The following is a 46,842-nucleotide window of genomic DNA, read 5'->3' as shown; positions in this document are numbered from 1 at the left end:
GCTGGCATCGACGGTTACCGGCTGAGCGGTGCGGACTTGTCCGGTTGATCAGCCATGCACGAGGTCCTTGCGTTCAGAAGCGTTGCTGAAACCAGATGGAGAGACTTGAAGGCATCCGCCGCTCAAACGGACCGCGAATGCATCTGCGACAGATAGGTGGGAAAAACCCACGCAACACCAGTTTTCATGATGATCACGAAGGTGTCACCTGACGCGTCGTCGATGTCACCCCTTCCGCCCGGCGGCCAAGCCGCGTCGCACCGTGCGGTGACAGTACCGGCACGAAGACACGGCGCGAGGCGCGCTGCGCGACCGGCACGCCCTGATAGAGCCGCTTCTGCGCCTCGACCACGATGACGCCGGAAAAGATCGGCCAGAACCGCCGGCCGGCGCGCTCCAGCACATTGTGGAACCGCATCATGAAGCGCCGCGGCGATGGCGGGAAGAACAGCGCGTCGGACCAGGAAGCCGGTGTGAAATTCGCCTCGCGCAGCAATTCTGTCAGCTGGCCGCGCGAGAACGGCCGGCCATTGCCGAACGGCGTGTGCTCGAACCGCGCCCAGACACCGCGCCGGTTGGGCACGACGATGACGACGCGCCCTGCCGGCGACAGCACCCGCCAGATCTCGTTCAGCGTCTCGCGCGGGTTTTCGACATGTTCGAGCGAATGCACGAGCAGCATGCGGTCGATGCAGGAATCGACCAGCGGCAGTTCCTCGTCGAAGACCAGCGCCGTAGCCGTCGGCCCGTTCGCCGGCCAGACGACGGCGCCTTGCGTAGCAGGCATGAAGGCAAACACCCGCTCGGCATCGGTGCCGAACCGCTCCAGCCACGGCAAGGTATAGCCGAGCCCGACCAGCCGCTCATTGGGCACTGTTGCCCATATTGAGGACAGCGCCATGGTGATCGAGCGTTCAGCCAGGCGGCCGAGCGTGGTCGAATAGAAGGAGCGGAGATCGACGATATCGGAATGCATGCGCGGGACGGTAGCTGCGATGCCGCCCAAGTTCAACAAAGCCGGCACGTTCTGCAAAGCTAGAGTGACATCGGCGGCCAAGCGCCCTATGTCTGCGCCAACAGATGGAGAGATGCCAATGCCCGTCGAAATCGAACAGTTCATGTGCCGCAGCGACAATTTCGGCGTGCTGGTGCATGACCCGAAAAGCGGCGAGACCGCCATTATCGACGCGCCCGAAGAAGCGCCGATCATTGCCGCGATCGAGCGTACCGGCTGGAAGCCGACGATGATCCTGACCACCCACCACCATGTCGACCATGTCGAGGCCAATCTGGCGCTGAAGGAGCGCTTCAAGCTGCGCATCGTCGGACCGGAGGCTGAAAAGGAAAAGATCCCCGGCATCGACGAGACCGTCGGGCAAGGCTCGGTCGTCCATCTCGGCGGCGAGCGGATCGATGTCATCGCCACGCCCGGCCACACTGCGGGCCATGTCTCCTATCATTTTCCGGCCTCGAAAGTGGCGTTCACCGCCGACACTTTGTTCGCGCTCGGCTGCGGCCGGCTGTTCGAATGCAAGCCGCCGGTGATGTATGAGTCGCTGAAGAAGCTCGCCGCACTCCCGGCGGACACGGTCATCTATTGCGGCCATGAGTATACGCTTTCGAACGCCCGCTTTGCGTTGACCGTCGACCCGACCAATTCGGCGCTGAAAGAACGCGCCGCCAAGATCGAGACCCTGCGCGCCGACAACAAGGCGACGCTGCCGACCACGATCGGCGAGGAATTGTCGACCAATCCGTTCCTGCGCTGGCACGACCCGGCGATCCGCAAGCATCTCCGTATGGAGGAGGCCTCCGACGCCGAAGTGTTCGCGGAAATCCGCAAGCGCAAGGACAATTTCTGAGCATCGTTCCGGGATCAGCCATGACCAGCGCCGCTGAAATCATCGCCATGCTTGGCCTCAAGCCGCATCCGGAAGGCGGCTGGTATGCCGAGACCTTTCGCGACGGCGCCGGTGGCGCGCGTGGCCATTCGACGGCGATCTATTTCCTCCTTGAACAGGACCAGATTTCGGCCTGGCACCGGGTCAAGGACGCGGCCGAGGTCTGGCACTTCCATGCCGGAGCGCCGCTGGCGCTGTCGATGTGCGAGGAAGGTAGTCCAATGCTTAACCAGGTGATCGAGCAGGTGCTCGGCATTGAGCTTGCGGCGGGCGAGCGGCCGCAGATCGTCGTGCCGGCCGGCTGGTGGCAATCAGCGCGCAGCCTCGGCGAATGGACGTTGGTCGGCTGCACCGTGGCGCCGGGCTTCGACTTCGCCGCGTTCGAAATGGCCGAGCCCGGCTGGGAACCTAGCGTAGCAAAAAGCCGAGCGTAATTGCCAACTGGGCGGCATAGTACAGCACCCAGACCGCATAACGGATGCCGGCGCGATAGGGTGCTATTGCCGGAACCAGGAATTTCTCCGCGGCAAGCAGCCCGTCCGATGCCATGAACATAACAGCGCCGCCGATGACCCACGGATTGTCGAGCGTCAACGCCGAGATGCCCATCGCCAGAATGGCCGCGATATAGACGGCGATCGGCACCCGCAGGCCGGGACTGACACGGCGCCAGAGCGCCGCCAGCATGACGACTGCGAAGGCCGCCATGGCAAGCGCGATGGCGCCGCGCCATGTCTCGGTGCTGAGCACATCCAGCCCGCCGCCGCCGCGCAGGAAGAGCGGCACATAGAGGACATGCGCCGCAAGGAAGCTGGCCAGCCCGCCGAGGAAGGCCTTTTCGCCGTCACGCGACAGGAAGGCATCGCCGACGCCGCTGAGCAGCAGTGCGACGACGAGTAACAGCGGCCCACCTTGCATGAAGGCGAGTGCCGCAAGCATGGCCACGGCCAGCGTCTTTGCCGCCGAGCGGGCCAGCGTCGGCCGCATATCCAGGGTGAAGGCGTAGATCACTGCCGCCACCAGCGAAAAAATCAATGTTGCATTGGCGTTGGCGTCGATGCCGCCGGCAAACGGCATGGTCATGCGCTTGCCCCACCCATTGCCGCCTTGCGCAGGAACAACGATTTCGCCGCCAGCGCCGCGCCGCCGGTGATCAGCACGCAGGCCGCCAGGATACGCAGCGACGGCTCGGCAACGCCCGCCGCGATCAGCACCAATGTCGACAGCAGTGGCGCCGCATAGCTTGCCGCGCCGAGCACCTGGATGTTGCCTCGTTTGACGCCGATATCCCAGGCGTAGAAGGCGGCACCCACCGGCATCAACCCCAAACCAACCACCGCCAGCCACTGGCCGGGGCCATCGGGCAGCACCGTCTTTTCCAGCAGAAGATGGCAGATGAGGGACAGGGCTGCCGTGGCGGCGCAGAACCAGGTGACGATCGAGGTCGGCACCGCCGGAAAGCGCCGGGACAGCAGCGAATAGGACGACCACAGCAGCGCACAGACGGCCGCCATCGCATAGCCGAAGGTGTAGCGAGCATCGAAGGCGAGGCCGCCACCCTTGGTGACGATCAGCACGGTCCCGGCGAGCCCGAGCAGCGCGCCGACGACATGGTTCCAGGCCAGCTTCTCGCCCGGCATCAGCGCTGATCCCAGCACGATCAGCAGCGGCCACAGATAGGCGATCAGGCTTGCCTCCACCGCCGGCGCGTTGCGCAGCGCGGTGAAATAGAAGAAATGGTAGCCGAACAGTCCGGCAATGCCGATCACCCAGACCTGGCGTGGGATCTTCAGGCTTTTATCGGTCGCCGGCATGAACAGCCGGGCAACCAGCCCGACCGCGGTGCCGATGGTGAAGGTGATGGCCGAGAGCAAGAATGGCGGCACGGCGCCCGACGCATCGGTGAGCAACGCCAGCAGCGCCCACATGGCGACCGCCGAGAAACCGATCAGTGTTGCGCGCCCCATGCCCGTCTCCGGCGACGCGCCCCATTTCTATTCGGGTAGGCGCATCTATTCAGTTGCTTCGAACCGCCCCGCGCTGACAGTCAAGGTGCCGATCTGCGTCCCGACCGTGGCGTGGATCGGCGCATATATGCCGGTTTGGCCGAGCGGTGCAAACGTCACCATCATCTGGCTCTTCTTCTTCAGGTAATTCAGCGCCTTGCGGCCCTTGCGGTAGCCTGCCACCGGCTCGAAGCTCATCTTGCAGGTAACGGTGTCGCCCTTGTAGCCCTTGACCGAGATCGATCCTTTCGAGGCGTAGGTCAGCGTCAGGTCGGCGCGCATCTCGCCGTCATAGAATTTCACCTTGCGCCCACAGACCTGGTCGAGGCTGTCAGCATGGATGACGGTAGCCGCCATCGGATCGAGCACCGATGCCAGATCGTTGCTGCCCAGCGGTATCCAGTTTTTGGGATTGCGCTTTTTCGGCTCGGGAATGACCTGGGTGGCGGTCACCGCGCCATTGGCAAAGCGGATATCGACCATGGAAGCCTTCTTGCCGGACTTATAATCGGCGCGAAATACCTGCGGCTGCATCTGCTTGCCCAGGATCTTGCCCTTTGACGAGATCGTGCCGCTCGTGTCGTCGAACAAGGTGGCGAGACCCGCGCTGGAGACGGTGCCGTCTATGGAATAGCTATCGCCTTCGTAGTGGCTGGAAAATGTCGCCTTGGCCACGGAAAGACCGAGGAACGACACCGTGTATTCGCCCTTGAAGGACTGTGCGGTGGCTGCGGGCGCGGCGGCAAGGGTTGATGTTGGCAAGGCGGCGACAAATATGGCGACAACGGCATGTGACGGGCGAAGCATGGCGGGCTCGGTCCTTGATTTTTTTAACTGGAGGCGGGCGACTCCGGCTTGAGATGTCCCTGTCCGACCGCTTATAGGCTGAATTCCGGCCTTTATGTGAAACGCTCGTCACAGTCGTGGGTAAGCCGGAGCTTGACGCATTGGCGAAATGCAACTATGGAACGCCAACTTTTCCATAAGGCCGCCTGACTGAAACCGCGCGCCACCCGGCGCGGGCGAACAAGGTTTGGCAGGCTTAGACAGAACTGAAGGTTAGAACCATGTCCCGCACCTGCGAACTCACTGCCAAGGCAGTCCAGACCGGCAACAATGTGAGCCACGCCAACAACAAGACCAAGCGCCGCTTCCTGCCGAACCTCGTCAATGTGACGCTGATTTCGGAAGCGCTGAACCAGAATGTGCGCCTGCGCATTTCGGCCAACGCGCTGCGTTCGGTCGAGCATCGCGGCGGCCTCGACGCCTTCCTGGCCAAGGCCGACGCCAAGGAATTGTCGCAGCGCGCGCGCCTGTTGAAGAAGCAGATCGCCAAGAAGCTGGCCGACCAGCCCGCCGCTTAACGATATCAAGGCGGGGGACGACCGCCCTGAGCATCGGAGCAATCCGATGCTCAAAACTTCTAAGGCAGCAGCATCGGAGGAATCCGATGCTCAAAACTTGCAAGGCAGCGCGACCCGAACTTCGGCTAGCGCCTGGCTGGTTCCATTACCCAGGATAAAAAAATGACTTCCTTCTCGCGATATCTGCCCTTTGTGGCCGCCATGGCGCTTGTCGTCGTGGCATCGAACATCCTCGTGCAGTTCCCGATGCAGGGCCAGGCCGGCGGTCTGTCGCTGGGCGACATCCTGACCTGGGGCGCCTTCACCTATCCCTTCTCCTTCCTGGTCACCGACCTTGCCAACCGCCGCTACGGGCCGACCGTGGCGCGCCGCATCGTCCTTGTCGGCTTCATGATCGCTGTGGTCTGCTCGATCCTCGTCCCGCCCTTCCTGTTTCGCCACGGCCTGATCGAGTTCGAGACATCAGCCGACCGGCTGGTGCGCATCGCCGCAGCTTCCGGCGCGGCCTTTCTTTGCGCGCAATTGCTCGACGTCACCGTCTTCAACCGGTTGCGCCGGCAGAGCTGGTGGCGCGCGCCGATCGTCGGCACGCTGGTCGGCTCGGTGTTCGACACCCTGGTGTTCTTCAGCATCGCCTTTTCGGCCGCCTTCGCTTTTGCCGGCCCGAACGACAGTTTTGCGCTGGAGACGGCGCCGCTGATGGGCGTGCTGCCGGTCGAGACCATGCGCTGGGTCTCCTGGGCGCTGGGCGACCTTTCGGTGAAGCTGATCATCGCTGTTGTGGCCCTGATCCCCTACCGGCTGCTCGCCGCCCACTGGAGCCAGCCGACCGTGGCTGTCTAGGCCGTGATCCCTTGGGTCCAGCTCGGCTCGGCCAAAACGCCTGACGGCGGACAGGAACTGCGCCTCAAGCAGCGCGGCAGCGAATTCTCGATCATGCTCGGCACCAATGAGCTGATGAACAGCCGCCTCAGCGGCTCCGAGGAAGCGCTGGCCAAGCTCTCCTGTGAAAAGATCGGCGGCAGCGCCCAACCGAAAATCCTGATCGGCGGCCTCGGCATGGGTTTTACGCTGCGCGCTGCGCTTGCCCAATTGGGCGCCGACGCAGGCATCACGGTTGCCGAGCTTGTCCCCGCCGTCATCGCCTGGGCGCGCGGCCCCATGGAGGCGGTCTTCGCCGGCTGTCTCGACGATCCCCGTGTGACGGTTCGCGAAGCCGACGTCGGGCACATCATAAGATCCGACAAGGCAGCCTGGGACGCCATCCTGCTCGATGTCGACAATGGCCCCGAAGGCATCGTCTACAAGGGCAACGACGCCCTCTATGGCGCTGCCGGCCTCGGCGCGGCGCGTACAGCGCTCAGGCCCGGAGGCGTGCTGGCTGTTTGGTCGCAAGGCCCCGATGCCGGCTTCACACGTAGGCTCAAGCAGGCGGGCTTTGTCGTGGACGAGGTGAAGACGCGCGCGAATGGCAAGCGCGGCGCGCGCCACGTCATCTGGATCGCCACCAAGCCTTAGGGCTCTCAATCCTGGTGCAGGATGAATTCCAGATAGAGGTTGCGCTGCAGGATCGAGTGGTTGTCGTCCGAGATCAGCGACACCATCAGCGCTCCGTCATCGCGGGTCCAGACGTCGAGTCCTTCCATATTGTCGATCTGGTAGCCCATGTCGGCTTCCATCAGCACCGGTCCGTCGGCAACCGCGCCCTTCTCGACGCTTTCGCCATAGATGCACCTTAGCCGCATCCTGACACCGCCGGCCATCGAGAAACTGCGCTCCAAAAGCAGCAGGTCGCCATCCGGCAGGAAGGCGCCGTCAGTGATGTCGAAATCACCGTTGCGCTTGACCGTGAAGACGCCCTTGTGCGGCCCTTCGATGATGGCGGCATAGATGTTGCCAGCCTTGTCCAAGCTCTTTTCCGAGACCACGACGAGGCCGCCCTCGTGCTGGCCGCTAGGATTGGTGTGGGTGACCGTCTCGAAACCGCGGTTCTGTCGCAGTTCGCGGGCTGGAATCAGAAAGTTCAGTTGCTTGAAAGGCGCCGTCATGTTGCTGGGGTCGATCTTGAACTGGGCGACGCGGTGATCGCGCTCGAAGCCGACGGTGGCGATGCCGTCCTTGACTGCAAGGCCCTCGGCATCGACTTCCCATTTCCTGTCGATCGGCCGGCCCTTCTCATCGACCATCTGCTGCATGCGGAAATTCTGGATGCCGGACGGCCGCTTGTCGGCATCATGGGTGATCGAGCCGAAGAACCAGAAGCCCGTATCGGCGACGCCGATGAAATCGCTACCGGGTTTGACGAACCGAAATGCCGACAGCGCGCCGAAATCGCGCGTCGTCGAGTTCATCTCAAGACCGCCGACGAATTCCAGCAGCCCAAACTGCTTGTCGGCGCTGCCGATATTGAAGGTGGTGATCGGCCGCGCCGAGACTTCGACCGGCTCGACCGCGCTTGGGCCGGCGGCGATGGCCGGCGCAAACGCCATGCCGAACAAGGCAGTGACCGCGAAGAGCATCTGCCGAAACCCGCCGCGCAAAAAAATCATCCAGCGCGCCGGTAGCCGCCGCGGCGTGTATCGCGCACGTTTTCCTCGGCAAACAGCGAGGCCAGCTGCTCGGTCATGGCGCCGGCCAGTTCCTCGGCATCGACGATGGTGACGGCGCGCCTGTAATAGCGGGTAACGTCGTGGCCGATGCCGATGGCCAGCAGCTCGACCGGCGAGCGCGTCTCGATCAGCTCGATGACGGCGCGCAGATGCCGCTCGAGATAGTTGCCAGGATTGACCGACAGCGTCGAATCGTCCACCGGCGCGCCGTCCGAGATCATCATCAGGATCTTGCGCTGTTCGGGCCGGGCGATCAGCCGGTTGTGCGCCCATAACAACGCCTCGCCGTCGATGTTTTCCTTGAGCAGGCCCTCGCGCATCATCAGGCCGAGATTGCGCCGGGCGCGACGCCACGGATGATCGGCGGATTTGTAGATGATGTGGCGCAGATCGTTGAGCCGGCCGGGGTTCGGCGGCTTGCCGTCCTTCAGCCACTTCTCGCGAGCCTGTCCGCCCTTCCACGCCCGCGTGGTGAAGCCGAGGATCTCGACCGAGACGCCGCAGCGCTCCAGCGTGCGCGCCAGAATGTCGGCACAGGTGGCGGCAACCGTGATCGGCCGACCGCGCATCGAGCCCGAATTGTCGAGCACCAGCGTCACCACCGTGTCGCGGAATTTGGTGTCGCGCTCCTGCTTGAACGACAAGGGCTGCATCGGGTCGATGACGACACGAACCAGGCGTGCCGGATCGAGATAACCCTCTTCGAGGTCGAAATCCCAGGAACGGTTCTGCTGCGCCATCAGGCGGCGCTGCAGCCGGTTGGCGAGCCGTCCGACGACGCCGGAGAGATTGGCCAGTTGCTTGTCGAGGAAGGCGCGCAGCCGGTCGAGTTCTTCTTCCTCGCACAGCTCTTCCGCACCGACGGTCTCGTCGAAGGCGGTGGTGAAAACCTTGTAGTCGATCTCTTTCGGCAGGTTGGCGAACGGGTTGTCGTTACGGCGCGCCTCGCCCGGCGTTTCGGCGTCCGCATCGTCATCGTCGGAAAGATCGTCGGCAGTGGCGTCGGAGGCCTCAGTCTCGGACGACTGTTCGTCGTCGGCCGAGGCCTCGGCGTCCTCGGATTGCGACTGCTCGGAGCCGGAATCCTCTTCGCCGCCCTCCTCGCTCTGCTCCTCGCCTTGCGGCTGGTCCTCGTCATTGTCCTCGGAGTCTTCGGTCTCCTGATCGTCGCCGAGTTCCTCGGCCATCTCCATGGACGCCAGCATCTCACGCACGATGCGGGCGAAGGCCTGCTGGTCGCCGAGCTTGGCCGACAGTCCGTCGAGATCGGCCTTGGCCTTCTCCTCGACCCAGGGCCGCCAGAGTTCGACCAGCCGTTCGCCGCTCTTCGGGATCGGCCGTCCGGTCAGCTTTTCGCGCACCATAAGCGCCAGCGCCTCCTCGATCGGCGCGTCGGCCTTGTCCTTGACGTCGACAAGGTTGGCCTTGGCGTATTTGTCCTCCAGCATCGAGCCGATATTGTCGGCGACGCCCTGCATGGCGCGGCTGCCGATCGCCTCGACGCGGGCCTGTTCCACGGCGTCATAGATCGAGCGCGCCAGCTTGCCTTCCGGCGCCAGTTTGGTGTGGATGCGCTGATCGTGGCAGGCGCGCTTCAGCGCCATGGAATCGCCCAGGCCACGAGTAATCGCGATGTCTGTCTTGGACGCTTTCTTCGGCAGTTCGGGCAGACGGGCGCGGCTGCCGGCGAGCGCCGGGCGGTCCTTGGCGAAACCGACTTCGAGCTCCTTGTCGCCGGCGATGGCGCGCATGCAGACGGTGACGGCACGCTTGAAGCTGTCGGCTTCAGACCCCGTCTTCGACTTGTTGCGCGTGTTGTCGCCCGGACCCGCCATCGAGGCTCTGCTCAGCCCAGCACCACGTTGGCGGCGCTCTCGGGCAAATCCTCGCCGAAGGCGCGCTGGTAGAACTCGGCCACCACCGAACGCTCCAGCTCGTCGCACTTGTTGAGGAAGGTCAGCCGGAACGCCATGCCGATATTGCCGAAGATCTCGGCATTTTCGGCCCAGGTGATGACGGTACGCGGGCTCATCACGGTCGACAGATCGCCATTGATGAAGGCCGAGCGCGTCATGTCGGCGACGCGCACCATCTTGTTGACGATGTCCTTGCCCTTGCCGTCGCGATAGTGCTTGGCCTTGGCCAGCACGATGTTCACCTCATTGTCGTGCGGCAGGTAGTTCAGCGTGGTGACGATCGACCAGCGATCCATCTGCGCCTGGTTGATCTGCTGCGTGCCGTGATAGAGGCCGGTGGTGTCGCCGAGGCCAACGGTGTTGGCGGTCGAAAACAAGCGGAACGCCGGATGCGGGCGGATGACCCGGCTCTGGTCGAGTAGCGTCAGGCGGCCCGACGATTCCAGCACGCGCTGGATGACGAACATCACGTCCGGACGGCCGGCATCGTACTCGTCAAAGCAGAGCGCGACATTGTGCTGGTAGGCCCAGGGCAGGATGCCGTCGCGGAATTCGGTGATCTGCAGGCCATCCTTGACGACGATGGCGTCCTTGCCGACGAGGTCGATACGGCTGACATGGCTGTCGAGGTTGACGCGCACGCAGGGCCAGTTAAGGCGGGCGGCGACCTGTTCGATATGGGTCGATTTGCCGGTGCCGTGATAGCCAGACACCATGACGCGGCGGTTGTAGGCAAAGCCGGCAAGGATCGCCAGCGTCGTCGCCTTGTCGAACAGATAATCCGGATCGATGTCCGGCACATGTTCCGAGGTCACCGAATAGGCCGGCACTACCATCTTGGACTCGAAGCCGAATTTGTCTTTCACCGACACCGTCGTGTCGGGCAAATTGGCGATGTCGCGATCGACCTTGTTCATCTCTATCCAAGTCTCCACGGGCGAAATGCCTGATTTCGCCGGCAATCGATTTTGTCCGGGGGCGGTCTTAGAGCCTTTTCCACCCTTATGAAAGTTGGAAAACGACACGAACCGTTAGGTTGCTCAGCACAAACCCGCCTGCTTGAGCACGCGATAGGCCTGCAGCACATCGCGGAACCGGTCTTCCGAACCTCTATCGCCGCCATTCGCATCCGGATGGTGGCGCTTCACAAGTTCCTTATAGCGCGCCTTGATGTCCTTGCCAGTCGCCTTTGTATCAAGGCCAAGCGTTTCCAGCGCCTTGGCCTCAAGCGGCTTGGCCTTGCGTTCGCGCGCCTCGCGCGGGTCCTTCGGCCCTTTGAACAGATCGAAGGGATCGCGCATGCGGTTGTAATAGCCGGCGCGACCGGAACGCTGCTGGGCGAAATCGGGCGAGGAGCGCGTCGAGGCGCCGGCGACGCCCATCTTCCATGTCGGCCGGTGGCCGGTCATCGCTTCCTTCTGGAAGCGGGCTATCTCGGTGTCCGGCACGCCGGAGAAGTAGTTGAAACCCTTGTTGTATTCGCGCACATGATCGAAGCAGAACTGAAAATACTCGCCTTCCTTCATGCGTCCGACCGGCGCCCGGTGGGTACCGGCCTCCTTGCAGCCGTCCCACTGGCAGATCGGCGAGTGCGACTTCAGCTCCGCATCCTTGTCGGGACGGACCCGAATTTTCTCGAAATATTTGGGGTACGGTTTCATCTCACCCATTTATGGGCTGTTCGCACGTGCGAAACAAGAATTGACATTTTCGCGATCATCGCCCTAACCGCTGAATCGCGGCATAAAGCAGGGCGAATGGCGATTTTTGTGGCGGCCCGGCGGGATCGATCCGATTTCCCGATCACGCCTTGCAGATATGGTGAAGGGAGATGGCGATGTCCATACAGGCGACGATGGAAGACAAGCTGAACAAGGCGTTTTCGCCGGAGCGGCTGGCGATCGTCAATGAAAGCCACCTTCATGCCGGTCATCACCACCACGGCTCCGACGATCACGGTGCCTATGACGGCACCGGCGAGACGCATTTTCGCGTCCGCATCGTCTCATCCGTCTTTGCCGGCATGAGCCGCATCGATCGCCACCGCGCCGTCAACGAATTGCTCGCAGCGGAGCTGCAAGCCGGCGTCCATGCGCTGGCAATCGAACCGGCTGCACCCGGCGAAAAGACCCGTTGGTAAGTCTCTCCGCCTCAGATCACCGCTTCGATGAGAAACGGTCCCGGACGCGACAGGGCACTGTCGAGCAGCGCGTCGAACCGCTCGCACGTGTCGGCGCGGGCCGCCTCGACGCCCATGCCTTTGGCCAGCGCAACCCAGTCCAGCGCCGGATGGTCGAGATCGAGCATGCGCCTAGCGTTCTCGCCGATCTCATTGACCCCGACATTCTTCATTTCGCCATGCAGGATGGCGTAGGTCCGGTTGGAAAAGATGATGGTCACGACGTCAAGCTTTTCCCTGGCCTGGGTCCACAGTCCCTGCACCGTGTACATGCCGCTGCCGTCGGCCTCGAGATTGATCACCTTGCGGTCCGGGCAGGCGATCGCTGCTCCTGTCGCCATCGGAATGCCGCCGCCGATCGATCCGCCCGTACCCATCATGTAGTCGTGCGGCGCCGCAAAGGCGGATAGCGCGAAGAACCGTCTCGCCGAGGTGACCGCTTCGTCGCAGACGATGGCATTGGCCGGAAGTTTGCGCGCCACCGACAGCGCGATGGCATCGTCCGTCAGTCTGCCGCTCAGCGTCGGTTCGTCTGGAAAGGCGGTTGCGGCGGCGAATTGCTGCGTCGGCTTGATGCCGACCTCGGCAGCCAGCGCCTCCAGCGCCGCTTTCAGATCCTGGCCATGCGCCGCCAGCGAAAGCACCTTGCAATCGTCCCGAACCAGCCGCCCGGGCTTGCCGGGATAGGCGAAGAAGGCAACCGGCTCCTTGGCGCCGACCAGCACCAGCAAGTCGATATCCCGGAGCATGGCCGTCGCCGCATCGACCGGATAGGGAATGCGGGTCGGGGCGAACCGCCCGCGGCCGCGCTGCATGCGGGCGATCAGAACCTCACTGAACAGCCTGACATCGCTTCCCGATGACATTCTCCCTGCGATTTCAAGTCCATCGGCGCGCGCCGCCTGCCCACGCACCACCATGCCGACACGGCCCGGCGCGGCGCGGATTGCTTCGGCGATCGTGCGCACAACAGCCATGTCGACGGCGGGCGGCGGCTCCAGCTTCACCTTGCCAGGTGAAATCGCAGCAACTTCGCCCCAGGCGGCATCCGCAGGCAGGATCAGCGTCGTGACGCCAGGCGGCGTGAGTGAGGCGCGGAAAGCCGCCTCTGCGGCCGGCACAATATCGGCCGGCCCCTTGACGCGGCCAACCCAGTTCGACATCGGCGACGCCAGGCCTTCTATGTCGCTGGTCAGCGGGGCATCGAGCGGCAGATGGTAAGAAGCATGGTCGCCGACAATGTTGATCATCGGGCTGCGCGCACGCCTTGCGTTGTGCATGTTGGCCAAACCGTTGGCGAGACCCGGTCCGGTATGCAGCAACGTTGCTGCCGGGCGGTCGGTCATGCGCGCATAGCCGTCCGCGGCGCCGGTCACCACGCCCTCGAACAGGCCGAGCACGCAACGCATCTGAGGTTTGCGGTCCAGTGCGGCAACGAAATGCATTTCGGATGTGCCAGGATTGGCGAAGCAGACCGTGACGTCATTGGCCAGGAGCACGTCGCACAGCAGATCGGCGCCATTCATGATTTTCTTTCCCAATCGACAATTCAGGAACAATTGCACCTGTAGGCGCCGGGTCGGCAATGTCCCGCCGGGGCTTTTGGTCTGATCCAGGACGCCTCGCGGGATCCGGCGATCAACCGACGGTCCATTCAGGAAGGCCAGCATCGCGGCGGTCAACGCGTCGCCGTCCTCGCCGAAGTCGTGATTGATCGACATATGCGTGTAGGCGTTGCCGTCGAACAGCGTCACTTCAGTGCCGATGGCGCGCAGGCGTTTGGCAAAGCCTTCGATTGGTCGTCGCGGCCTTCGGCGCGCGAATAGGCGATGAAGGTCGGCGGATGCTTGTGTCCATCGAGATAGCTGGCCGGCGACAACGCCGCCCATCAGCGCCGCAGCACCGGGCAACCCGCCATTCCAGCCACTCCGAATGTTTCCTCCCAAGCCTTCTACCCGGATTGCAGCCACTCTCCTTCATGTGAAGGGAACCAACAATGCTTTCCGACAGTTGAAGGTGATGAGGCGATTGGAATCCAGATCGGCTCCGAGGGCAGAACATCATGCGTGCAACCCAATCCGACGTCTTCGATCTTTTTTCGGAAATTTATGCCAATGCGGCGGACGAAGAGGTCAGCATCCAACAGTATCTTCTTGCCTGTCGGGAAGACAAATCGATGTACGCTTCGGCGCCCGAAAGGATGGTCGACGCAATCGGCGAACCAAAACTGGTTGACACCAGCAAAGACGAGCGCCTCGGCCGCATTTTCGCGAATCGGACCCTCAAGATCTACCCTCATTTTTCCGACTTCTATGGAATGGAGGATACGATCGAGCGCATAGCTGGATATTTCCGCTATGCCTCGCAGGGGCTCGAAGAACGCAAGCAGATCCTCTATCTCCTCGGCCCGGTCGGCGGCGGCAAATCCTCTCTGGCCGAGCGCCTGAAGAAACTGATGGAGCAGCGCCCGATCTACACGCTGAAGGTCGGCAACCAGATCAGCCCGGTTTTCGAGTCGCCGCTTGGGCTGTTCCATCCCGATCACATGGGTGATCTGCTAGAGGATAAATACGGCATAGCCCGGCGCCGGCTGAACGGATTGATTTCGCCATGGGCGGCCAAGCGCCTCGACGAATTGTCTGGCGACATTTCCAAATTCAGCGTCGTCAAGCTGATGCCTTCGCGGCTGCGCCAGATCGGCATTGCCAAGACCGAACCTGGCGATGAGAACAATCAGGATGTCTCGGCCCTGGTCGGCAAGGTCGACATCAGGCAATTGGAAAATTTTAGCCAGTCCGACCCCGATGCCTATTCCTATAGCGGTGGCCTGAACCGGACCACGCAAGGTCTGCTTGAATTCGTCGAGATGTTCAAGGCACCCATCAAGGTTCTGCATCCGCTGCTGACCGCGACACAGGAAGGCAGCTACAACGGCACTGAAAATTTCGGCGCCTTTCCCTACCAGGGGATCATCGTCGCCCATTCCAACGAGTCGGAATGGCAACAGTTCAAGAGCAACAAGAACAACGAGGCGTTTCTCGATCGCATCCTGGTGGTCAAGGTACCCTATTGCCTGCGGATCACCGAAGAGAGGCAGATCTATGAGAAATTGTTGCGTGAGAGCGAGTTGGCCGCCAGCCCCTGTGCCCCTGAAGTTTTGGACATCCTCAGCCGCTTTGCAGTTTCGACGCGCTTGGCCGAGCACGACAACTCGCCGCTCTACACCAAGATGCGCGCCTATGACGGCGAAAATCTGAAGGAAGTCGATCCCAGGGCAAAGTCGGTCCAAGAATATCGCGACGCCGCCGGCGTCGATGAAGGCATGACGGGCGTCAGCACGCGCTTTGCCTTTAAGATCCTTTCGCAGACATTCAACTTCGACAATGAGGAGGTCGCCGCCGATCCTGTGCATCTGATGTACATTCTGGAGGAGGCGATCAAGCGGGAGCAGTTCCCGAAGGAAACGGAAGCGGCATATCTTGAATTCATCAAGTCGGAGCTTGCAGCGCGCTACGCCGAGTTTATCGGCCACGAAATCCAGAAGGCCTATCTGGAGTCCTATAGCGAATACGGCCAGAACCTCTTCGACCGCTACATCGCCTATGCGGATGCCTGGATTGAGGACCAGGACTACAAGGACCCCGACACCGGCCAGATCCTCAACCGGGAGATCCTGGACAACGAACTTTCGCAGGTCGAGAAACCGGCAGGCATCGCCAATCCCAAGGACTTCCGTAACGAGGTGGTGAAGTTCACTCTGCGCGCTCGCGCAAGAAACCACGGCCGCAACCCGTCATGGACCAGCTATGAAAAATTGCGCGAGGTCATCGAGAAGCGGATGTTCGGACAGGTCGAGGACCTCTTGCCGGTGATCAGCTTCGGCTCCAAGCAAGACAGCGTTACGGAAAAGCGCCACAACGAATTCGTGCAGCGCATGATCGAGCGTGGCTACACAGAACGGCAGGTACGCCGGCTGGTGGACTGGTACATGCGGGTGAACAAGGCGGGTTGACAGAGCCGGATGGTTCCATGCCGATCTTCATCGACCGTCGCCTGAACCCCAAGGACAAGAGCCTTGGCAATCGACAACGCTTCCTCAGGCGTGCTCGCGAGGAGTTGAAGCGGAGCATTCGCGATCAAATCCGCACTGGCAGGATCGCCGACGTGGATACCGAGCACGCCGTGCCCATGCCTGAAAGGAAAACGGCCGAGCCGAGCTTCAACGATGACAGGGCCAGCGGACGGCGCCGACACATCCTTCCGGGCAACAGGCATTTTTCCCCTGGAGACCTGCTCCCGAAGCCGCATGGGGGCGGCGCGGCGTCGTCGCCAGGAAACACGGCGTCGGAAGACGATTTTCGTTTCGTGCTGTCACGCGAGGAGGTGCTCGAACTCTTTTTTGAGGATCTCGAACTGCCCGACCTGGTTAAGCTCAATCTCAAGGAAATCCTTGCCTTCAAGCCGCGCCGGGCCGGCTTCGCGGCAACCGGTTCCCCGACCAACATCAATGCCGGCCGCACCATGCGCAACAGCCTAGGCCGGCGCATTGCGCTGAGGCGCCCCACGCAGCAGGAACTGGAGGCGATCCTCCGGGAAATCGTCACCCTTGAGTCGGCCCCGGCCGGCGCGGCGGTGCGCCAGCGCATCGCGGAATTACGCGACGAGCTTGACCGGCTGGAGCGACGGCGCAGGCGAATTGCCTTTGTCGATCCGGTCGATATCCGATTCAACCGCTTCGACGCCCGGCCGGTGCCGAATGCCAATGCCGTCATGTTCTGCCTTATGGACGTGTCCGGATCGATGGGCCAACGCGAAAAGGACTTGGCCAAACGCTTCTTCGTGCTGCTGCACCTGTTCTTGAAACGGCGCTACGAACGCACGGAGATCGTCTTCATCCGCCATACCCATGAGGCGCACGAAGTGGATGAGGACACGTTCTTCTACAACACGCAGAGCGGCGGTACGATCGTCTCCACCGCGCTCGACGAAATGCACCGCATTATCGGCCAGCGCTATCCTGCCAGCGAGTGGAACATTTACGCCGCGCAGGCCTCTGACGGGGACAATTTCACCACCGATTCCGAGCGATGCATAGAGCTCATGAACGGCAAGCTCATGCGCCTGTGCCAGTATTTCGCCTATGTCGAGATCATCGACGAACGCGAGAGCCACATATTCGGTGCTACCGAAAACGGGACGTCGCTTTGGCGCGCCTACAGTACGATCGAGCTGAAATGGCCCAACTTCCAGATGAGCCGCATCGCTGCTCCCGCGGATATTTACCCGGTCTTCCACCGGCTCTTCGCCAGGCAGCCGGTGGCCATCAAGAGCGCTTGAGAGAGAGAGATGGTCAGGCGAGCCAACGAAACGAATTTGTTGTTTTCCGGTTCTGACTGGAATTTCGAGAAATTATCGCGGGCTTTTGAAGAGATCGAGGCGATCGCGGTCGACGAGTTGCATCTCGATACTTACCCGGTCCAGATGGAGATAATCTCCTCCCAGCAGATGCTCGACGCCTACTCATCTATCGGCATGCCACTGATGTATCGGCATTGGTCGTTCGGCAAACATTTCCTTCACCAGGAGCTTCTTTACCGTAAGGGTGGTCGGGGGCTGGCCTATGAACTGGTCATCAACTCCAATCCCTGCATCGTCTACCTCATGGAGGAAAACACCATGGCGTTGCAGGCCCTTGTGACGGCCCACGCGGCGCTTGGCCACAATCATTTCTTCAAGAACAATCATCTGTTTCAGCAATGGACCGACGCCGGGGCAATCCTGGGTTATCTGGACTTCGCCAAGGGCTACATCGCCCGGTGCGAGGAGCGGCACGGCCTTGCAGCAGTGGAGGCCATTCTCGATTCCGCCCATGCGCTGATGGAACAAGGGGTGTTCCGCTACCACCGGCCGCCAAAGCTCTCGTCGGAGCGACAGCGCGAAGGGCTTCGCGAGCGCCTCGAATACGAAGAGCGCTCCTACAACGATCTGTGGCGCACGCTGCCGCCGTCGCAGAACAAAAACAAGTCCGGCAATGAGGATCAAGGGATGGCGGAGCGCAAGAGATCGCTCAACCTTCCCGAGGAAAACCTCCTTTATTTCCTCGAGAAGAACAGCCTGATCCTGGAACCCTGGCAGCGCGAGATCATCAGGATCGTCCGCGTCATCGCGCAATATTTCTACCCGCAGCGACAGACTCAAGTGATGAATGAAGGCTGCGCCACCTTCGTGCATTATACGCTCATGAACATGCTATTCGATCGTGGCCGGATCGGCGAAGGTGCCATGCTCGAAATCCTGCGCAACCATTCGAACGTGATCTTCCAGCCGGCCTTTGACGATCCCCGGTTTTCAGGCATCAATCCCTATGCCCTCGGCCTCGACATGATGCAGGACATACAGCGCATTTCGACCGAGCCGACGGCGGAGGACCGCGACTGGTTCCCGGACATTGCAGGACATGGCAACTGGCGCGAGGTCCTGCTTGAGGCCTGGGCCAACCACCGCGACGAATCCTTTATCCGCCAGTACCTCAGCCCGAGCTTGATCCGAAAATGGCGGTTCTTCGTGCTTGGCGATGGAGCCGACAAACCGCATTTCGAAGTCGCGTCGATCCACAACGAACGTGGCTATCACAAGATACGCGCCCAGCTTGCCCACAGTTACGACCTTGGAGCGAATCGGCCGGACATCCAGGTGATTGATGTCGACCTGCTCGGCGACCGGCAGTTGCGGCTGCAACACAGGGTAAAGGATGGTGTTGTGCTCGAAGGGGCCAGCCGTGACGCGACGCTCCGCCATGTCCGCAGCCTCTGGGGCTACGAGGTCAGCCTGGTCGCAGTTGACGCTCAAACCGGTGCGACCATCCACGAACGGTCTACGAGCCAGATCGCGGCATAAGCTCGGCAAAGAGCGTCATGTGGCGGGCCTGCTCGGTACCTTTAAGATTCGCCCGCCGGCCTGATCCTGATTCTGGCGATCCGGTTCTTGTCGCGCTTCATCACCACGAAGCGCTTGCCGTGGAAGGTGAAAGCCTGCTTTTCCTCGGGGATCGACTGCGTCTCGTGGATGACCAGGCCGGCAATGGTGGTCGCTTCCTCGTCAGGCAGGTTCCAGTCGAGCGCCCGGTTGAGATCGCGGATCGGCACGGTGCCGTCGACGACCACGGAACCGTCCGCCTCCTGCTTCACGCCCTGAATGTCTACATCGTGCTCGTCGGCGATCTCGCCAACGATCTCCTCGATAATGTCCTCCAGCGTCACCAGCCCTTCGACCTCGCCATATTCGTCGACGACGATAGCGAAATGCGCCTTGGCGCGCAGGAAGGCGTTGAGCTGTTCCTGCAGCGTCGTGGTGTCGGGCACGAACCAAGGCTTCGAAGCGATCTTCATCACGTCGATCCGGGAAAAGTCGTTGCCGACCTCGTTCAGCGCTCGCAGCAGGTCCTTGGCGTGCAGCACGCCGACAATGTTGTCGAGAGAGCCTTTCCACAACGGCATGCGGGTGTGCGGGCTTTGCAGGATCTCGCGCACCACCGCTTCCGGCCCATTGTCGGCATTGACCGAGCGCATATTGGTGCGGTGGACCATAATGTCGGAGACTTCGAGCTCGGCGAGATCGAACAGCCCGCCGACGCGGTCGCGGTCCTCACGCACCATCTGGCCGTCGCGGCGGAAATCGTCGACCGCGCCGCGCAACTCGTCCTGTGTCGAGCGCTGCGGCTCGATGCGCGACAGCTCATAGCCGAACATGGCAAGCAGGCGCGTGCGCACGGCCAGGACCAGCAGGATGAGGATGGCAAGGACGGCGACGACGGTCCAGCCGGGCTCGTTGATCATCGCTGCCGGCTTTCCTGGCCCGGGTGGTTCTCCCTGAGGAACGAAAGCACTTCCGACGCCGGTACATCCTTGGCAATAAAAGCCTGGCCAACGCCGCGCGTCAGGATGAATGTCAGCGCGCCGCGCGACACTTTCTTGTCCTGGGTGATGAAGCCAAGCAGCGCCTCGGCATCGGGCAACTCACCAGGGATGTCGGCCATCCGCCAGGGTAGACCGACGGCGCGAAGATGCGCCTCGACCCGCGCCGCGTCGTCCGGGCTGGCCAGATTGAGCCTTGCGGAAAAGCGGTGCGCCAGCGCCATGCCGATGGCGACGCCTTCGCCATGGACGAGGCGGGCGCCGTCATACTGTGTGGCGCCTTCCAGCGCATGGCCGAATGTGTGGCCAAGATTGAGCAGTGCGCGGTCGCCGGTTTCGAACTCGTCGCGGGCGACGACATCGGCCTTAGCGCGGCACGCCTCGGCAATCGCCTCCGCCCGTTCCGCACCACCGGCGAACACCTTTTCCCAGTTCGCTTCCAGCCAGGCGAAAAACGCCGGTCGGTCGATCAATCCGTATTTGGCAAGCTCGGCATAGCCGGCGCGAAATTCGCGGATCGGCAGCGTGTCGAGCACTTCGGTGTCGGCCAGCACCAGCTTCGGCTGATGGAAGACGCCGACCAGATTCTTGCCGCGCGGGCTATTGATGCCGGTTTTCCCGCCGACCGAGGAATCGACCTGCGCCAGCAGCGAGGTTGGAATCTGGACGAAATTCATGCCGCGGCGCACGATGCCGGCGGCAAAGCCGGTGAGGTCGCCGATGACGCCACCGCCGAGCGCAATGACGACATCGCCGCGCTCCAGCTTGGCGGCGAGCACGCCGTCGACCACCTCTTCGAGATGGGCAAAGCTCTTGGTCTTTTCGCCGGCCGGCAAAGTGATGACGGCAGGCTGGATGCCGCCTGTTTCCAGACCGGCCTTCAGCGCGTCGAGATGTGCCGCCGCGACATTGTCGTCGGTGACCACCGCCGCTCTCGTGCCGGGCAGGCGGCGCGAAATCTCGGCGCCGGCGCGCGCCAAAAGGCCGGGGCCGATCAGGATGTCATAGGCACGCTCGCCAAGGCCGACCTCGACAGTGACCGGTTCGCTCACAGCCGCACCTCGCCCGGCGCAGTCGGAGCCGGAATGCCGAAATGCCCGCACAGCGCGTCGACAACCTCGGTCGCAATGACCTCCTTGCGGTCGTCGCGTGTCGGCACGGTGATGTTGGACGTGGCATAGACCGGGTAGCGCTCGCCCATCAGCCGCTCGAGCACGGCGCGCGGATCGGCGCTTTTGAGCAACGGCCGGTTCTGCTTCTTGGACACGCGTTCCATCAACAGGTCGATCTCGGCCTTCAGCCACACCGACACGCCATGCCCGGCGATCGCTTCCCGCGTCTGCGCATTCATGAACGCGCCGCCGCCGGTCGACAGCACCTGCGGCCCACTCTCCAGCACGCGCAGGATGACGCGCTGCTCCAACGCCCGGAATTCGGTCTCGCCATAACGTTCGAACAGTTCCGGCACCGTCATGCGCGACACGGTTTCGATCTCCTGGTCGCTGTCGACGAAGGGCAGCGACAGCATCGTCGCCACCTTGCGGCCGATCGCCGTCTTGCCGGCGCCCATCAGGCCGACAAAGACGATCGAGCGGCTTCCCAGCCTGTCGAGCAGCGCGGCATGGCTATCGCCGGGAGGATTTGCTGGTAACGCGTTCATGAGACCATGCTGTTTCTAAGCCGTCTTTGCCGGCGTATCGACATCAAAAGCCCGTTTGCGTCAAGCATAGCGCCTTTCGCACGCAGAGCCCTTCGTCCTTGAATTGACGGAATTAGCGTCCCATAAGGACACGGGCTTGGAATCGCAGAGCAAGAAGACGGGCGAAGATTGATGCCGACACTGTTCCGCTTTGTCGTGACGATGATGATTCTTGCCGGCATTGCCTATGGTACGATGGTGGCGCTGGCGATGTTCGTCGAGCCGAAAAAAGCCGAAATCACCGTGCGCATCCCACCGGAAAAGCTGAACCCCAAGAAAACTGACCCAAACTGACCCCTGGAACATGAACAGCGCGGCTCGCATCGAAGCCTTTCTCGAGATGATGAGCGCCGAACGCGGTGCCGCTGCAAACACGCTGTCTTCCTACCGCCGTGATCTCGAAGACGCTTCGCAGCAGATTGCCGGCGGGCTTGCCGCTGCCGCCGCAGCCGACATCCGCGCCTATCTCGACGATATCGCGGCGCGCGGCTTTGCGTCGACGTCGCAGGCGCGCAAACTGTCGGCGATCCGCCAGTTCTTCAAGTTTCTCTACGCCGAGGGCTTGCGCGGCGACGACCCGACCGGCACGCTGGACAGTCCGAAAAAGGGCCGGCCGCTGCCCAAGACGATGAGCGAGGCCGATACCGGTCGGCTGCTCGACCGTGCGGCGCTTGAGACAGGCGATGGCGTCAATGGCGACCGGGTGGCGGCACTGCGCCTGCACGCTTTGGTCGAGGTGCTCTATGCCACCGGCCTGCGCGTCTCCGAACTTGTCGGCCTGCCGGTGACCGTCGCCCAGCGCGACGACCGCTTCTTCATGGTGCGCGGCAAGGGCGACAAGGAGCGCATGGTGCCGCTGTCGGCCAAGGCCCGCATGGCGATGCGGGCATGGCTCACGGCCCGGGCGTCGGTGCCGGCTTTCGCCGACAGCCCGTTTCTGTTCCCGGCCGCCGGCGACAGCGGCTTTCTCTCCCGGCAGGTCTTTGCCCGCGACCTCAAAGGCCTTGCCGCGCGGGCCGGCATATCGGCGGCGAAAATTTCGCCGCATGTGCTGCAGATCGGAAGAGCACACGTCTGAACTNATTTACACGCATGTGCTGGAAGAGCGGTTGGTGCGGCTGGTCAACGATCATCATCCGCTTGCCGACTAGGCCTCATATCGCTATGTGAGGGCAACGTGCCCGCGCGGAGCCTACATCTGCGCGATGTTTGCCTTCCGACGCATCGGTCCGCTCAAGAATGTACAATTACCTCGATTTCGAAAAGCCGGTGCAGGACCTTGAACTCAAGATCCTCGAGCTGAAGAAGCTTGCCGAGAATGGCGAGGCGGTCGATGTCGGCGACGAAATCAGCCGGCTCGAGAAGCGCGTGCGCGACGCGCTGCGCGACATCTACAAGGCGCTGACGCCGTGGCAGAAGGTGCAGGTCGCGCGCCACACCGACAGGCCGCATTGCCTCGACTACATCAAGGGTCTGTTCAGCGATTTCACGCCGCTCGCCGGCGACCGCAATTTCGGCGAGGACCAGGCGATCATCGGCGGCTTCGCCCGATTCCGCGGCGAACCGGTGGCCGTCATCGGCCAGGAAAAGGGCTCCGACACGGCGAGCCGGCTCAAGCACAATTTCGGCTCGGTGCGCCCTGAAGGCTACCGTAAGGCCGTGCGGCTGATGAAACTTGCCGACCGCTTCCAGATTCCACTTCTGACGCTGGTCGACACCGCCGGCGCCTACCCCGGCGTTGGCGCCGAGGAACGCGGCCAGGCTGAAGCCATCGCCCGCTCAACCTCGGCCTGCCTCGGCCTCAAAGTGCCATCGATTTCGGTCGTCATCGGCGAAGGCGGTTCGGGCGGCGCCATTGCGATCGCCACCGCCAACCGCGTCTACATGCTGGAACACGCCATCTATTCGGTGATCTCGCCGGAAGGCGCTGCCTCGATCCTGTGGCGCGACACGACGCGCTCGAAAGATGCGGCGACCAACATGAAGATCACCGCCCAGGACCTTCTGGAAATGAAGATCATCGACGCCATCATTGCCGAGCCGCTCGGCGGCGCCCAGCGCGCGCCCGAAACGGTGATCGCCGCCACCGGCGACCTCATCGCCAAGACGATGAAGGATTTTGCCGGCGCCAACACCGATTTTCGCGAACAGCGCCGCGAAAAATATCTGGCGATGGGCCGCAGCCTCTGATTTTGGCCGGCAGCGCACCGCAATGTGGCGTCAAGGAGCAATTTCGCCACAAAAATGCCGCCGCATTCGGCTCAATAAAAAATCCGTGACACCGGGCGAATTGCCGTGGGGGGCGCCGTCCGACGCTTGCGGTAAGGAATTTTCAAGGTTAACGGGCTTAGGGTCCGTCAGTGTTCAGCATGCAGGCCCGGGCGCTATCCGGCCGTGACGCGAGAAAAAGACATAGCCGTATCCATGTTTGCCAAGCTTGCCCGCACTGGACTTCTGATCGCCGCGCTTGGCGTTGCCGGCTGCAACGATTCCTCAATGAAGAATTTTGCGCCGGAAGCCAGCAAGCCGCTGCCGGACAAGATCCTGGCCGACATGAAGGCCAAGGGCATGATCCGCACCTCGTCGGTGATGGCTCGCATCTTCAAGGAAGAAGGCAAGCTCGAAATCTGGAAGGCCAAGACCACCGGCCGCTACGAGATGGTCGCCAGCTACGACATCTGCAAATGGTCGGGCAAGCTCGGCCCGAAATACACCGAGGGCGACCGCCAGGCGCCGGAAGGTTTCTATACGGTCCGCCCGTCGCAGATGAATCCGCGCTCGAACTATCATCTGTCCTTCAACATCGGCTATCCCAACGCCTATGACCGTGCCAATGGCCGCACCGGCGCCAATCTGATGGTGCATGGCGCCTGCTCGTCGTCGGGCTGTTATTCGATGACCGACCCGCAGATCGAGCAGATCTACGCTTTTGGTCGCGATGCCTTCCAGGGCGGCCAGACCGAGTTCCAGATCCAGGCCTTCCCATTCCGCATGACCGCCGCCAACATGGCGCGCTACCGCAACGACCCGAACTATGAGTTCTGGAAGATGCTGAAGGTCGGTTACGACAACTTCGAGATCACCAAGGTGCCGCCGAAGGTCGATGTCTGCGACAAGCGCTATGTCTTCAACCAGGTGGCGCCTGAGGGCACGACATTCGATCCGACTGGCGCCTGCCCCGCGACCACGCAGCCGGATTCGCTGAAGAGCGCACTCAACGCCTATCAAAGCAGCTATGACGCGGCCTTCACCGGCGCGGTCAAGGCCAGTGTTCCGGCGCCCAAGCCGACCATTGCCGGCATCAAGGAAGCCAGCATCGTTTCCGACTGGTCGAAGCGCCGCGCCCGGGGCGAGCGCGTGCCGATCGAACCGCCGTCGCTGAATTCCGACGGCACGCTGACCGAGACGGCGCGCATGGGGCGCATCGATTCGCCCGCCGGCCGCAAGATGGCGGCGCTGGACGCAGAGAAGGAAGCCAAGCGCAAGGCCGAGGAACAGCGGGTTGCTGCCATCGAGGCTGCGAAAGCCGCCAAGGCCCAGGCACTGGCTGAAAAGCAAGCCGCAAAGGCCCAAGCGCTGGCCGAAAAGGAAGCAGCCAAGCAGGCCCCCCAGCAGCCGGTCGCCACTGCGAGCGTCGAGGCGGCGCCTGCAGAACCGCCGGCGGACGAAAGCCGGATGTCGAAGATCAAGAACAAGCTGCTAGGCATGTTCGGCGGCTGAGGTTTTTCGCCTTGCCGATGCATGTCGCCCAAAAGTGCGCAGCGGTTTGGGACAAAGACATGCATGAAGACAAACAAACAAATCACACCGCGATCTATGACCTCAAGGGCCTGAACTGCCCCCTGCCCGTTCTCAAGGCGAAAAAACGCCTGGCGGCAATGCAGCCGGGCAGCCGGCTTTGGCTGGAGACCACCGACCCGCTGGCGGTCATCGACATCCCCGCCTTTTGCGCCGACGCTGGCCACCAGCTTGTTGAAACATCAGCCGTCAGCGGCGGCCACCGCTTCCTGGTCGAACGCGGCGCATAGCGAGCCTGACAATCAGCCCCCGGCTATCGCCAGCGGATTGCTCTCCAGCGCCGCGCGATCCGGCGTGTCGATCGACGGCCGGTTGGTGAAGGCGGAAAACAGCCGGCGCACATAATCTTCCGGCATATCGAGCGTGATCAGCACCAGCCTGGTGCCGCGTTGGCCGTCCGGCCAGGCCAGCAGCCGCGCCGGCGGATGCAGGATCTTCTGCACCCCGTGGACGACAAGCGGCCGTGACGGGTCCTCCGCAAGCTCGATGACGCCCTTCATCCGCAAAAGCTTGTCGCCATGCGCAGAACGCAGCAGGTCGAGGAACATCTCGATCGCCGAAAACGGCACCGGGCCGTCATGGACCAGCGAGTAGGAGCGCACGCGGGAATCGTGGCGGTGGTGGTGCTCATGCTCGCCGTGGTCACGATCATGATGATGGTGGTGCTCATGGGCGGCTTCTTCGCCGAGCCAGCGCCGGACATCGGCGGATTTGGTCGCCGGATTGTAGAGGCCGCAATCGAACAGCGCCGTGACGCCGGTTCGGCCGTCGCCGGCGTCCAGCACCACGGCGCCTGGATTGAGCTGATGGAGTCGCGTTCGCAAAGCATCGACGTCGCCGGGATCGCTGGCCAGATCGACCTTGGTCAGCACGATGCGATCGGCGACCGCCACCTGCTTGACCGCCTCGACATGGCCGTCGAGCGTCGCATTGCCGTTCACCGCGTCGACCAGCGTGATGACGCCATCAAGTCGGAAGGCCTGCACAAGGGCGGGATGCGCCATGATCGACTGCAGCACCGGCGCCGGATCGGCGAGCCCGGTGGTTTCGACAACGACGCGGGCAAGGCGGGCGATACGGCCGGTCTGCAGCCGGTCGACGAGGTCAGCCAGCGTATCGACCAGTTCGCCGCGCACCGTGCAGCACAGACAGCCGTCGGACAACTGGATGATGCCGTCCGAGGCCTGCTCGACCAGCAGGTGGTCGATCGCCACCTCACCGAATTCGTTGATGATGACGGCCGTGTCGACCAGTGCCGGATCTTTGAGCAGCCGGTTGAGCAATGTCGTCTTGCCGGCGCCGAGGAAGCCGGTGACCACCGTGACGGGTATCGGAAAGCCAGCCATCGCCTAGTTGGCGGCTTTGACCAGCTGGTCGCCCTGCACCGCGGTTGCCTGGCCCACCACGGCCGGTTCGGCGCCCTTTGGTGCCGGAATGTCTGGCCGCCAGCTCGGCAGCGGCACATCGGCGTATTCCTGGCCGCCCTGGTCGAGCATCGCCTTCGGCGCCGGCCCGGTGGCGCCGCCGAGGCCCACGGCAACCAGCGTCGGCACGTGGTCGAGCTTTTCCTGATAGGGCGATTTCGGCACGTCGGCACCCTTCGCGGCCACCGGCGGAGCCGCCTCGGACTGCTCGTGCGGCGCCTTCTTCCTGCAGATCTCATCATGCATGTCGTTGGGTGACATTGTATCGCCATAGGAAGGCATGGCCGCGAGCGTGAGCCAGTTCGGGTCGGGCGTGGCAAAGCCCTGGTCGAGCAGCCTGGCGGCGGTCTCGGCACGGCTGATCGCCGATTTTTCGCCGAGCACGACCGCGACCAGCGTGCGGCCATTGCGTGTCGCCGAGCCGATCATGTTGAAGCCCGAGGGACAGACGAACCCGGTTTTCATGCCGTCGGCGCCGGGATAGCGCCCGATCAAGAGATTGTAGTTGGAGATCGCCTTCTTGCCGACGGCAAGGCCTTCGATCGAGAACCAGGGGGCGTATTGCGGGAATTCCTTGCGGATCGCCATCACCAGCAGGGCAAGATCGCGCGCCGTCGTATACTGCTCCGGCGAAAACAGTCCGTTCGGATTGACGAAATGCGTTCCGGTCATGCCGAGCCGCGCCGCCTCCGCATTCATGCGAACGGCGAATCCGGCCTGCGAGCCGCCTATGTTTTCGCCGATGGCCATGGCGATATCGTTGGCCGATTTGACCAGCATCATCTTCAACGCATTGTCGAGCCGCATCACCGAGCCCGGCTTGAAGCCCATCTTGCTCGGCGGTTCGCCCGCCGAATGCTTGGTCACCTTGATCGGTGAATCGAGCTGGACCTCGCCGGCGGCAATCGCCCGGAAGGTGACATAGGCGGTCATCAGCTTGCTCAGCGAAGCGGGATACCAGCGCTTGAATGCGTCCTGGTGCTGCAGAACCTTGCCGCTGTTGAGGTCGAACAGGATCACCGGATTGGCCAAAGCTGGCCCAGCCAGCATGGGTAGCGCCAAGCCGCCCGTTAGCAGTAATTTGAGGATATGGCTGTGCCGCATCATGGAATCCGAAATCGCCTCTTGCCGTAGTCGCCCCTGGCTCCGTAAGATTTCGTTACGCGATGGCCAGCATGACCTGATCCGGCCCTCAATTTCCGGATCACATTGTCTGGGGTGCTATTTACCCTATGTGACGCCAAGATGGCAAAGTGCCAAGATGGCAACAAGCATGGCAATCACAATTGCAATCAAGCAGGCCAGATCGTCTGCTCCAACAGCGAGATGGAACCATTATGCCGATTCTCAACCGCGCCGCCGAGATGCAGGATGAAGTTGCCGGCTGGCGACGCCATCTGCACCAGACGCCAGAACTGAATTTCGATGTCTTCAAGACCGCCGCCTTCGTCACCGAGAAGCTGAAGGAATTCGGCTGCGACGACGTGGTGACGGGCCTCGGCAAGACCGGCGTGGTCGGCATCATCCATGGCCGCAAGGGGCAAGGCGCGACCATCGGCTTGCGCGCCGACATGGACGCGCTGCCGATCAACGAGATCACCGGCAAGGCCTATGCCTCGACCGTTCCCGGCAAAATGCACGCCTGTGGCCATGACGGCCATACGGCGATGCTTTTGGGCGCCGCCAAATATCTGACCGAAACGCGCAATTTCGCCGGTTCGGTCGCGGTTATCTTCCAGCCGGCCGAAGAGGGCGGCGGCGGCGGCAACGAGATGGTCAAGGACGGCATGATGGAGCGTTTCGACATTTCGCGCGTCTTTGGCATGCACAACATGCCGGGCCTGCCGGTGGGCCAGTTCGCCATCCGGCCGGGTCCCATCATGGCGGCGACCGCCGAGTTCACCATCACGGTCAAGGGCCGCGGCGGCCATGCGGCGATGCCGCACGGCACGATCGACCCGATCGTCATCACCAGCCAGTTGGTCGGCGCCCTTCAGACGGTCGCTTCGCGCAGCACCGATCCGGTCGAGGCGGTGGTGGTTTCGGTGACGAAGTTCCACGCCGGCGACGCCTACAACGTCATTCCCGAGACCGCCGAGATTGCCGGCACGGTGCGCACACTGAAGAAAGAGATCGCCAAGAAGTCGGAAGAGCGCATCCGCACCATCTGCGAAGGAATAGCCACCGCCTTCGGCGCGACGATCACTGTCGACTATGACGCCAACTATCCCGTGACCTTCAATCATCCGGAAGAAACGGTCTTTGCCGGCGATGTCGCGGCACATGTCGCCGGCGACACCCAGGTCCACCGCGCCATCCAGCCGGTGATGGGCGGCGAAGACTTCTCCTACATGCTGGAAGCCCGACCTGGCGCCTTCATCTTCATCGGCAATGGCGAGACCGCCGGCCTCCATCATCCGGCCTACGACTTCAACGACGAAGTCATACCGCACGGCATGAGCTACTGGGTGAAACTGGCCGAAACGGCGCTGGCAGCCTGACCTGCCCCGACGAAAGGCCGGCCGATTAGCCTTCGGCCGGCCTCTTCATTGCCTTCGGCGAGCCTCTTGGCGAAACGATCGGAAGCGGCTATGTGTCGGGCCGCGTGGTCCCGTAGCTCAGTAGGATAGAGCGGCAGATTCCTAATCTGTAGGTCACAGGTTCGATTCCTGTCGGGATCACCAGCAGCCACAATCAGTCCGTGAGGCGCCCACGAAAGAACGTGGTGCCGTCGGTCAGCTGCGACCTGGAAATATCCCGGAACCCAGCCTCGGTCATCCACGCGCGATACTGACCTTCCGTGTACGATTCGCCTGCGCGGTAAAGGTTCAGGAAGGTGAGATTGAGAAAGACACCCTCAGGCGGGCCGAGACGGTCGTCATCGACGACACCCCACCCCGCAATTGCGATCTCGCCTCCTTGGGTGAGGCAACGCGCCGCGTTCAGGATCGAACTGCGCGCCTGGTCCGGCGGCAGGACCTGGACGACAGCCTTCAGGATTGCCAAGTCATGCCGGCCGGTCGATGGCGCGACCGTTATGTCGCCTTCTTCGACAACCACATCGCCGGCACCGTATTCCGACAGGATCGCTGGTGCGACCGCCGCGACCGTCGGGAGTTCCATCAAAGTCGCCGCAATATGCGGCCATCGCTCGCGAAGACCGACCAGAATGGTCCCGGCGCCGCCGCCGATGTCGATCACCGAACTGACCGCCGAGAAGTCCAGTTCACGGGCGAGATTTCGGCCGAAAATCACCCCTCCCGGTGCGAGCATGCGGCTGAAGGCCGCTGCGGATTCTGGCCCCGCTTCGGAAAAGTCGTGCAGCGCGGCCGGCCGATTCTGCCGCAGCGACTCTGCGGTCAAAAGGTCGGCTCCCCAGAGTTCGCGCAGCAGCACATGATCGCCGCCGCGATAGGTCGGCTTGGACGCGTCAAGAAACTCCGACGCTTCGGCTCCGTTGCGAAACTGACCATCCTCGACGTCGAGGAGACCGATGCTGGCGAGCGCGTAGAGGAGCCGCGACAGACGAGCGGGCTCGACTTTGAGCGCTGCCCCAAGGCTGTCGGCAGTCGCAGCATCGCCGCCGAGCCAGGTGAAGATGCCAAGGTCCAGCCCGGCACGAAGCGCCAAGGCGGGGGGCACCCCTGCGATCAGCTTGTCGATCCGATCGGAATCCACCATGTCATATCCCGTTGTGCGATCCAGGATCGACTTTGAACAGCTCGGCCAACCTCGTCAAATCAGTTCGCCAGCGCGCCGCTCTCCGCGTCGAGCAGGTTCAGCTTGGCGGTATCGGGTTCGACGTAAAGCGTATCTCCGGGGCCAGCGCTGATCCTACCAGCGCCCGCGACCGTTGTGCGCCGGCCCGGCATACCTCAAAAATCCGGCTGTGATAATGGCTGGTCGCGCCTTCGGACGCTACGCAGGCAAGGCCAGCAGCGCCAGTCCGGCCAGCGCCGAGCCGGCCAATGTCGGCAGCATGCCGATCCTCAGTTTCAGCATGGCGACCATGGCGGCCGCCGCCAGCAGCGCGGCGCGCCAATCCAGCGACGACAGCACCGGTAGCTCCATCCCAAGACCAAAACGGTGCAACGCGCCGAAGACGACATGCAGTGCGAACCACAGCGCAAGGTTCATCACCACGCCGACCACAGCCGCCGTGATCGCACTCAGCGCCGCCGACAGCGCCTTGTTGCCGCGCAGCGCCTCGATGTAGGGGGCACCCAGAAAGATCCAGAAGAAGCACGGCACGAACGTCACCCAGAGCGTCAGCAATGCGCCGAGCGATCCGGCCACAAGCGGTCCCATCGCACCGGCGTGACGATAGGCGGCGACGAAGCCGACGAACTGCAGCACCAGGATCAATGGTCCCGGCGTCGTCTCGGCCAGACCAAGCCCATCGACCATTTCACCCGGCGCCAGCCAGCCGAACGAGGTCACCGCTGCCTGCGCGACATAGGAGAGCGCAGCGTAGGCGCCGCCGAATGTGACCACCGCCATCAGGCTGAAGAAGCCGCCAAGCTGTGCCCAAACACTGGCAGGGCCGGTCAGCGCCAGGATCAGTACGACCGGCCCGAGCCAGATCGGCAGCCAGATCGCGATGGTGCGCGGCGCGTGCCATTTCGTCGGCTTGGTGTGAGCGAGGTCGCCGCGTTCGAACATGACGTCGACGGCGCCCCTGACATCGGGCAAATTGTCCTTGCCGCGTGCGGCTCCGGAAAAACGCGCCGGTGCCAAGCGGTTGCCGATCCAGCCGGTCAGCCCTGCAACCAGGATGATCAGCGGAAACGGCAGCCTGATGACATAAATGGCAAGGAACGCGGCCACCGCGATCGCCACCATCACCCGGTTCTTGAGCGCCCGTTTGCCGATGCGGAGGACCGCCTCGACGACGACGGCCAGCACCGCCGCCTTGATGCCGAAAAACAGCGCCTCGATGACAGGCGCATCATTGTAAAGCACGTAGAAGATGCTGAGGCCCAGCATGACAAACGCACCGGGCAGCACGAACAGGATGCCGGCGACGAGGCCGCCGGCGGTCCGGTGCAGCAGCCAGCCGATATAGATGGCGAGCTGCTGTGCCTCGGGGCCTGGCAGAAGCATGCAGTAGTTGAGCGCATGCAGGAACCGCTGCTCGCCGATCCAGCGGCGATCCTCGACCAATTCCTTGTGCATCAGCGCGATCTGTCCGGCCGGCCCGCCGAAGGAGAGCAGGCCGATCCTTGCCCACAGTTTCGCGGCTTGGCGGAAGGTCGGGACGACCGGAGCCTCGGTAGCCTGTGCATCGTCGTCCGCGGCGAGGGCGCTCATGGCGCTTTGCCCGCGCTGGGCCAATTGTGGGTTTCGTCAGTGGCATCGCGGCACCATCTGAAGAACGCATCGTAGAGCAGCATGCCGGCATCAAGCTGTTCGAGATCGTCGCGGAACATGCGCGACAGCCCGAGCGATGCAGCGAGGAACCCGGCCGCCTGCGGTACGAGATCGAGGCGCGCCGTATCGGCTGCACGCACGATCAGCGCAAGGCGATCGAGCGCTTCGGACCGCAACCCGAACTCTTCGATCATCGTGTCGAAGGTGCAGCGCTCGCCGCGATGGCTCCAGAACACGTCGTCGATGTCGAAGGCAACCGCCCCAAACCGATCGGCGGCCGCCAGCACTTCAGACGGCTCGACAAACAGGAACACCGCCGGGGGATCGACGAAGCGGCGGATCAGCCAGGGACAGGCGATGCGGTCGACCTTGGGGCGGGCACGCGTCACCCAGACCGTGCGGCCCTTGTCGTCGCGGGGCGGTATCTTGTCGGCCTTGACCAGAAGTCCCTTGGCCGCCTGCCACGCCTCGAAGCCGCCTTCAAGGGATTCGGCAGCAATGCCCTCATGGCGCAGCCATGCGGCAACGCCTTGCGAGAGCTTCAGCCCCTTCTGGCAGATGACGACAGCATGAGCCCCCGTGAACTCGGCCGCCCAGCTCGAAACAGACTTGAAGTCGCGCCGGCACGAGGCCGGAAGCAGCCGCGGATCGGCGTCGTAGTCTTCGTCGATGCGGACATCGACAAGAACAGGCGCGTCGGACAGACCGACAAGGCGGGAAAGCTGCGCTACGGTGATTGCGGTTGTTGACGGCATGGCGTCCACCTCCAGAGTGAGAGTTTGGACGCGATCATTGGGCTGACGCCTCACGGGGTCGTCGCGAAGGAACCCCTTGCCACAATGCTGGATTGATCCTTCGTCTTTGTCAAGGAAAGAGCGGCGCCGGGGGACCGCGCCTACTGCGCCGTCCAGCCGCCATCCATCGGCAAAGTCGTGCCGGTAATCTGCCTGGCCGAGTCCGAGCACAGAAACAGCGTCAGCGCGGCGAGCTCCTCCACGGTGACGAATTGCTTCGTCGGCTGTGCCGCCAGGAGCACGTCGCGCTTGACCTGTTCCTCGGTCATGCCGCGCGCCTTCATCGTGTCGGGGATCTGCCTTTCGACCAGTGACGTCCAGACATAGCCGGGCGCGATGGCGTTGACGGTGATGCCGTCCTGCGCGACTTCCAGCGCTACCGTCTTGGTCAGACCCGCTATGCCGTGCTTGGCCGAGACGTAAGCCGACTTGAACGGCGAGGCGACCAGTGCATGCGCCGACGCGGTGTTGATGATGCGGCCCCATTTGCGCGCCTTCATGCCGGGCACCACGGCCTTGATCGCGTAAAAGGCGGCAAGCAGATTGATGCGGATGATGGCTTCCCACTTGTCGTCGGGAAACTCCTCGATTGGCGCGACATGCTGTATCCCGGCATTGTTGACCAGAATGTCGAGGCTGCCTAAGGCCTGCTCGGCTTCGCGCACCATGGCGGTCACCGCTGCGCCGTCCATCATGTTGGCGCCGGAGTAGCGGCACTGGACGCCGAAATCCTTCTCGATGCCGGCGCGCTCCTGTTCGATCGCCGCGGCTTCGCCAAGGCCGTTGATCGTGACGTTGGAGCCCTCGGCGGCAAGGGCGCGGGCAATGGCCAGGCCAATGCCGCTGGTCGATCCGGTGACGAGCGCATTCTTCGAAGAAAGGGAACCCATGGAGATCTCGCGACTGTTAGGAGGACTACAAAGGCACATAGTTTGTGCGCCGCAACATGACAATGCCATAACCATATGCCGGCGCCATCACAGCCCTAAAACGCGCTTTGCCGGCCTCGCCGAGCGCCGTCTCAAGGCTGACACGTCAAGGCTGGCACGGCAGTGTTATGGTGCGGCGCAACATAGTCGGCCGCGCATTCGCGCAGTCATTCCTGAAGCATCGATCCAACGAATCAGGGGGGCTGTAGCTTGAAATCGCCGATGTCGTGATGCGTGCCTATGCCATGCCGCTCACTAACCGTCCTTTCCGCCCGGCCCGTATCGCTTCTTCGACCGCGACGCCCTAAGCTATCCCGCAATCTCCAGTAGGGCCGATACCAGCAAGTGGCGTTCGTCGGCGGACAGCACGTCGGAATCGAAGAGGTTCATGCTGCGCAGCCCTTCGATGGCCAGAAAGCAGACCAGCAGCGTCTTGAGGTCCGGCGTCTCGCTCTTCAGCCGCTGCAGCAGCTGTGACTTGAAGGCTTTTATCGGCGTCAGGAAATCCGGATCCTCGGCGATCGCCGAGAATATCCACGAAGCCGTCGGCTTCGGCTCCTCACAATCATCCGCCGAGAGCCGGATATAGGTGGCGAGCAGGCTCTCGCCGCTGGCGCCGGCGACACGGCCCGATTCCAGCGCCAGCTCGAACGCGCGCAGGTAATTCTCCACCAGGCCCTGCATCAGTTTGGCCTTGGTCGGAAAGTTATATAACAGGCCGCCTTTCGACACGCCGGCGCGGCTGGCGACGGCGTCAAGCGACAGGCTGCCGGGACCGGTCTCGCGTGCGACATCGGCGGCGGCGGCGAGTATCTTGTCGCGCGAATTTGCCCTTTGGGTCTTCATCGATCCCTTCCCCCGCACCAGCCTAGGCGGAATTGACAAGACCGTCCAGACGGTACAGTAAGTTCGCCGTCATTTGTAATCGGGACCTGGCGTCGATAAGTGTCCCGCTATTCGGCTATTTTGCCGGACACCGGCCGAGGGGACAGTTCGTGAAGCGCTTCATCTCTATCACCGCAATTCTGCTTCTGCTCGCTCTGGTGTGCGTCGGCGTTGTCGGCTTCAACCTGTTCCGCGACAACGCTATCAAACAGTATTTCGCCACCATGAAGCCGCCGGCGACGACCGTATCGACGGTTGTCGTCAAGCCTTCCGACTGGACGCCGGGCGTCGAGGCGATCGGCACGGTACGCGCCGTGCGCGGTGTCGACCTTACCGTCGAGACCAGCGGCATCGTAAAGGACATCCTTTTCCATGCCAACCAGAAGGTGCCGGTCGATTCGGTCCTGCTGCAGCTCGACGATGCCGTCGAACGCGCGGATCTGGTCGCGGCCAAGGCGCAGTCCGTGTCCGACAAGACGGCGCTCGAACGCGCGCTGGAGCTGCAGCGGCGCGGCGTCGGAACGGATGCCACGCTCGACACCGCTCAAGCCGCTGCATCGGCCTCCGCCGCGCAGGTCAACAAGCTGCAGGCCGTGCTCGATCAGAAGCAGCTGACGGCGCCGTTCGCCGGCACCGTGGGCATCCCCAAGATCGACCTCGGCCAATATCTCTCGCCCGGCAACGCAGTGGTGACCTTGCAGGATCTGGACACCATGCGGGTCGATTTCTCGGTACCCGAACAGCAGCTGCCGCTGCTCAAGATAGGCCAGGCGGTGCGGCTCGGCCTCGGCGGCACCGGCGGCGGCGCCGACATGCCGTTTGCCGGCTCCATTCGCGGCATCGATCCCAAGATCGACGCTTCAAGCCGCCTGGTGTCCGTCCGCGGCGAGGTCGCCAACCCTGACGGCAAGCTGACGCCCGGCCAGTTCGTCCAGGTTCGCGTCGAGCTGCCGCAGGAGAAAAACATTCTGTCCTTGCCGCAGACGGCATTGACGTCGAGCCTCTATGGCGACTTCGTCTTCGTCGTCGTTCCGGCGAAGCCGGCGGAAGGCGCCCCAGCCGCGAAACCCGAGGAAAAGCCTGCCGCGGGGGCCGACGCAGCAAAGCCGGCGGCAGATGCAAAGCCGGCAGACGCGAAACCGGCTGCCGAAGACGCCGCGGCGAAGCCCGCGGACAAGCCGGCTGTCGACCCCGCGAAGCCCGCGGCAGAACCGGAAAAGCCGGCGCTCGTGCTGTCGCAGGTGTTCGTGAAGCCCGGCCGCCGCAACGACGGCATGGTCGAGATCATCGAGGGCATCAAGGCCGGTGACGAGGTCGTCACCGCCGGTCAGAACCGTCTCTTCAACGGCATGTCCGTCGCTGTCGACAACACCATTGACCCCAGCAAGTCGGCTAACCAGCAGGCTCAGCAATGAACTTTTCCGACATCTTCATTCGCCGGCCGGTCCTCTCCACCGTCCTCGCCTGCATGATCCTGCTCCTGGGTTTCCAGGGCATCTTCAACCTGTCGATCCGGCAGTATCCCAAGGTTGACGAGACGGCGATCACCATCACCACCGCCTATCCCGGCGCCAGCGCCGACCTGATCCAGGGCTTCATCTCCGCCCCGATCGCGCGGGCCGTCGCCTCGACCGAGAACATCGACTACGTCACCTCGTCCAGCCGGCCGTCTTCGAGCACCGTGGTCGTCCAGATGAAGCTCGGCTCCAATCCGGATGTCGCGCTCACCGAGGTCCTGTCGAAGGTGCAGGGCGTACGCGGCACCTTGCCGGATGCATCCAAGGACCCGGTCATCGTCAAGGGTACCGGCCAAGAGTTCGCGATGATGTACATCTCGATGCAGAATCCGAACATGAGCAAGGAGCAGCTCACCGAATATATCGAGCGGGTGGTGCGGCCGCGCATGTCGACGGTCGAAGGTGTCGCCGACGTGCAGATCTTCGGCGCCGAGGAATATTCGATGCGGGTCTGGATCGACCCGGTCAAGCTTGCTGCGCGTGGCGTCACCGCCGCCGAAGTGCTGGCGGCGATCAACAACTCCAACTTCCTGTCGGCGCCCGGCAACACCGAGAACGAATATGTCGTCTCCTCGATCACGGTTCGCTCGACGCTGCAGACGCCTGAGGCCTTTGCCGAGCTTCCGCTGCGCTCGACGGACGGCCAGGTGGTGCGCTTGCGCGACGTGGCGCGAGTCGAGCTTGCCGCCGAGAGCACCGACACGAGGGTGAGCTTCAATGGCAAGCCCGGCACCTTCCTCGCCATCTTCCCGACGCCGGCCGCCAACCCGCTGACAACGGCGGAGGCGATCCACAAGATCGTGCCTTTGATTCAAGAGACGCTGCCGAAAGGCATGACCATCGAAATCGTCTACGATTCCACCGAACAGATCAGCGCCTCGATCGATGAAGTGTTCAAGACCATCGCCGAAGCCGTCGCCATCGTCGTCGTGGTCATCCTGTTGTTCCTCGGCTCATTCCGCTCGGTGATGATGCCGATCGTGACCATCCCGCTGTCGCTGGTTGGCGTCTGCTTCCTTTTGTTTGCGGTCGGCTATTCGATCAACCTTCTGTCGCTGCTGGCCATGGTGCTGGCCATCGGCCTTGTCGTCGACGACGCTATCGTGGTGGTGGAGAACATCCATCGCCACATGGAGGAGGACCACATGTCGCCGATGCAGGCGGCCTTCAACGGCATGCGCGAGATTTTCTCCGCCATCGTGGCCATGACCATCACGCTCGCCGCCGTGTTCGCGCCGCTGGCCTTCACCGGCGGCCTGACCGGCGCGCTGTTCCGCGAGTTCGCGGTGACGCTCGCCGGTTCGGTGGTGCTGTCCGGCCTCATAGCCGTCACCATCACGCCGATGATGGCGGCGCGTCTGCTCAAGGCGGGATCGCACAGTCGCTTCCAGCGCGTCGTCGACGGAACCTTCAGCCGTGTCGAGCATGTCTATGAGCGGGCGGTCACCGCCTCCTTGAGAAATCGACCGGTGACGCTGCTGATGGTCGTGGCGCTGGTTGCGCTCACCGGCTTCATGTTCACCAAGACCTCGAGCGAACTGGCGCCGGAAGAGGACCAGGGCTTCCTCTTGTCTATCGTGACGGCACCGCGCTACGCGACCTCGGACTACACCGAGACCTACGTCAACCAGATCCTCGGCCTGGTGAAGGACATTCCCGAAACCAGGGCGCAATTCTCCGCCGTTGCCTTTGGCGGCGCCACCAACGGCGCCTTTGTCGGCTTCGCCTTCAAGGATTGGGCCGAGCGCCAGCGCAACTCAAAGGAGCTTCAAGCCGATATCCAGGGACGCCTCGGCAAGGTGGCCGGCGTCGAGGCCTTCGTCTTCGCGCCGCCGACGCTGCCGGGCTCCGGCGGCGGCCTGCCGATCTCCATGGTGGTGCGCTCGACCGGTGGTTCCGCCGAGGTCTACGAGGCGGCCGAGCAGATTAAGAACAAGGCGCAGGCCTCCGGCCGCTTCATCGTCGTGCAAAACTCGATGTCCTTTGACGCTCCGCAGGTGACGGTGACCATCGACCGCGACCGCGCGGCGGCTCTCAACCTGCCGATCGCCGACATCGGCCAGACGCTGACGCTGCTGGTCGGCGGCGCCGAAGTGGCTCAGTTCGACCGCGACTCCAACAGCTACGACATCATCCCGCAGGTGCCGAAGGAATTCCGCGACAATCCCGAGAAGCTCGGCGAATATTTCGTGCGTAGCGTGACCGGCGAAATGGTGCCGCTTTCAGCGGTGGTGAAGATTTCGACCAACGCCGCGCCGGCCGCGATCGAGCAGTTCAACCAGCTGAACTCGGCGACGATATCAGCGCTGCCGCTTCCCGGCGTCACCACGGGCGACGGGCTGCAGACCCTGGAGAACCTTGCCAAGGAGAGCCTGCCCGATACCTTCTTCATCGATTATTCCGGCCAGTCCCGGCAGGAGAAGGAGCAGGGCAACACGATCCTTATCGCGTTCGCAGCCGCCGTAATCGTCATCTATCTGGTGCTGGCGGCGCAGTTCGAAAGCTTCCGCGACCCGCTGATCATCATGATGGCGGTGCCACTGTCGATCTTTGGCGCCATCGTGCCGCTCAATCTGGGGCTTGGAACGCTCAATATCTACACGCAGGTCGGCCTGATCACACTGATAGGTCTGATCACCAAGCATGGCATTCTTCTGGTCGAGTTCGCCAACCAGCAGCGCGAGCTGCATGGCATGAGGCGGCGCGATGCGATCGTCGCCTCGGCCAAGGTGCGCTTGCGGCCGATCCTGATGACGACAGCGGCGATGGCGCTCGGCGTCGTGCCGCTGATCGTGTCCAGTGGTGCTGGTGCGGCGGCGCGCTATTCGATGGGCCTCGTGATCTTCACCGGCATCCTGGTCGGAACCATGTTCACCCTGTTCGTGGTGCCGATGTTCTACACCTTCATCGCCAGCAAGGACCTGCCGCACCACGCCGAAAAGCCAGACCCGAAGCTGATGCCGGTGCACGCGGACTGAGCTGCGAACGGCGTTAGCGAACAAACGAAAAGAGGCCGGAAATTTCCGGCCTCTTTTTTGACTGGATTGATTTACCGCGAAGCTCTGATGGAGCTTCAGGCGGGAACTTGCGGTGCGGCATGACCTGGCCGGCTGCGCTGCACCATCGCTCCAAACGCAGTCTGCTACTTGACGATGACGATGCTGGTGTTGGTCGGGCCGAAGGTTTCGACCAACTGGTAGAAGTCGGCGGCATTGTCGGGATGCAGCCGCACGCAGCCATGCGACGCCGGCCGTCCCAGCCGCTTGATGGCGTTGGTCGCATGCACGGCGTAGCCGCCGCTGAAGAAGACCGAATGCGGCATCGGCGCGTTGTCGTATTTCTTCGAATGCCACATCTCGTGCATGCGGGTCGGCTTGAACGAGCCGGTCGGCGTGACATGCGCACTGTCGCCGGTCGAGACCTTCCAGGCGAAAGTCGGCCGGCCATCGACCAGCACTTCCATGGTCTGCTGCGACAGCGAAACACGCGCCACGATCTGGTTTGCCGCGGCATGGGCGGTGCTGTTGGCGGCGCCAAGCAGAAGCGCGGCGCCGCCGGCTGCGGCGGTGACGTTGATGAGTTTGGCGGAAATGGCTTTGTACATGATGGCTCCTCTTTGCCGGTCCTGCCGGCGTCAATTCGGTGGCCGCCTTATCCCCGCGCCATGTTTCAGACTGACTTCGCTGAGGCTCGTTTGTGTTTCGAATCTGTTTCCTCTGGTTAACAAGCAAGGTGGACAAGGGAAGCGTGCTCCGCCTTCGCTGCGCACTCCCGATCACGCACCGCGCTCCCAAACGAAAGTGCTGATGTCCTTATATGAAAGAAGATTGGCTTCGCTCGAAACCGACTTGCAACAAAGCGCGGCCTGGGCGGCATGATCTGGTTACAGGCTCGCGGCACAGTCATCCCAACGAGAACAGCCGGCGCCAACGAAAATGAGCATCAAATCGACCACCCTGTCCTGGCTCTTCAGGATAAGCATCGCCGCATTTGTCGTCGGCGGCATCGGCACAGTAGCCGGCACCCCGATGACGAAACTGGCGGTGATGAATTCGGGTGAGATTTCGACGCTGCATGCCGCGCTGTTCATAGCCTTGGTCTGGATTGTCTCCAGTCTGCGCATCAACCGTCTCAGGGCCCTCTGGCGGGTCGGCCTCGGGTTGAAGTGGATGCGCGGCCCCTCCGGCAACTTGCTGCCGAGAGGACCGAAGGCCCGCGTCGCAACGGGGGGCTCCGTGGGCGACGCGGGCACTTCGGGTTTATCCTGAAGCACCCGCGGTTCTGATTTTTGGGGACAACCGATGAAGACGAAATCTGCAGCCTCCGTGCTTTCGGTACTGCTCTATGCACAAGGCCTGCTCGGCTTTGCCGGTCTCGCCACGGTTCTCCTGAAGGACCGCGCGCATGCCGCCAGCGAAATCGTAGTCGCCAGCGAATTGCCGTCGGGACCATCGCTTCTGGTGGTGCGCTGACGCCTATGCATGGCGCCCGAGATTGCGCAGCTTTTTTGGGCGAGCCGAGGAACAATCCAGCCTCCCGACCCTCAGTCGGCGCGCTGCGTCGGCGGGTCGAACCGGTAGCCTGCGCCGCGTATAGTTGTGATGGTTTCGGTGTCGAGCTTGCGGCGCAGCCGCACGATGCGCGAATCGATCGAGCGGTCGAAGGCATCGGCATTTTCGGCGGGCGCCGCCGCAATGATGTCGTCGCGCGTCAGCACCTTGCGCGGGCTGGCCAGAAACAGCCTGAGCAGCGCCACCTGGCCCGGCGACAGCTGTTCTTCCGTACCCGAACGGTGCATGACGATGGCCGACCGCAAATCGACGGTGGCATTTTCCAGCACGATCAGTTCCTGGGCGGACCTGCCGCGCCGCGTCAGCAGGCCGCCGATGCGCGCGGCAAGCTCCCTGACATTGAGCGGACTTTCGACGACATCTGCGGCGCCAAGCTCGAGCGCCAGCACCTTGTCGACCAGATCGGCCGGCCGGCAGATCAGGATGAAATCCGGCCCCGCCTTCCCGTCCGCGCTCTGGCCGCCGCCATAACGCCTGAGCAGGTCCCGCCCTTCCGCCTGGCTGAGGCTGTCGCCGACGATGACGATATCGATGCCTCCGGCCGAAAGCAGGGATTCAGCTTCCCAGGGCTGCCGCGCCTCGCGCACGTCATGGCCGCGCCGGTCGAGATGATCGGCAAGATCGCCGGCCACCACATCGGCGACGGAAACCAGCGCGATGACGGATCGTGCAGCCATGTTTTTCTTCCCGTTCCCCCGCAACCGGATATGAGTGCTGGACATCATGTTTATACCCAATCTACTTTCCGCTGAAAGCGGGAGCGAGGCCATAGTGCGGGCACGGATTGTCATCGTCGAGGACGAGCCCGATCTCCGGGACGCGGTCGCCGAGTATCTCGGCGCCAACGGCTACGATGTGACCCAGGCCGGAAGCGCGGCCGAGGCGCGCGCCTTGCTGGAGACGGAATCGTTTCATTTGGCCATTCTCGACATCGCCATGCCGGGCGAGGACGGACTGTCGCTCGGCCGCTGGCTGCGCTCGAAAATACCGGTCGGCATCATCTATGCCACGGCTGCCGGCACCGCACTCGACCGCATTGTCGGGCTGGAGCTTGGCGCCGACGACTACATCGTCAAGCCCTACGAGTTGCGTGAGGTGCTGGCTCGTGTGCGCAGCGTGCTGCGCCGCGTTCCGCAGCCGAGCCCGCCCCAGGCGGCGAAGACACAAGCCGATGGCGGCCGCCGCCTGACCTTCGGCCCGTTCCAGGCCGACCTCGACGGCAGGCTTGTCACCGGCGCCAACGGCGCCGTCATCGACATGGCCAAGAGCGAGTTCGATGTGCTGGAGGTTTTCCTGACCCGCGCCAACCGGCTGTTGACGCGATCGGCGATCTCCGAGGCGATTGGTTTTGTTGAGGATCCTGAATCGTCGCGCGCCGTCGACATTCGCATCATGCGGCTGCGCAAGAAGATCGAAACCGATCCGGCCAATCCGAAATTTTTGCGCACAGTGCGCGGCGAAGGCTATATCTTCTCGCTGCCGACCGGTGACGGGCACTAGAGCAATTACAGGAAAAGTGTACGCGGTTTTCCGCCCGGAATTGCGTAAAAACAAAGAGATAGAGGCTTCTCCGTTTCCGTGAAACGGTGAAACGCTCTAGCAATTCCAGGAACAGTGCGTAGCGATTTTCCGTTCGGGATTGCATTGAAACATGGAGCGTTTCACCTTTTCGTGAAATGCTCCATAGCTGCCTAATTCGACGGCCCTTTACTGATGGCTGACATGACCGCTGAACCAGCACCACGTATGGACCCGCAAGGCGCTCGCCAGAGCGCCGCGATGGCGGCTGTGCGCGTCGTCCGCCGGTTGCGCGATGCCGGCGACTGGCAGCGCGAGATGGAAACCATCCTCGAAACGCTCTGCAGCGCCATGAATTGCCAGCGCGGCATCCTGTTCAGGCTGCGCGAATTGCCCGGCCAGGGCTTCGCCCAATCGGTCGCCGCCTACTGGATCGATCCTCGCTTCGGCGGCGAACTGGCTTCGCCGACGGTGATCATGCAGTCGATCGTCGATACCGATCCGCTGCTGGAGCGGATTGGAGAGGACGAGCGGCAAGGCAAGATCTTCGCCGGCCATACGCGCGATCTCGACGGGTTCCTCAGGGCCGATTTCGAAAAGCAGCACATCAAGTCGTTCCTGTCGGTATCGGTGTTCGCGCACGGTCATCTGTGGGGCACGTTCGCGGTCAATGACTGCCTAAACGAGCGCGAATGGACCGAAGAGGAAGAGGCGACGATGCACATCATCGCGCTCGCCATCGGCGACGCCATCGAGCACTCGCCGTCCGACGCCCATGCCAGCGAAGTCATCCGCCGCACCATGCTGCAGGCGTCGCTCGACGCCATCATCGTCATCGACGAGACCGGCTCGATCATCGAATTCAATCCGGCCGCCGAAAAGATGTTCGGCTATCAGCGCAGCGACATCCTCGGCAAGGACCTGCTCGATACCGTGGTGCCGGAATATTACCGCAAGGGCTATGTCTCGGGCGCCGAATACATGTCTGGCCGCGGCGCGCCGATGGTTGGCCAACGGCTTGAGACCGTGACACAGAATGCGGCCGGCGAGGTGTTTCCCATCGAATTGACGGCGACCGAGATGCGGGTGGCTGACCGTCAGCTCATCTTCGGTTCGATCCGCGATCTGCGCGATAAGCTGCGCGCCGAAGAAGAGATCAACCGCCAGCGCGAAAAACTGCACCAGAACGAGAAGATGGCGGCGATGGGTTCACTGCTGGCCGGTGTTTCGCACGAGCTCAACAACCCGCTCGCCGTGGTCGTTGCGCAGTCGACGCTGCTGCATGAATTCGCCACCGACCCGCAGACCAAGGTTCGCGCCGAGAAAGTGCGCGCCGCTGCCGAGCGCTGCGGCCGCATCGTCAAAAGCTTCCTGTCGATGGTGCGCCTGCATCCGGCGGCGCAGGCCGAGACCGATCTCAACCAGGTGATCCGCGCCGCACTCGAAGTAACCGCCTATGGCGCACGCTCGAGCGGCATCATCATCGACACCGATTTCGCGCCCGGCCCGCTGCTGGCGATGGCCGATGCCGACCACGTCACGCAGGTGGCCGCCAATTTCCTGATCAACAGCCAACACGCTCTGGCCGGTATCGGCGGCGACCGCCTGATCAAGGTGCGGACATTCCGCAGCGATCGCGGCAACCCCGGGTTTTCGGTCGAGGACAACGGACCGGGCATTCCCGAGGCGATCCGCAGCCGCATCTTCGAATCCTATTTCACCACCAAGCCGGTCGGCGTCGGCACCGGCATCGGCCTGTCGATCTCGAAATCGATCGTCGAGCGCCACAACGGCAATATCTGGTTCGAGGAGGTGCTGCCGCGTGGCGCGCGCTTCGTCGTCCAGCTGCCGGTAATCACCGGCGGCGCGGCAGCAGCCGGCGACAGCCCGGCTCGTTCCAGCGGCTTGCGCCATGCGCTGATCATCGACGACGAACCCGACGTCGCCGGCTCCCTCTCCGACATCCTGGAACTGATGGGTATCAAGTCGCGGGTCGTGCCGGCCTGGACGTCGGCGGCGGCGACCTTGACCGGCCACATGCCGCCAGACATCGTCTTTTCCGACTTGCGCATGCCCGGCACCAGCGGCATTGCCATCTACCGCGAATTGCTCGCCGACAACCTGGCGCTGGCCAAACGCTTCGTGCTGGTCACCGGCGACCTGATCGGCGCCAAGGCCGAGATCGAAGCCTTGCCGGCGCCGCAGCGCCCGCAAATCCTGGAAAAGCCGTTCTCGACGCTGGACGTCCGCGGCGTACTCTCGGCAATAGCCGACCAGGTCGCCGCCGCCGGCTAAGTTTTCGGAAGCACCCATGTAGGGTCTATCGAGATTCGGGTCAGGCCGAGTCGAGAATGGTGGTTCCCGAGAACCGGAGCGGAGCGTACTTGAAGTACGCGAGCACCGGAAGCGCAGGGAACCTCCATGCGCAGGCCGGCCTCACCCGAATATCGATAGGCCCTAAAAAGGAGGCTCCCGACCGAGGGAAGCGGCGGGAGCCAAGAACGAGCGCGGGAGGAAGCGCTCGGGAGGTTCAGAAAACGTTGGGTGTCGTGGTCAGCGGCGCTGCGTTGGCGATCATGCGGACGGAACGCGCCTTGTGCACGCCGGACTGGGCGGCGATGACGCGCAGGCACTCCGCGCTCTCGGCGCCCCAGGCCTGACCCTGGCAGGCAAAATCGATTTCCGGCTCCGGCAGCCGGGCGGTCTTGATGGTGGTCGGCGCGCCCTGGACAACATTGGCCGGCGGGTTGAGCGAAGCAAAAGCCGGACCGGAAGCCGGTGTCAGGAACATGACGGCCAGAGCGCAGGCGCCCAGCATGGAGAACATCGCAACCGGATGGTCGCTGGCGCGCTGACGCAGTGCCAGTTTGGCGCGTCGTTCGTTGCTAGTGATCTCGACTTTCGTATGCATTGCTGCTCCCCTTCGTTTTCTTATGAAACGAACCTAAGCGCGCCTGGTAACGGGCGAATGATGCGCTTGGCTTGCCCGCGTAACAGGTTTGAAACAAGAAATTCGGGCATATCCGGACAGATCCGGTCATGTGCCGACGGCAAGATGCGTTTGCGAAGCTGTTTCATCCGGGCAATCAAATGTTGACGACAGGCGGGCCGCGAACGCACCAAGCCCGCTTCCTGTCGGCCGCACTATGAACAAGCTCACACTGCGGATCGAATTTGCGGACGCCAGGTATTTTCGTCTCGGAGCGGGCCGTGTTTTGAAGCTCGGCACGGCCAAATCCGCATGCCGGACAGCTATTTCACGCCCCCGGTTAACGCCCGGATATTCCGGGATTTTCTGGCTTTCAGCTGGTCCTGTTGTGCCGACTTGAAAAGTTGTGATTTCTACAAGCCATTGCATTTCAATGTAAAATATGGTTTTATTGAATGAGTATTCAATAAAAGAAGAGCTTTTTTATGAACCCGCATCTCCGTGACGTGGCGATCCCCAATGATTGGGACCGGCGGGGTCTGCCGGGCTGGAGTTATCACTCCGACGCGCTTCTCGAACTTGAGAAGGAATACGTCTTCCGCAACCATTGGCAGATCGCCGGCCATGTCTGCGACGTGCCGAATGCCGGCGACTATCTGACTATGGACGTGGTCGGCGAGCGGGCGCTCATCGTGCGCGGCAAGGACGGCGTCGTGCGCGCCTTCAACAACATGTGCCGGCATCGCGGCAGCCGCGTCGTCGCCGACAGCCAGGGCACCTGCAAGAACGCGCTGGTCTGCCCGTTCCATGGCTGGGTCTACAATCTCGACGGCACGCTGCGCGGCGCCGCCCGGCCGCGCTCCTTCCCCGAGCTCGACAAGACCGAATTCGGCCTGATGCCGCTCGACCTTGAGATATGGATGGGCTTCATCTTTGTCCGCTTTCGCAAGGGCGGCCCGCAGCCTTCGGTGGCCGAACTGTTGAAGCCGATCGAGGCCGAGATGGCACACTACAACGTGGCCGAGATGGTGCCGTCCTGGGGCATCTGGACACAGAAAACGCCGGTCAACTGGAAGTCGGTGCGCGACGTCGACAATGAAGGCTACCACGTCGCCATGGCGCATCCGGCGCTGCAGGATCTCTACGGCTCGACCTATTTCGACGAGCCGTTCATCAACGGCGTGTCGCGCTCGTTTGCCACCTACAATCCGCATGCCGGCCGGCGCTGGAGCGTGCGCGAATACATCAAGCTCACGCCCGATGCCTCACACCTGCCGGAGCATCTGCGCAGGGCCTGGATCTATTACGGCATCTTCCCCAACAACGCGCTGTCGATCATGCCGGAATCGGTGCAGTTCTATCAGGAGTTCCCGCTGTCGACCGGCGAGACGCTGCTGCGCGGCGCCATCTACCGCTACCCCGACGAGACCCGGGAACAGGCGGCCGCCCGCTATCTCGCCTACCGCATCGACCGCGATACCATGAACGAGGACGTGCAGCTTTCCGTCTGGTCAAACGAG

43 protein-coding genes and 1 tRNA gene (1 of these 44 cut by a window edge) are annotated in these 46,842 nt (G+C 62.8%); 22 read left to right on the top strand and 22 right to left on the bottom strand.

The features are described 5' to 3' along the window. Positions 1–193: 193 nt before the first annotated feature. A complete protein-coding gene (locus X751_RS140185; RefSeq protein WP_023670688.1) occupies positions 194–976 on the bottom strand; it encodes a methyltransferase domain-containing protein in 783 nt (260 codons plus the stop codon). A 118-nt stretch (positions 977–1,094) separates the two neighbouring features. Between X751_RS140185 and gloB the strand changes: the two genes are divergently transcribed. Continuing rightward, on the top strand, positions 1,095–1,862 hold the full coding sequence (gene gloB / locus X751_RS140190) for a hydroxyacylglutathione hydrolase (protein ID WP_023745809.1): 768 nt from the start codon (positions 1,095–1,097) through the stop codon (positions 1,860–1,862). Between the two features lie 20 nt (positions 1,863–1,882). After that, positions 1,883–2,335, top strand: a complete 453-nt coding sequence (locus X751_RS140195) for a cupin domain-containing protein (RefSeq protein ID WP_023745808.1) — start codon at positions 1,883–1,885, stop codon at positions 2,333–2,335. On the opposite strand, the gene X751_RS140200 is transcribed toward X751_RS140195, so the two are convergent. Genes X751_RS140200 through X751_RS140210 form a run of 3 tightly spaced genes read right to left on the bottom strand, consistent with a single transcriptional unit; the run spans position 2,310 to position 4,714 of the window. Then, a complete protein-coding gene (locus tag X751_RS140200; protein WP_023745807.1) occupies positions 2,310–2,984 on the bottom strand; it encodes a lysoplasmalogenase family protein in 675 nt (224 codons plus the stop codon). The two genes, X751_RS140195 and X751_RS140200, sit on opposite strands and share 26 nt — an antisense overlap. Then, positions 2,981–3,868: an EamA family transporter gene (locus X751_RS140205; protein ID WP_023745806.1), complete on the bottom strand. Its 888-nt coding sequence runs from the start codon at positions 3,866–3,868 to the stop codon at positions 2,981–2,983. The genes X751_RS140200 and X751_RS140205 overlap by 4 nt, the downstream gene beginning before the upstream one ends. 45 nt (positions 3,869–3,913) lie before the next feature. Beyond that, entirely contained in the window at positions 3,914–4,714 is an 801-nt protein-coding gene (locus tag X751_RS140210) for a DUF3108 domain-containing protein (protein WP_023745805.1), read from the bottom strand. Between the two features lie 260 nt (positions 4,715–4,974). On the opposite strand from X751_RS140210, the gene rpmB reads away from it, so the two are divergent. The 3 genes from rpmB to X751_RS140225 all read left to right on the top strand — a co-directional run bounded on the left by rpmB (position 4,975) and on the right by X751_RS140225 (position 6,789). Then, positions 4,975–5,271: a 50S ribosomal protein L28 gene (gene rpmB / locus X751_RS140215; protein WP_023670682.1), complete on the top strand. Its 297-nt coding sequence runs from the start codon at positions 4,975–4,977 to the stop codon at positions 5,269–5,271. Between the two features lie 162 nt (positions 5,272–5,433). Continuing rightward, a complete protein-coding gene (locus X751_RS140220; RefSeq protein ID WP_023745804.1) occupies positions 5,434–6,114 on the top strand; it encodes a queuosine precursor transporter in 681 nt (226 codons plus the stop codon). A gap of 3 nt (positions 6,115–6,117) precedes the next feature. Beyond that, positions 6,118–6,789 carry a spermidine synthase gene (locus X751_RS140225; protein WP_023745803.1) on the top strand — a complete coding sequence of 224 codons (672 nt, stop codon included), beginning with the start codon at positions 6,118–6,120 and terminating at the stop codon, positions 6,787–6,789. Positions 6,790–6,794: 5 nt separating this feature from the next. On the opposite strand, the gene X751_RS140230 is transcribed toward X751_RS140225, so the two are convergent. The 4 genes from X751_RS140230 to X751_RS140245 all read right to left on the bottom strand — a co-directional run bounded on the left by X751_RS140230 (position 6,795) and on the right by X751_RS140245 (position 11,466). Continuing rightward, positions 6,795–7,820, bottom strand: coding sequence for an esterase-like activity of phytase family protein (locus X751_RS140230; protein WP_023745802.1), 1,026 nt, complete (start codon positions 7,818–7,820; stop codon positions 6,795–6,797). Next, positions 7,817–9,715, bottom strand: coding sequence for a cobaltochelatase subunit CobT (cobT, locus tag X751_RS140235; protein ID WP_023735203.1), 1,899 nt, complete (start codon positions 9,713–9,715; stop codon positions 7,817–7,819). Before cobT ends, X751_RS140230 begins: the two co-directional genes overlap by 4 nt. 11 nt (positions 9,716–9,726) lie before the next feature. After that, positions 9,727–10,713: a cobaltochelatase subunit CobS gene (gene cobS, locus X751_RS140240; RefSeq protein WP_023670677.1), complete on the bottom strand. Its 987-nt coding sequence runs from the start codon at positions 10,711–10,713 to the stop codon at positions 9,727–9,729. 123 nt (positions 10,714–10,836) lie between these two features. After that, positions 10,837–11,466, bottom strand: coding sequence for a J domain-containing protein (locus X751_RS140245; RefSeq protein ID WP_032887126.1), 630 nt, complete (start codon positions 11,464–11,466; stop codon positions 10,837–10,839). A 167-nt stretch (positions 11,467–11,633) separates the two neighbouring features. Between X751_RS140245 and X751_RS140250 the strand changes: the two genes are divergently transcribed. Continuing rightward, a complete protein-coding gene (locus X751_RS140250; RefSeq protein ID WP_023670675.1) occupies positions 11,634–11,936 on the top strand; it encodes a BolA family transcriptional regulator in 303 nt (100 codons plus the stop codon). An 11-nt stretch (positions 11,937–11,947) separates the two neighbouring features. On the opposite strand, the gene X751_RS140255 is transcribed toward X751_RS140250, so the two are convergent. Then, entirely contained in the window at positions 11,948–13,501 is a 1,554-nt protein-coding gene (locus X751_RS140255; RefSeq protein WP_023701378.1) for an acetolactate synthase large subunit, read from the bottom strand. Positions 13,502–14,037: 536 nt separating this feature from the next. Between X751_RS140255 and X751_RS140260 the strand changes: the two genes are divergently transcribed. From X751_RS140260 to X751_RS140270, 3 genes are read left to right on the top strand one after another with little or no spacing between them, the layout of a single operon-like run. Beyond that, entirely contained in the window at positions 14,038–15,987 is a 1,950-nt protein-coding gene (locus X751_RS140260; RefSeq protein ID WP_023686732.1) for a PrkA family serine protein kinase, read from the top strand. Between the two features lie 17 nt (positions 15,988–16,004). After that, positions 16,005–17,312, top strand: coding sequence for a YeaH/YhbH family protein (locus tag X751_RS140265; protein WP_023685368.1), 1,308 nt, complete (start codon positions 16,005–16,007; stop codon positions 17,310–17,312). Positions 17,313–17,321: 9 nt separating this feature from the next. Beyond that, positions 17,322–18,872: a SpoVR family protein gene (locus X751_RS140270; RefSeq protein WP_023670670.1), complete on the top strand. Its 1,551-nt coding sequence runs from the start codon at positions 17,322–17,324 to the stop codon at positions 18,870–18,872. A gap of 41 nt (positions 18,873–18,913) precedes the next feature. On the opposite strand, the gene X751_RS140275 is transcribed toward X751_RS140270, so the two are convergent. The 3 genes from X751_RS140275 to X751_RS140285 are packed head-to-tail and all read right to left on the bottom strand — an operon-like array spanning position 18,914 to position 21,548. Continuing rightward, positions 18,914–19,810 (bottom strand): HlyC/CorC family transporter, encoded by an 897-nt coding sequence (locus X751_RS140275; RefSeq protein ID WP_023670669.1) that lies wholly within the window; start codon positions 19,808–19,810, stop codon positions 18,914–18,916. Further along, on the bottom strand, positions 19,807–20,940 hold the full coding sequence (gene aroB, locus X751_RS140280; RefSeq protein ID WP_023694054.1) for a 3-dehydroquinate synthase: 1,134 nt from the start codon (positions 20,938–20,940) through the stop codon (positions 19,807–19,809). The genes X751_RS140275 and aroB overlap by 4 nt, the downstream gene beginning before the upstream one ends. Continuing rightward, positions 20,937–21,548 carry a shikimate kinase gene (locus tag X751_RS140285; protein WP_023670667.1) on the bottom strand — a complete coding sequence of 204 codons (612 nt, stop codon included), beginning with the start codon at positions 21,546–21,548 and terminating at the stop codon, positions 20,937–20,939. The genes aroB and X751_RS140285 overlap by 4 nt, the downstream gene beginning before the upstream one ends. A gap of 171 nt (positions 21,549–21,719) precedes the next feature. Between X751_RS140285 and X751_RS140290 the strand changes: the two genes are divergently transcribed. The 4 genes from X751_RS140290 to X751_RS140305 all read left to right on the top strand — a co-directional run bounded on the left by X751_RS140290 (position 21,720) and on the right by X751_RS140305 (position 25,615). Next, positions 21,720–21,881, top strand: a complete 162-nt coding sequence (locus X751_RS140290) for a hypothetical protein (RefSeq protein ID WP_023745801.1) — start codon at positions 21,720–21,722, stop codon at positions 21,879–21,881. A 945-nt stretch (positions 21,882–22,826) separates the two neighbouring features. Then, the gene (locus X751_RS140295; RefSeq protein WP_023745800.1) at positions 22,827–23,777 is read left to right on the top strand and encodes an acetyl-CoA carboxylase carboxyltransferase subunit alpha; all 951 of its coding nucleotides are present in this window, start codon (positions 22,827–22,829) and stop codon (positions 23,775–23,777) included. Between the two features lie 234 nt (positions 23,778–24,011). Beyond that, on the top strand, positions 24,012–25,307 hold the full coding sequence (locus X751_RS140300; protein ID WP_023745799.1) for a murein L,D-transpeptidase family protein: 1,296 nt from the start codon (positions 24,012–24,014) through the stop codon (positions 25,305–25,307). 59 nt (positions 25,308–25,366) lie between these two features. After that, positions 25,367–25,615, top strand: a complete 249-nt coding sequence (locus tag X751_RS140305; RefSeq protein ID WP_027050749.1) for a sulfurtransferase TusA family protein — start codon at positions 25,367–25,369, stop codon at positions 25,613–25,615. A 12-nt stretch (positions 25,616–25,627) separates the two neighbouring features. Here X751_RS140305 and X751_RS140310 read toward each other — a convergent pair whose 3' ends face one another. Both X751_RS140310 and X751_RS140315 read right to left on the bottom strand, forming a co-directional pair. Next, complete coding sequence (locus tag X751_RS140310; RefSeq protein ID WP_023745798.1) at positions 25,628–26,731, bottom strand: GTP-binding protein; 1,104 nt, start codon at positions 26,729–26,731, stop codon at positions 25,628–25,630. Positions 26,732–26,734: 3 nt separating this feature from the next. Next, positions 26,735–27,913, bottom strand: a complete 1,179-nt coding sequence (locus X751_RS140315) for a D-alanyl-D-alanine carboxypeptidase family protein (RefSeq protein ID WP_023745797.1) — start codon at positions 27,911–27,913, stop codon at positions 26,735–26,737. Between the two features lie 233 nt (positions 27,914–28,146). On the opposite strand from X751_RS140315, the gene X751_RS140320 reads away from it, so the two are divergent. After that, on the top strand, positions 28,147–29,310 hold the full coding sequence (locus tag X751_RS140320; protein WP_023745796.1) for a M20 aminoacylase family protein: 1,164 nt from the start codon (positions 28,147–28,149) through the stop codon (positions 29,308–29,310). A 106-nt stretch (positions 29,311–29,416) separates the two neighbouring features. Beyond that, positions 29,417–29,493: transfer RNA gene (locus X751_RS140325), tRNA-Arg, on the top strand. Positions 29,494–29,503: 10 nt separating this feature from the next. On the opposite strand, the gene X751_RS140330 is transcribed toward X751_RS140325, so the two are convergent. From X751_RS140330 to X751_RS140350, 5 genes are all read right to left on the bottom strand, one after another. After that, on the bottom strand, positions 29,504–30,490 hold the full coding sequence (locus tag X751_RS140330) for a methyltransferase (RefSeq protein ID WP_023683939.1): 987 nt from the start codon (positions 30,488–30,490) through the stop codon (positions 29,504–29,506). 237 nt (positions 30,491–30,727) lie between these two features. After that, complete coding sequence (gene chrA / locus X751_RS140335; protein WP_023690134.1) at positions 30,728–32,119, bottom strand: chromate efflux transporter; 1,392 nt, start codon at positions 32,117–32,119, stop codon at positions 30,728–30,730. Continuing rightward, a complete protein-coding gene (locus tag X751_RS140340) occupies positions 32,116–32,934 on the bottom strand; it encodes a sulfurtransferase/chromate resistance protein (RefSeq protein WP_023745795.1) in 819 nt (272 codons plus the stop codon). Before X751_RS140340 ends, chrA begins: the two co-directional genes overlap by 4 nt. A 140-nt stretch (positions 32,935–33,074) precedes the next feature. Continuing rightward, a complete protein-coding gene (locus X751_RS140345) occupies positions 33,075–33,863 on the bottom strand; it encodes a 3-hydroxybutyrate dehydrogenase (RefSeq protein WP_023670056.1) in 789 nt (262 codons plus the stop codon). A 348-nt stretch (positions 33,864–34,211) separates the two neighbouring features. After that, positions 34,212–34,748, bottom strand: coding sequence for a TetR/AcrR family transcriptional regulator (locus X751_RS140350; protein ID WP_023670057.1), 537 nt, complete (start codon positions 34,746–34,748; stop codon positions 34,212–34,214). Between the two features lie 149 nt (positions 34,749–34,897). On the opposite strand from X751_RS140350, the gene X751_RS140355 reads away from it, so the two are divergent. Together X751_RS140355 and X751_RS140360 are read left to right on the top strand one after the other, a co-directional pair. Then, on the top strand, positions 34,898–36,202 hold the full coding sequence (locus tag X751_RS140355; protein ID WP_023670058.1) for an efflux RND transporter periplasmic adaptor subunit: 1,305 nt from the start codon (positions 34,898–34,900) through the stop codon (positions 36,200–36,202). Then, a complete protein-coding gene (locus X751_RS140360) occupies positions 36,199–39,282 on the top strand; it encodes an efflux RND transporter permease subunit (protein ID WP_023696405.1) in 3,084 nt (1,027 codons plus the stop codon). Before X751_RS140355 ends, X751_RS140360 begins: the two co-directional genes overlap by 4 nt. Positions 39,283–39,446: 164 nt before the next feature. Here X751_RS140360 and X751_RS140365 read toward each other — a convergent pair whose 3' ends face one another. Beyond that, on the bottom strand, positions 39,447–39,908 hold the full coding sequence (locus tag X751_RS140365) for a L,D-transpeptidase (RefSeq protein ID WP_023670060.1): 462 nt from the start codon (positions 39,906–39,908) through the stop codon (positions 39,447–39,449). A 331-nt stretch (positions 39,909–40,239) separates the two neighbouring features. Here X751_RS140365 and X751_RS140370 point away from each other — a divergent pair, with 331 nt between their 5' ends. Both X751_RS140370 and X751_RS1000000166055 read left to right on the top strand, forming a co-directional pair. Continuing rightward, positions 40,240–40,572, top strand: a complete 333-nt coding sequence (locus X751_RS140370; protein WP_023670061.1) for a hypothetical protein — start codon at positions 40,240–40,242, stop codon at positions 40,570–40,572. A gap of 33 nt (positions 40,573–40,605) precedes the next feature. After that, positions 40,606–40,776, top strand: a complete 171-nt coding sequence (locus X751_RS1000000166055) for a hypothetical protein (protein ID WP_023670062.1) — start codon at positions 40,606–40,608, stop codon at positions 40,774–40,776. A 71-nt stretch (positions 40,777–40,847) separates the two neighbouring features. Here X751_RS1000000166055 and X751_RS140375 read toward each other — a convergent pair whose 3' ends face one another. After that, positions 40,848–41,552 carry a response regulator transcription factor gene (locus tag X751_RS140375; protein ID WP_023670063.1) on the bottom strand — a complete coding sequence of 235 codons (705 nt, stop codon included), beginning with the start codon at positions 41,550–41,552 and terminating at the stop codon, positions 40,848–40,850. Between the two features lie 94 nt (positions 41,553–41,646). Between X751_RS140375 and X751_RS140380 the strand changes: the two genes are divergently transcribed. Together X751_RS140380 and X751_RS140385 are read left to right on the top strand one after the other, a co-directional pair. Beyond that, positions 41,647–42,375 (top strand): response regulator transcription factor, encoded by a 729-nt coding sequence (locus tag X751_RS140380; protein WP_023670064.1) that lies wholly within the window; start codon positions 41,647–41,649, stop codon positions 42,373–42,375. Between the two features lie 222 nt (positions 42,376–42,597). Then, on the top strand, positions 42,598–44,688 hold the full coding sequence (locus tag X751_RS140385) for a hybrid sensor histidine kinase/response regulator (RefSeq protein ID WP_023670065.1): 2,091 nt from the start codon (positions 42,598–42,600) through the stop codon (positions 44,686–44,688). A gap of 235 nt (positions 44,689–44,923) precedes the next feature. On the opposite strand, the gene X751_RS140390 is transcribed toward X751_RS140385, so the two are convergent. Beyond that, positions 44,924–45,304 (bottom strand): hypothetical protein, encoded by a 381-nt coding sequence (locus X751_RS140390; protein ID WP_023670066.1) that lies wholly within the window; start codon positions 45,302–45,304, stop codon positions 44,924–44,926. Positions 45,305–45,807: 503 nt separating this feature from the next. Between X751_RS140390 and X751_RS140395 the strand changes: the two genes are divergently transcribed. After that, a protein-coding gene (locus X751_RS140395) for an aromatic ring-hydroxylating dioxygenase subunit alpha (RefSeq protein WP_023696407.1) crosses the window boundary here: on the top strand, positions 45,808–46,842 show its 5' portion. The gene runs 168 nt beyond the window's last position; only the first 1,035 of its 1,203 coding nucleotides appear in the window; it begins with the start codon at positions 45,808–45,810; its stop codon lies beyond the right edge, outside the window.

It is taken from the genome of Mesorhizobium sp. LNJC394B00, assembly GCF_000502555.1.
GTDB lineage: Bacteria > Pseudomonadota > Alphaproteobacteria > Rhizobiales > Rhizobiaceae > Mesorhizobium.
Note: the sequence above shows the minus strand (reverse complement) of the source record. Positions and strands in the feature narration are given on the sequence as shown.

Bases quoted from the DNA above. Each gene is read 5' to 3' on its own strand.
- X751_RS140230 (WP_023745802.1), bottom strand. From the start codon at position 7,820: ATGATTTTTTTGCGCGGCGGGTTTCGGCAGATGCTCTTCGCGGTCACT.
- X751_RS140370 (WP_023670061.1), top strand. From the start codon at position 40,240: ATGAGCATCAAATCGACCACCCTGTCCTGGCTCTTCAGGATAAGCATC.
- X751_RS140260 (WP_023686732.1), top strand. From the start codon at position 14,038: ATGCGTGCAACCCAATCCGACGTCTTCGATCTTTTTTCGGAAATTTAT.
- X751_RS140365 (WP_023670060.1), bottom strand. From the start codon at position 39,908: ATGTACAAAGCCATTTCCGCCAAACTCATCAACGTCACCGCCGCAGCC.
- X751_RS140255 (WP_023701378.1), bottom strand. From the start codon at position 13,501: ATGAATGGCGCCGATCTGCTGTGCGACGTGCTCCTGGCCAATGACGTC.
- gloB (WP_023745809.1), top strand. From the start codon at position 1,095: ATGCCCGTCGAAATCGAACAGTTCATGTGCCGCAGCGACAATTTCGGC.
- rpmB (WP_023670682.1), top strand. From the start codon at position 4,975: ATGTCCCGCACCTGCGAACTCACTGCCAAGGCAGTCCAGACCGGCAAC.
- X751_RS140310 (WP_023745798.1), bottom strand. From the start codon at position 26,731: ATGGCTGGCTTTCCGATACCCGTCACGGTGGTCACCGGCTTCCTCGGC.
- cobS (WP_023670677.1), bottom strand. From the start codon at position 10,713: ATGAACAAGGTCGATCGCGACATCGCCAATTTGCCCGACACGACGGTG.
- chrA (WP_023690134.1), bottom strand. From the start codon at position 32,119: ATGAGCGCCCTCGCCGCGGACGACGATGCACAGGCTACCGAGGCTCCG.
- X751_RS1000000166055 (WP_023670062.1), top strand. From the start codon at position 40,606: ATGAAGACGAAATCTGCAGCCTCCGTGCTTTCGGTACTGCTCTATGCA.
- X751_RS140185 (WP_023670688.1), bottom strand. From the start codon at position 976: ATGCATTCCGATATCGTCGATCTCCGCTCCTTCTATTCGACCACGCTC.
- X751_RS140305 (WP_027050749.1), top strand. From the start codon at position 25,367: ATGCATGAAGACAAACAAACAAATCACACCGCGATCTATGACCTCAAG.
- cobT (WP_023735203.1), bottom strand. From the start codon at position 9,715: ATGGCGGGTCCGGGCGACAACACGCGCAACAAGTCGAAGACGGGGTCT.
- X751_RS140200 (WP_023745807.1), bottom strand. From the start codon at position 2,984: ATGACCATGCCGTTTGCCGGCGGCATCGACGCCAACGCCAATGCAACA.
- X751_RS140210 (WP_023745805.1), bottom strand. From the start codon at position 4,714: ATGCTTCGCCCGTCACATGCCGTTGTCGCCATATTTGTCGCCGCCTTG.
- X751_RS140330 (WP_023683939.1), bottom strand. From the start codon at position 30,490: ATGGTGGATTCCGATCGGATCGACAAGCTGATCGCAGGGGTGCCCCCC.
- X751_RS140285 (WP_023670667.1), bottom strand. From the start codon at position 21,548: ATGAACGCGTTACCAGCAAATCCTCCCGGCGATAGCCATGCCGCGCTG.
- X751_RS140250 (WP_023670675.1), top strand. From the start codon at position 11,634: ATGTCCATACAGGCGACGATGGAAGACAAGCTGAACAAGGCGTTTTCG.
- X751_RS140220 (WP_023745804.1), top strand. From the start codon at position 5,434: ATGACTTCCTTCTCGCGATATCTGCCCTTTGTGGCCGCCATGGCGCTT.
- X751_RS140375 (WP_023670063.1), bottom strand. From the start codon at position 41,552: ATGGCTGCACGATCCGTCATCGCGCTGGTTTCCGTCGCCGATGTGGTG.
- X751_RS140300 (WP_023745799.1), top strand. From the start codon at position 24,012: ATGTTTGCCAAGCTTGCCCGCACTGGACTTCTGATCGCCGCGCTTGGC.
- X751_RS140290 (WP_023745801.1), top strand. From the start codon at position 21,720: ATGCCGACACTGTTCCGCTTTGTCGTGACGATGATGATTCTTGCCGGC.
- X751_RS140390 (WP_023670066.1), bottom strand. From the start codon at position 45,304: ATGCATACGAAAGTCGAGATCACTAGCAACGAACGACGCGCCAAACTG.
- X751_RS140245 (WP_032887126.1), bottom strand. From the start codon at position 11,466: ATGGGTGAGATGAAACCGTACCCCAAATATTTCGAGAAAATTCGGGTC.
- X751_RS140360 (WP_023696405.1), top strand. From the start codon at position 36,199: ATGAACTTTTCCGACATCTTCATTCGCCGGCCGGTCCTCTCCACCGTC.
- X751_RS140350 (WP_023670057.1), bottom strand. From the start codon at position 34,748: ATGAAGACCCAAAGGGCAAATTCGCGCGACAAGATACTCGCCGCCGCC.
- X751_RS140385 (WP_023670065.1), top strand. From the start codon at position 42,598: ATGACCGCTGAACCAGCACCACGTATGGACCCGCAAGGCGCTCGCCAG.
- X751_RS140265 (WP_023685368.1), top strand. From the start codon at position 16,005: ATGCCGATCTTCATCGACCGTCGCCTGAACCCCAAGGACAAGAGCCTT.
- X751_RS140195 (WP_023745808.1), top strand. From the start codon at position 1,883: ATGACCAGCGCCGCTGAAATCATCGCCATGCTTGGCCTCAAGCCGCAT.
- X751_RS140295 (WP_023745800.1), top strand. From the start codon at position 22,827: ATGTACAATTACCTCGATTTCGAAAAGCCGGTGCAGGACCTTGAACTC.
- X751_RS140345 (WP_023670056.1), bottom strand. From the start codon at position 33,863: ATGGGTTCCCTTTCTTCGAAGAATGCGCTCGTCACCGGATCGACCAGC.
- X751_RS140320 (WP_023745796.1), top strand. From the start codon at position 28,147: ATGCCGATTCTCAACCGCGCCGCCGAGATGCAGGATGAAGTTGCCGGC.
- X751_RS140315 (WP_023745797.1), bottom strand. From the start codon at position 27,913: ATGCGGCACAGCCATATCCTCAAATTACTGCTAACGGGCGGCTTGGCG.
- X751_RS140205 (WP_023745806.1), bottom strand. From the start codon at position 3,868: ATGGGGCGCGCAACACTGATCGGTTTCTCGGCGGTCGCCATGTGGGCG.
- X751_RS140275 (WP_023670669.1), bottom strand. From the start codon at position 19,810: ATGATCAACGAGCCCGGCTGGACCGTCGTCGCCGTCCTTGCCATCCTC.
- X751_RS140340 (WP_023745795.1), bottom strand. From the start codon at position 32,934: ATGCCGTCAACAACCGCAATCACCGTAGCGCAGCTTTCCCGCCTTGTC.
- X751_RS140270 (WP_023670670.1), top strand. From the start codon at position 17,322: ATGGTCAGGCGAGCCAACGAAACGAATTTGTTGTTTTCCGGTTCTGAC.